54 protein-coding genes (2 of these 54 running past the window's edge) are annotated in these 55,672 nt (G+C 72.5%); 22 read left to right on the forward strand and 32 right to left on the reverse strand.

The window, feature by feature from the left end:
• Positions 1–367, reverse strand: the start of a protein-coding gene (gene hrcA / locus AB4Z02_RS00835; RefSeq protein WP_056884637.1) for a heat-inducible transcriptional repressor HrcA. The gene continues 665 nt to the left of window position 1, outside the view; 367 of the gene's 1,032 nt are visible here — the first part of the coding sequence; its start codon is at positions 365–367; the stop codon falls past the left edge of the window.
• A 161-nt stretch (positions 368–528) separates the two neighbouring features.
• On the opposite strand from hrcA, the gene AB4Z02_RS00840 reads away from it, so the two are divergent.
• Both AB4Z02_RS00840 and AB4Z02_RS00845 read left to right on the forward strand, forming a co-directional pair.
• Entirely contained in the window at positions 529–1,404 is an 876-nt protein-coding gene (locus AB4Z02_RS00840; protein ID WP_056884638.1) for a DUF3097 domain-containing protein, read from the forward strand.
• A 188-nt stretch (positions 1,405–1,592) separates the two neighbouring features.
• Positions 1,593–1,982 carry a DUF4870 domain-containing protein gene (locus AB4Z02_RS00845; RefSeq protein ID WP_235531520.1) on the forward strand — a complete coding sequence of 130 codons (390 nt, stop codon included), beginning with the start codon at positions 1,593–1,595 and terminating at the stop codon, positions 1,980–1,982.
• Positions 1,983–1,989: 7 nt separating this feature from the next.
• Here the strand turns inward: AB4Z02_RS00845 and hemW are convergent, their stop codons facing one another.
• The gene (gene hemW / locus AB4Z02_RS00850) at positions 1,990–3,219 is read right to left on the reverse strand and encodes a radical SAM family heme chaperone HemW (RefSeq protein ID WP_441968524.1); all 1,230 of its coding nucleotides are present in this window, start codon (positions 3,217–3,219) and stop codon (positions 1,990–1,992) included.
• Between the two features lie 41 nt (positions 3,220–3,260).
• Between hemW and AB4Z02_RS00855 the strand changes: the two genes are divergently transcribed.
• The 3 genes from AB4Z02_RS00855 to AB4Z02_RS00865 are packed head-to-tail and all read left to right on the forward strand — an operon-like array spanning position 3,261 to position 5,560.
• Positions 3,261–4,205, forward strand: coding sequence for an ornithine cyclodeaminase family protein (locus tag AB4Z02_RS00855; RefSeq protein ID WP_441968526.1), 945 nt, complete (start codon positions 3,261–3,263; stop codon positions 4,203–4,205).
• A 9-nt stretch (positions 4,206–4,214) separates the two neighbouring features.
• Complete coding sequence (locus tag AB4Z02_RS00860; RefSeq protein WP_441968528.1) at positions 4,215–5,012, forward strand: tyrosine-protein phosphatase; 798 nt, start codon at positions 4,215–4,217, stop codon at positions 5,010–5,012.
• Positions 5,009–5,560, forward strand: coding sequence for an NUDIX hydrolase (locus tag AB4Z02_RS00865; RefSeq protein WP_441968530.1), 552 nt, complete (start codon positions 5,009–5,011; stop codon positions 5,558–5,560). The genes AB4Z02_RS00860 and AB4Z02_RS00865 overlap by 4 nt, the downstream gene beginning before the upstream one ends.
• A gap of 149 nt (positions 5,561–5,709) precedes the next feature.
• Here AB4Z02_RS00865 and AB4Z02_RS00870 read toward each other — a convergent pair whose 3' ends face one another.
• Positions 5,710–6,297, reverse strand: a complete 588-nt coding sequence (locus AB4Z02_RS00870) for a hypothetical protein (protein ID WP_441968532.1) — start codon at positions 6,295–6,297, stop codon at positions 5,710–5,712.
• 99 nt (positions 6,298–6,396) lie between these two features.
• On the opposite strand from AB4Z02_RS00870, the gene AB4Z02_RS00875 reads away from it, so the two are divergent.
• The 4 genes from AB4Z02_RS00875 to AB4Z02_RS00890 all read left to right on the forward strand — a co-directional run bounded on the left by AB4Z02_RS00875 (position 6,397) and on the right by AB4Z02_RS00890 (position 10,272).
• Complete coding sequence (locus AB4Z02_RS00875) at positions 6,397–7,044, forward strand: hypothetical protein (RefSeq protein ID WP_441968534.1); 648 nt, start codon at positions 6,397–6,399, stop codon at positions 7,042–7,044.
• A gap of 510 nt (positions 7,045–7,554) precedes the next feature.
• On the forward strand, positions 7,555–8,721 hold the full coding sequence (locus AB4Z02_RS00880) for a hypothetical protein (protein ID WP_441968536.1): 1,167 nt from the start codon (positions 7,555–7,557) through the stop codon (positions 8,719–8,721).
• Positions 8,722–8,895: 174 nt separating this feature from the next.
• The gene (locus tag AB4Z02_RS00885) at positions 8,896–9,627 is read left to right on the forward strand and encodes a VOC family protein (RefSeq protein ID WP_441968538.1); all 732 of its coding nucleotides are present in this window, start codon (positions 8,896–8,898) and stop codon (positions 9,625–9,627) included.
• A gap of 54 nt (positions 9,628–9,681) precedes the next feature.
• Positions 9,682–10,272 carry a GNAT family N-acetyltransferase gene (locus tag AB4Z02_RS00890; protein WP_441968540.1) on the forward strand — a complete coding sequence of 197 codons (591 nt, stop codon included), beginning with the start codon at positions 9,682–9,684 and terminating at the stop codon, positions 10,270–10,272.
• Between the two features lie 58 nt (positions 10,273–10,330).
• On the opposite strand, the gene AB4Z02_RS00895 is transcribed toward AB4Z02_RS00890, so the two are convergent.
• The 4 genes from AB4Z02_RS00895 to AB4Z02_RS00910 all read right to left on the reverse strand — a co-directional run bounded on the left by AB4Z02_RS00895 (position 10,331) and on the right by AB4Z02_RS00910 (position 14,622).
• A complete protein-coding gene (locus tag AB4Z02_RS00895; RefSeq protein ID WP_441968542.1) occupies positions 10,331–10,639 on the reverse strand; it encodes a hypothetical protein in 309 nt (102 codons plus the stop codon).
• A gap of 188 nt (positions 10,640–10,827) precedes the next feature.
• Positions 10,828–11,298, reverse strand: coding sequence for a hotdog fold domain-containing protein (locus AB4Z02_RS00900; RefSeq protein ID WP_441968544.1), 471 nt, complete (start codon positions 11,296–11,298; stop codon positions 10,828–10,830).
• A gap of 51 nt (positions 11,299–11,349) precedes the next feature.
• On the reverse strand, positions 11,350–13,188 hold the full coding sequence (lepA, locus tag AB4Z02_RS00905) for a translation elongation factor 4 (protein ID WP_441968650.1): 1,839 nt from the start codon (positions 13,186–13,188) through the stop codon (positions 11,350–11,352).
• Between the two features lie 147 nt (positions 13,189–13,335).
• Entirely contained in the window at positions 13,336–14,622 is a 1,287-nt protein-coding gene (locus AB4Z02_RS00910) for an MFS transporter (RefSeq protein WP_441968546.1), read from the reverse strand.
• 130 nt (positions 14,623–14,752) lie between these two features.
• Here AB4Z02_RS00910 and AB4Z02_RS00915 point away from each other — a divergent pair, with 130 nt between their 5' ends.
• The 3 genes from AB4Z02_RS00915 to AB4Z02_RS00925 all read left to right on the forward strand — a co-directional run bounded on the left by AB4Z02_RS00915 (position 14,753) and on the right by AB4Z02_RS00925 (position 17,373).
• On the forward strand, positions 14,753–15,673 hold the full coding sequence (locus tag AB4Z02_RS00915) for a M48 family metallopeptidase (protein WP_056884649.1): 921 nt from the start codon (positions 14,753–14,755) through the stop codon (positions 15,671–15,673).
• 30 nt (positions 15,674–15,703) lie between these two features.
• The gene (locus AB4Z02_RS00920) at positions 15,704–16,321 is read left to right on the forward strand and encodes a type II toxin-antitoxin system PemK/MazF family toxin (protein ID WP_441968548.1); all 618 of its coding nucleotides are present in this window, start codon (positions 15,704–15,706) and stop codon (positions 16,319–16,321) included.
• A 155-nt stretch (positions 16,322–16,476) separates the two neighbouring features.
• A complete protein-coding gene (locus AB4Z02_RS00925; protein WP_441968550.1) occupies positions 16,477–17,373 on the forward strand; it encodes a lysozyme in 897 nt (298 codons plus the stop codon).
• A gap of 82 nt (positions 17,374–17,455) precedes the next feature.
• Here AB4Z02_RS00925 and rpsT read toward each other — a convergent pair whose 3' ends face one another.
• The 5 genes from rpsT to AB4Z02_RS00950 all read right to left on the reverse strand — a co-directional run bounded on the left by rpsT (position 17,456) and on the right by AB4Z02_RS00950 (position 22,153).
• Positions 17,456–17,716 carry a 30S ribosomal protein S20 gene (rpsT, locus tag AB4Z02_RS00930; protein ID WP_345505244.1) on the reverse strand — a complete coding sequence of 87 codons (261 nt, stop codon included), beginning with the start codon at positions 17,714–17,716 and terminating at the stop codon, positions 17,456–17,458.
• Between the two features lie 195 nt (positions 17,717–17,911).
• Positions 17,912–18,886, reverse strand: coding sequence for a DNA polymerase III subunit delta (gene holA / locus AB4Z02_RS00935; protein ID WP_441968552.1), 975 nt, complete (start codon positions 18,884–18,886; stop codon positions 17,912–17,914).
• A 56-nt stretch (positions 18,887–18,942) separates the two neighbouring features.
• On the reverse strand, positions 18,943–19,422 hold the full coding sequence (locus AB4Z02_RS00940) for an XdhC family protein (RefSeq protein ID WP_441968554.1): 480 nt from the start codon (positions 19,420–19,422) through the stop codon (positions 18,943–18,945).
• 52 nt (positions 19,423–19,474) lie between these two features.
• Complete coding sequence (locus AB4Z02_RS00945) at positions 19,475–21,754, reverse strand: ATP-dependent DNA helicase (protein WP_441968556.1); 2,280 nt, start codon at positions 21,752–21,754, stop codon at positions 19,475–19,477.
• 159 nt (positions 21,755–21,913) lie between these two features.
• A complete protein-coding gene (locus AB4Z02_RS00950; protein ID WP_056884653.1) occupies positions 21,914–22,153 on the reverse strand; it encodes a hypothetical protein in 240 nt (79 codons plus the stop codon).
• Positions 22,154–22,312: 159 nt separating this feature from the next.
• Between AB4Z02_RS00950 and AB4Z02_RS00955 the strand changes: the two genes are divergently transcribed.
• From AB4Z02_RS00955 to AB4Z02_RS00965, 3 genes are all read left to right on the forward strand, one after another.
• Positions 22,313–25,219, forward strand: coding sequence for a helix-turn-helix transcriptional regulator (locus AB4Z02_RS00955; RefSeq protein ID WP_441968558.1), 2,907 nt, complete (start codon positions 22,313–22,315; stop codon positions 25,217–25,219).
• A gap of 39 nt (positions 25,220–25,258) precedes the next feature.
• Positions 25,259–27,886, forward strand: coding sequence for a DEAD/DEAH box helicase (locus tag AB4Z02_RS00960; protein WP_441968560.1), 2,628 nt, complete (start codon positions 25,259–25,261; stop codon positions 27,884–27,886).
• Positions 27,887–27,995: 109 nt separating this feature from the next.
• Entirely contained in the window at positions 27,996–28,736 is a 741-nt protein-coding gene (locus AB4Z02_RS00965; RefSeq protein ID WP_441968562.1) for a class I SAM-dependent methyltransferase, read from the forward strand.
• A gap of 42 nt (positions 28,737–28,778) precedes the next feature.
• Here the strand turns inward: AB4Z02_RS00965 and AB4Z02_RS00970 are convergent, their stop codons facing one another.
• From AB4Z02_RS00970 to hflX, 3 genes are read right to left on the reverse strand one after another with little or no spacing between them, the layout of a single operon-like run.
• Entirely contained in the window at positions 28,779–29,621 is an 843-nt protein-coding gene (locus AB4Z02_RS00970; protein WP_441968564.1) for an NAD(P)H-binding protein, read from the reverse strand.
• A 9-nt stretch (positions 29,622–29,630) separates the two neighbouring features.
• Positions 29,631–30,110, reverse strand: coding sequence for a GNAT family N-acetyltransferase (locus AB4Z02_RS00975; RefSeq protein WP_441968566.1), 480 nt, complete (start codon positions 30,108–30,110; stop codon positions 29,631–29,633).
• 10 nt (positions 30,111–30,120) lie between these two features.
• Positions 30,121–31,590, reverse strand: a complete 1,470-nt coding sequence (gene hflX / locus AB4Z02_RS00980; protein WP_441968568.1) for a GTPase HflX — start codon at positions 31,588–31,590, stop codon at positions 30,121–30,123.
• Between the two features lie 83 nt (positions 31,591–31,673).
• Between hflX and AB4Z02_RS00985 the strand changes: the two genes are divergently transcribed.
• On the forward strand, positions 31,674–32,291 hold the full coding sequence (locus AB4Z02_RS00985) for a class I SAM-dependent methyltransferase (protein WP_441968570.1): 618 nt from the start codon (positions 31,674–31,676) through the stop codon (positions 32,289–32,291).
• A gap of 2 nt (positions 32,292–32,293) precedes the next feature.
• On the opposite strand, the gene dapF is transcribed toward AB4Z02_RS00985, so the two are convergent.
• From dapF to recA, 8 genes are all read right to left on the reverse strand, one after another.
• Positions 32,294–33,157, reverse strand: coding sequence for a diaminopimelate epimerase (dapF, locus tag AB4Z02_RS00990; protein ID WP_441968572.1), 864 nt, complete (start codon positions 33,155–33,157; stop codon positions 32,294–32,296).
• Positions 33,150–34,079 (reverse strand): tRNA (adenosine(37)-N6)-dimethylallyltransferase MiaA, encoded by a 930-nt coding sequence (miaA, locus tag AB4Z02_RS00995; protein ID WP_441968574.1) that lies wholly within the window; start codon positions 34,077–34,079, stop codon positions 33,150–33,152. The genes dapF and miaA overlap by 8 nt, the downstream gene beginning before the upstream one ends.
• Before the next feature lie 10 nt (positions 34,080–34,089).
• The gene (def, locus tag AB4Z02_RS01000; protein ID WP_441968576.1) at positions 34,090–34,686 is read right to left on the reverse strand and encodes a peptide deformylase; all 597 of its coding nucleotides are present in this window, start codon (positions 34,684–34,686) and stop codon (positions 34,090–34,092) included.
• Between the two features lie 98 nt (positions 34,687–34,784).
• Positions 34,785–36,305: a tRNA (N6-isopentenyl adenosine(37)-C2)-methylthiotransferase MiaB gene (gene miaB / locus AB4Z02_RS01005; RefSeq protein WP_441968578.1), complete on the reverse strand. Its 1,521-nt coding sequence runs from the start codon at positions 36,303–36,305 to the stop codon at positions 34,785–34,787.
• Between the two features lie 82 nt (positions 36,306–36,387).
• Positions 36,388–37,149: a YoaK family protein gene (locus AB4Z02_RS01010; protein WP_441968580.1), complete on the reverse strand. Its 762-nt coding sequence runs from the start codon at positions 37,147–37,149 to the stop codon at positions 36,388–36,390.
• Between the two features lie 102 nt (positions 37,150–37,251).
• Entirely contained in the window at positions 37,252–37,983 is a 732-nt protein-coding gene (locus AB4Z02_RS01015) for a LamG domain-containing protein (protein ID WP_441968582.1), read from the reverse strand.
• A 246-nt stretch (positions 37,984–38,229) separates the two neighbouring features.
• Entirely contained in the window at positions 38,230–38,880 is a 651-nt protein-coding gene (locus tag AB4Z02_RS01020; RefSeq protein ID WP_082590852.1) for a regulatory protein RecX, read from the reverse strand.
• Between the two features lie 10 nt (positions 38,881–38,890).
• A complete protein-coding gene (recA, locus tag AB4Z02_RS01025) occupies positions 38,891–39,895 on the reverse strand; it encodes a recombinase RecA (RefSeq protein ID WP_441968652.1) in 1,005 nt (334 codons plus the stop codon).
• Between the two features lie 309 nt (positions 39,896–40,204).
• Here recA and AB4Z02_RS01030 point away from each other — a divergent pair, with 309 nt between their 5' ends.
• On the forward strand, positions 40,205–40,621 hold the full coding sequence (locus tag AB4Z02_RS01030) for a RidA family protein (RefSeq protein WP_056884665.1): 417 nt from the start codon (positions 40,205–40,207) through the stop codon (positions 40,619–40,621).
• Positions 40,622–40,688: 67 nt separating this feature from the next.
• Here AB4Z02_RS01030 and AB4Z02_RS01035 read toward each other — a convergent pair whose 3' ends face one another.
• Entirely contained in the window at positions 40,689–41,033 is a 345-nt protein-coding gene (locus AB4Z02_RS01035) for a hypothetical protein (protein WP_441968585.1), read from the reverse strand.
• 152 nt (positions 41,034–41,185) lie between these two features.
• Between AB4Z02_RS01035 and AB4Z02_RS01040 the strand changes: the two genes are divergently transcribed.
• The 3 genes from AB4Z02_RS01040 to AB4Z02_RS01050 are packed head-to-tail and all read left to right on the forward strand — an operon-like array spanning position 41,186 to position 44,536.
• Positions 41,186–42,208 (forward strand): ABC transporter ATP-binding protein, encoded by a 1,023-nt coding sequence (locus AB4Z02_RS01040; RefSeq protein ID WP_441968587.1) that lies wholly within the window; start codon positions 41,186–41,188, stop codon positions 42,206–42,208.
• Between the two features lies 1 nt (position 42,209).
• The gene (locus AB4Z02_RS01045) at positions 42,210–43,376 is read left to right on the forward strand and encodes an ABC transporter permease (RefSeq protein WP_441968589.1); all 1,167 of its coding nucleotides are present in this window, start codon (positions 42,210–42,212) and stop codon (positions 43,374–43,376) included.
• Positions 43,373–44,536, forward strand: coding sequence for an ABC transporter permease (locus AB4Z02_RS01050; RefSeq protein WP_441968591.1), 1,164 nt, complete (start codon positions 43,373–43,375; stop codon positions 44,534–44,536). Before AB4Z02_RS01045 ends, AB4Z02_RS01050 begins: the two co-directional genes overlap by 4 nt.
• 10 nt (positions 44,537–44,546) lie before the next feature.
• On the opposite strand, the gene AB4Z02_RS01055 is transcribed toward AB4Z02_RS01050, so the two are convergent.
• From AB4Z02_RS01055 to AB4Z02_RS01080, 6 genes are read right to left on the reverse strand one after another with little or no spacing between them, the layout of a single operon-like run.
• Positions 44,547–45,059, reverse strand: coding sequence for a GNAT family N-acetyltransferase (locus AB4Z02_RS01055; protein ID WP_441968593.1), 513 nt, complete (start codon positions 45,057–45,059; stop codon positions 44,547–44,549).
• A 60-nt stretch (positions 45,060–45,119) separates the two neighbouring features.
• Entirely contained in the window at positions 45,120–45,947 is an 828-nt protein-coding gene (locus AB4Z02_RS01060) for an ABC transporter permease (protein WP_056884670.1), read from the reverse strand.
• On the reverse strand, positions 45,944–46,774 hold the full coding sequence (locus tag AB4Z02_RS01065; RefSeq protein WP_056884671.1) for an ABC transporter permease: 831 nt from the start codon (positions 46,772–46,774) through the stop codon (positions 45,944–45,946). The genes AB4Z02_RS01060 and AB4Z02_RS01065 overlap by 4 nt, the downstream gene beginning before the upstream one ends.
• Positions 46,774–47,709, reverse strand: a complete 936-nt coding sequence (locus AB4Z02_RS01070) for an ABC transporter ATP-binding protein (RefSeq protein ID WP_056884672.1) — start codon at positions 47,707–47,709, stop codon at positions 46,774–46,776. The genes AB4Z02_RS01065 and AB4Z02_RS01070 overlap by 1 nt, the downstream gene beginning before the upstream one ends.
• Before the next feature lie 33 nt (positions 47,710–47,742).
• Positions 47,743–48,774, reverse strand: a complete 1,032-nt coding sequence (locus AB4Z02_RS01075; RefSeq protein WP_441968596.1) for an NAD(P)H-dependent flavin oxidoreductase — start codon at positions 48,772–48,774, stop codon at positions 47,743–47,745.
• Positions 48,771–48,992, reverse strand: coding sequence for a DUF3046 domain-containing protein (locus tag AB4Z02_RS01080; protein ID WP_056884673.1), 222 nt, complete (start codon positions 48,990–48,992; stop codon positions 48,771–48,773). Before AB4Z02_RS01080 ends, AB4Z02_RS01075 begins: the two co-directional genes overlap by 4 nt.
• A 100-nt stretch (positions 48,993–49,092) precedes the next feature.
• Here AB4Z02_RS01080 and AB4Z02_RS01085 point away from each other — a divergent pair, with 100 nt between their 5' ends.
• Both AB4Z02_RS01085 and AB4Z02_RS01090 read left to right on the forward strand, forming a co-directional pair.
• Positions 49,093–53,859 carry an ATP-dependent helicase gene (locus tag AB4Z02_RS01085; RefSeq protein ID WP_441968597.1) on the forward strand — a complete coding sequence of 1,589 codons (4,767 nt, stop codon included), beginning with the start codon at positions 49,093–49,095 and terminating at the stop codon, positions 53,857–53,859.
• Positions 53,860–53,862: 3 nt separating this feature from the next.
• Positions 53,863–54,729 (forward strand): Fpg/Nei family DNA glycosylase, encoded by an 867-nt coding sequence (locus tag AB4Z02_RS01090; RefSeq protein WP_441968599.1) that lies wholly within the window; start codon positions 53,863–53,865, stop codon positions 54,727–54,729.
• Positions 54,730–54,778: 49 nt separating this feature from the next.
• Here AB4Z02_RS01090 and AB4Z02_RS01095 read toward each other — a convergent pair whose 3' ends face one another.
• Both AB4Z02_RS01095 and AB4Z02_RS01100 read right to left on the reverse strand, forming a co-directional pair.
• Complete coding sequence (locus AB4Z02_RS01095) at positions 54,779–55,333, reverse strand: GrpB family protein (RefSeq protein WP_235531524.1); 555 nt, start codon at positions 55,331–55,333, stop codon at positions 54,779–54,781.
• Between the two features lie 44 nt (positions 55,334–55,377).
• Positions 55,378–55,672, reverse strand: the 3' portion of a protein-coding gene (locus tag AB4Z02_RS01100) for a helix-turn-helix domain-containing protein (RefSeq protein ID WP_056884677.1). It continues 5 nt past the right edge of the window; 295 of the gene's 300 nt are visible here — the last part of the coding sequence; the start codon falls outside the window, past its right edge; the stop codon is at positions 55,378–55,380.

The raw sequence follows: 55,672 nt of genomic DNA on the forward strand, positions 1-55,672 counted from the left end.
TGACCGCGACCTGCCGGGTCAGCGAGGCGAGCAGGCGCACGGTGCGGTCGACGACGTCGTCGAGGTCGACGGCGCCCTCGAGGAACTGGCCGATGGCCGACCGCTCGGCGGCGGACATGGGCTTGACCGAGCTGAGCCGGTCGACGAAGAGCCGGTAGCCGGCGTCGGTCGGCACCCGCCCGGCGCTGGTGTGGGGGGCGGCGATGAGCCCCTCCTCCTCCAGGGCGGCCATGTCGTTGCGCACCGTGGCGGCCGAGACCCCGAGCTGGTGGCGCTCGAGGAGGGCCTTGGAGCCCACGGGTTCGGAGGTCTCGACGTAGTCCTGCACGATCGCGCGCAGCACGGCGAGACGGCGCTCCTCGCTCATCAGACACCTCCTGTGAGTCTGTCGTGGTGCGGCGGCGACCACCGCCGCACCGCTGGCACTCATGGTCAGCGAGTGCCAAGTCTACGGTGTTCCCGACCTCTCGGCCGCACCGGCGGCGCGCCCTCGCGAACGTCGGCGACCCCGCGGCATACCCTGCCTCGGTGTCCGACCGCTATGGCTCCGATGTCCTCTCCGGCGACTGGAAGGTCCCCCCGCGGGGACGCTCCCGCGAGGTGGAGGCCGAGACCGGCCTGGTCGTCGAGGACGTGCAGACCGGGTGGTGCGGGGCCGTCGTGCGCGTCGAGAAGGCCGGCGGCATGCGGGTCGTGCACCTCGAGGACCGCCGCGGACGCACCAGGGGCTTCCCGATGGGGCCGGGCTTCCTGCTCGACGGCGCCCCCGTCATCCTCACCCCGCCCACCGCCGCCGCCCGCGCCCAGCTCGCCGCGGCCAAAGCCGTGACGTCGCGGACTGCTTCGGGATCCCGGGCCGTCGAGGGCGCCAAGGCTCGCGTCGCCAGCGGTTCGCGCATCTTCGTCGAGGGGCGCCACGACGCCGAGCTCGTGGAGAAGGTCTGGGGTGACGACCTGCGCATCGAGGGGGTCGTCGTCGAGATGCTCGACGGGGTCGACGACCTCGCCGGGGCGATCCGCGACTTCGCCCCCGGACCGGGCCAGCGGATGGGGGTCCTCGTCGACCACCTCCTGCCCGGGACCAAGGAGGACAAGGTCGTCCAGGCGTGCCGCAAGGGCCCGTATGCCGCGCACGTCAAGATCCTCGGCCACCCCTACGTCGACGTGTGGCAGTCGGTGCGGCCGGAGCGGCTCGGGCTGCAGCAGTGGCCGGTCATCCCCCGCGGGCAGTCGTGGAAGCACGGCATCTGCCACCACCTGGGTTGGCAGGCCGACAGCCAGGCCGACATCGCCCGGGCCTGGAAGCAGATCCTCGGGACGGTGCGGTCCTACGCCGACCTCGAGCCGACCCTGCTCGCCAGCGTCGAGGAGCTCATCGACTTCGTCACCGAGCCGGGGCACTGAGCGGAGGCACTGAGCGGAGGCACTGAGCGCTGGCACTGAGGCCTCGCCCGCCGCCCTCGGCCGGCCGTCGGCGTCGGGGTCGTCCCTGACGCGACCCTGACCGGGCCCTGCGCCGACCCCGAAAGCCCTGTGCGCGGACTGCCGGATGCGTTTCACTGGACGCCAGGCACCACTCACGGAGGGAAACCATGACCGCCTCACCGCAGTACCCGCAGCAGCCGACCCAGCCGATGTCGCAGCAGGAGGAGAAGACCTGGGCAACCCTGACCCACGTCATCTCCGGCGCCGCGATGGTCGTCAGCGCCGGCACGCTGGGCTTCGTCGCCAGCCTCGTGATCTACCTCGTCTACCGCGACCGGGGGCCATTCGTCCGGGCGCACGCGGCCAACGCCGTCAACGTGCAGCTCACGGCCCTCGTCGGCCTCATCGTGTCCGGCATCCTGATGCTGGTCCTGGTCGGCTTCATCACCTACCCGATCATCGTGGTGGCTGCCGTCGTGATCCACGCCATCGCTGCGGTGCGGGCCAACGCGGGTGAGTGGTACGACCCGCCCTTCACCATCCGCTTCGTGAAGTGACTTCCGTCTAGCGAAGACCGAGCAGCCGGCGCACCACGGTGTCGGCCAACAGGCGGCCCTGCCTCGTCAGCACCACCCGCTGGCGGCGCAGGGCCGCTGTCGCGTCCACGAGCCCGTCGGCGATGAGGCCCGCCACCGCGGTCCTGCCCTCGGGGCGCAGCTCCTCTATGGGCAGCCCCTCGACCAGGCGTACGCCGAGGAGCACCCGCTCGTCGTACCGCTGCTCGTCGGTGAGCGTCTCACGCCCGTGCGCGGGACTCGTCCCGGCGGCGACGCGGGAGGCGTAGGCGTTGGGGTGCTTGACGTTCCACCACCGCACGCCCCCGACGTGGCTGTGCGCACCCGGCCCGATCCCCCACCAGTTGCCGTCGGCCCAGTAGCCCTCGTTGTGGCGGCAGCGGGCGTCCTCGCGCGCCGCCCAGTTGCTCACCTCGTACCAGCCGTAGCCGGCGGCGGCGAGGTGCTCGTCGGCGAGCTCGTACTTGGCTGCCTCGTCGTCGTCCTCGGGGGCCGGCACCTGACCTCGACGCACCTGGGCGGCCAGCTTGGTGCCGTCCTCGACGACGAGCGCGTAGGCCGACACGTGGTCGGGACCCAGGTCGGTGGCGGTGCGCAGGCTGGTGCGCCAGTCGTCCAGGCTCTCTCCCGGTGTGCCGTAGATGAGGTCGAGGCTGACCTGCAGCCCGGCCGCGCGGGCGGCGTCGACCGCCTTGGCGACGTTGGCCGGGTCGTGGGTGCGCTCGAGGGTGCGCAGGACGTGCGGCACCGCCGACTGCATGCCCAGGGAGACCCGGGTGAAACCAGCCTCAGCGAGCAGCTCGAGGCCCTCGGGGGTCACCGAGTCCGGGTTGGCCTCGGTGCTCACCTCGGCGCCGGGTGCGAGGCCGAAGCCGTCGCGCACGCCAGTCAGCATGGCGGCGAGGTCGCCCGCCGCGAGCATCGTGGGGGTGCCCCCGCCCACGAAGACGGTCTGCACCTGCGGCACGTCGCCGCCGAGGACGGACCGCGCCAGGTCGAGCTCGCGCACGGCCGCGCCGGCGAACGTGTCGACGCTCGCGCCGTCGGTGCCCAGCTCGGTGAGCGTGTAGGTGTTGAAGTCGCAGTAGCCGCACCGGACCGAGCAGAACGGCACGTGCAGGTAGATGCCGAACGGCCGGTCCGTCAGGGTCGCCAGCGCCGACTCGGGCAGGCGTCCGTCGGCGGGCGCGGGGTCGCCGTCGGGAAGGGCACTGGGCATGCCGCCATCCTCTCAGCCCCAGCCGCGGCTACGGTCGTCGGATGCGCTACCTGAGCGACGCCGACGTCGAGGCCCTGCTGCCCCCTCCGTCGGAGGCCGTCCGACTGGTGCGCGAGGCGCTCGTCGCGCTGTCGCGCGGCGAGGCGGAGGTGCCACCCAAGCCGGCCGTGCATGCGGCGGACGGCGCGTTCGCCAACGCGATGCCCGCGGCCTACCCGGCGCGAAAGTTGTTGGGCTGCAAGTGGATCAGCATCTTCCCAAGGAACGCGGCGCAGGGACTCCCGACCGCAAGCGGGCTCGTGGTCGTCAACGACGGGGAGACCGGGCTCCCTCGTGCCCTCATGGCCGCAGGTGTGCTCACCGCCGCCCGCACGGCGGCGGTCACCGGCGCCTGCATCACAGCCCTTGCACCGGATGGGGCACTCGTCGCCTTCACCGGGGCCGGGGTCCAGGCGCGCACCCACCTGCGGGTCCTGGACGCACTGGGTCACCGCGACGTCGCCGTGTATGCGCGCCGCGAGGCCGCACGGCGCGACCTGCTCGCCTGGGCGGGGGAACACGTGCCGGACGTGCGCCTCACCGTGACCGGCGACGCGCGCTCGGCCGTCGAGGGACGTTCGGTCGTCGTCACCGCGCTGTCCATCGGGCTCACCGGGGTCGAGCTCGACCCATCCTGGGTCGCACCGGATGCGCTCGTGCTGCCGCTCGACTACGCCAGCTCGGTGGGGCCGGAGCTGGCTCGTGATTCGCTGCTGGTCGCCGACCACCTCCCCCAGTTCGAGGCGGTGCGCGCCGTCGGCAGCCTCGGCGACTACCCGCCCGCTACCGCATGGACCGGTGAGCTGCTCGCTGCCCCACGCCCGGCAGGCCGGGTCGTCTGCCAGAACCTCGGCAACGGCCTCAGCGACCTCGTCGTCGCTGCCGCGGTGGCCGATGCCGCCGAGTCGACCGGTGTCGGACAGCTCCTGGACACCGGCGCCGCGTAGGGTCGCAGCGTGACCCCACCGCACTGGATAGACCTCGACGGCGTCGTCAACATGCGTGACGTGGGCGGGTTGCCCACCACCGACGGCGACACCATCGCGACGGGGCGGCTGCTGCGCTCGGACAACCTCCAGGACCTCACCGAGGCCGACATGCGGCACCTCGTGGACGTCGTCGGGCTCACGGACGTGGTCGACCTGCGCAGCAACGTCGAGGTCCACATCGAGGGCCCGGCTCCCCTGCAGGTGCGGGGCCTGGCGAACCACCACCGGCACTCCCTGCTCCGCGACGACGACCACGACATCTCCGCCGAGGAGGCACTCGTCGTGCCGTGGTCGAAGAAGTCGCGGCACGCCCAGCAGCCCCAGCCCCGGCGGGACGACGACCACTGGGCCAGCCACTACCTCGGCTACCTGGCCGACCGGCCCGACTCGGTGCTCGGCGCCCTCGAGGTCGTCGCCCGGGCCGAGGGTGCGACAGTGGTGCACTGCGCCGCCGGCAAGGACCGCACGGGGACCGTCGTGGGGCTGGCCCTGTCGGTGGCCGGCGTCGCCGACGAGGACGTCGTCGCCGACTACGTCGCTACCGGCGAGCGGATCGAGCGGGTGGTCGAGCGCCTCCGGGCGCGGCCTGCGTACGGCGAGGCGCTGGAGGACCAGCCGATGGAGCACCACCGACCCCGTCCAGAGACCATGGCCCGCATCCTCACGGTGCTCGCCGAGCGTCACGGGGGCGCCGCCGGCTGGCTGCAGCAGCAGGGCTGGAGCGACGAGCAGGTGGAGCAGCTGAGGAAGCGGCTGCGCGCGTGACCACCGCGGACACGCGGCCCCGCCGCCGGCGCCGGGCCATGCGGGTGCTGCTCGTCGACGACCGCGACCGGTTGCTGCTCTTCCAGGACAGCGATCCCGGACTGTCCCCGGTCCCGCGCTGGTGGATCACGCCCGGCGGTGGGGTCGAACCCGGCGAGGCCGACGTCGACGCGGCGGTGCGAGAGCTGTTCGAGGAGACCGGGATTCGCGTCACGCCGTCAGACCTCGCAGGTCCGCTCGCGACGCGTGTCGTGGTCCACGGCTACAGCGACGTGGTGACCACCCAGGACGAGGTGTTCTGGTCCGTCCGGGTGCCGGCGTTCGAGGTGAGCACCGTCGGGCACACCGACCTGGAGCTGCTCACGATGACGGCACACCGTTGGTGGTCCCGCGACGAGCTGGCCACGACCGACGAGGAGGTGTGGCCACGGGACGTCCTCGAGCTGTGGTCGCTGGCCGGGTCGTCCTCCCGCGGTGACGGTTCTGCCCCACGTGACCTGGGCACCGTCGAGGAGTCCACCGTCCCACCAGGGCGGAGCCCACGATGACGACCACCGACTACGACCAGTTCGCGGAGGCCTACGCGAACTGAGAACGAGTCCGGCCTCAGGCTTCCGCCTCGCCACGATCAGCGAGCCACCGCCCTCACCGGACACTCCCGCCGAGCTGCTCCCACCGGACATGGGGTCCGGGTCGTTCATGTGCTTCCTGTTCTTCGTCCTTGAGGCCGCCTGAGACCGCTGCTCCTGAAGGCCCACACGGCTGACCACCCGGCCGCGACCGCCGAGACGACAGCGATGACGAGGAGCACCGCGCTGAGGACCACCCGGGCACCTTCGACGTCTGCGCGGTCCTGCGGTGGCAACACTGCCCGGCCGATGGACAGGGCGAGCACGGACACCGTGGAGTAGGCGACGACGTAGCGCTGCCTCGTGCGATCCTGCCGCGTCAGTGCTTCGCGCTTCTCCCCGGCGCGCACCATGAACCGGTTCACAGCCCGCTCACGGGAGACCAGCGCGCCGCCGTGGGCCATCGTCGCCAGCATCCACATCCACCAGAAGCCACGCCCGGTCCAGGCCGACGCGATGGCGCTGACCAGGCAGAACAGACCCATCGCGCCGTTCATCAGGTACTGCAGCCGGTGGCTGACGGAGTCCCGCACCTGCTGTCGCTGCTGCTCGGTGCGCTTGTCCAAGAACCTCTCGGAGGCGAGATGGGCCGGCATGAACACGCCGAGCAGGCCCAGGGCGAGCCAGATGCTGGGCGCGACGAGGTACCTGGCCATGGGCGGAGTCTTGCAGCGAGACCGCCAGCAGACGAGCAGGTCCAATGGTCCTAGCCGCCTCGAGTGGGCACCTGCAAGCCTTGATCCGAGGTGAGAACCATGAACGAGTTCCGTCAGAGGTTGGTGGCTCGGGTCGAGGGTGTGGATGCGCTTCGATGGAGCGCCGCGGCGGTCACGCTGGGGTTCGTCGGCCTGGTGTCCCTCTTCGTGGGCGGCTATGCCGTGACGGATCCCGGAGGCTGGGCAGGAGTCGGGGGCACTGCCCTCGGGGTGCTGGTGATGCTTGGACTGTCCCTGCTGGCCTTGTACCGCCCCGGGGACGCGATCGTGGTGCTGAGCGTCGCGGCGGGCGCACCCCTGGCTTTCGGGGTGTGGTCGCTGGTGGACTACGCCGCGGCCCACGGCTGGGAGGACAGGCATGGCCCGCTCTCGCTCGTGCTGGTCATGTTCGTGTGCGCACCGGCTGCAGTGGCGGGCCTGTTCCGTCCACGTGCGGCCGGTTACCTCATTCTCACCGTGAGTGTGGTGCCCCTCCTGCTGGAAGCGGCCGGCGCAGCCTCCCGCTTCTACGAGCCCCTGTCGGTGGGGCTGCTGCTTGCCCCCTTGGTGGCCTCGGGCGTGCTGTTCCTGCTGTCCGGTCGGCGGCAGGGCCATCCGACACAGGGCCATCCGACGCAGGGCCATCGGACTACGGGCCCCCATCCGACTCCAAGCGATCCGACTCCAAGCGCGTCTTCAAGCGCGTGAGAGCCTGCTCGTCCTCGCGCCCCTCGAAGCGGTCCAACAGCCTGTCGAGGACGCTGAGCCGCCACAGCGATCGCCGTTCACGGCTCAGCGTCAGCCGGGTTCCAGAGCCTTCGCGCTCGAAGCTGTAGGTCTCGCTCCCTTCGACGGCCGTTGACCACCTCTCGACAATCCGCTCGTTCGGGACGAACTCCCTGAAGACTCCGAACATCTCGAACTGGACAGCGCGCAGCGGCCTCATGACCCACGTGGCTCGCCGACACGGCAACCTCCTCTGAGCGGGTCGCGGCTCGGTGCGTGGCCGCCTCGCCCCAATGTCCTTCGCGCTGCCAGCACCGTGGAGGGGCGCAAGTCCCTGGTCCCACCAGCCCGGACGAGGACCGGCGATCGGAATGGCGGCTGCCCCTTCCTTAAGTTATTCACTTTCATGACCGAATGCGTAACTTCCGAAGAGGTCTCCCGTTGAGCGGGTCACTGAACTTGAACAGTTCTTGACCTAGGGGAGACCAAAACATGAAGCTCAACAGCGCTGTGCACCATTCCGCCTCATCCCGTCCCGCCTCCATCCGGCTGGCGGCCCGGCCGGTCGGACGCGCGGCCCTCAGCTGCGGCCTCGCCGGAGCCCTGTCGTTGGGTGCCGCGGGGGCGGCCCTTGCCAGCGGTCCCGACGCCGCCAGCCGCGGCGCCTCTCACGGTGCGGAGCACCAGGGGCACGCCTCTGGGCAGAAGTCGGCGAAGAAGCCCCGGCCCCAGCACACCGACAAGCGTCAGCCGGGGGCTGGGAAGGACAGGACGGCGTCGCAGACCCAGGGGACGGCCAAGCGCGAAGGCGCGAAGAAGAGCACCGGGTCGCAGCACGCCGCTGCCGCCCACCGGCCAAAGGGCTCCACCGCGGCGACCCCGGCACCCCGGCGGAGCAAGGACCCGCGTGGCAACAACGGCACCATCAAGATCGACGGCGCCGCCTGGGACGCCCGCGTCGACAACGAGCCGCACACCTCCTGCGCCTTCCGCGTGACGTTCTTCGGCTTCGACGAGGGGCAGACCGCCGACATCACCGTCACGGGCCACGCCCCGACCGGCGGCGGCGTGCTGCTGCACGAGACCGCCGTACCGACCAGTGACGACCGGGCTGCGGGCGCCGCCCACGACTACGACGGTGCCACGCGCGTCATCACGGCCGACGACCTCGGGCTCGGCGCCGTCACGCCGCACACCAAGCAGGGGTACCACCTGAAGGTCACCGTCGACTCGCTCGAGGCCCCGGGCGGCGCGAAGCAGAAGGTGTTGTGGCTGGCGCCCTGTGGAGCCCAGCCGCCGGTGACCCAGCCGCCCGTGACCCAGCCTGAGACCGGTGGGTTCGAGGACAGCGGGCAGCCGCCTCACGGTGCCCTCCCGGGCCAACAGACCGAGGTTCCCGCACCTGCCCAGCCCTCCTCCGTGTCGGTCGGGGCCGAAGGGGCCTTCCTGCAGGCGCCGATGAGCAGTGCGTACCCGGCCCCGGGCCAGGCCTCGCCCGCCTCGGTCCCGGCGGCGGGACAGGCGAGCACGCTGCCGAGCAGGCTGGCGTTCACGGGGGCGGCCGGGGTCGAGCTGCTGGCCCTCACCGGTGCGGCTGCAGCCGCTGCGGGCGCGGGGCTGTTGGTCGCTCGCCGAAGGGTCCGCGCGACGGCCGGCTGACCCTTCGGTCCTCGTCCGGCCCCCTGCTCGGGGTGGTGTCGCCACGGCGCAACCGCCCCCGAGCAGGGGGACGAGCCGGCATGGCGCGGTGGGCCCTGTCCGCCTGAGACCGGGCAGATTGCAGTTGCCGCTTCGCCCACCCTGCGGACGGGACCAGGCATAGGGTCGCCACCCATGGACATGTTGAGGGGTGGACAGATCGCCGAGGCCGGGCTGACCGACTGGCGCAAGCTGGCCCAAGGACTTCATGCGCGCTACCTGGTCGACGACTTCGGAGCAGGTGCGCGGTTCGTCACCGCGGTGGGCGAGGCGGGCGACGACCTCGGCCACCACCCGCGCGTGAGGATCGGCGCCGGGTACGTCGACCTCGAGCTGGTCACCGCCGACGCCATCTACCGCGACGACGAGGGCACCGAGCACGTGGTCGAGTGGGTGACCCAGCAGGACGTCGACCTCGCCCGCCGGATCAGCGAGATCGCCGCCGACCAAGGACTCGCGGCCGACCCGGCTTCGGTCAGCGAGGTCGAGCTGGGCCTCGACACGGCCGACTCGGCGACGATTGCCCCGGTGTGGGCGGCCCTGCTGACCGGAAGCGCCGAGTCGCAGGGACGAGGGTCACCGAGTGACGAGGTCCGGGACGCCACGGGACGGGTCCCGAACCTGTGGTTCGGGGAGGCTGACGACCAGGGGACGCCGAGGCAGCGGTTCCACCTCGAGGTCTACGTGCCGCCGGAGGTCGTCGAGCAGCGGATCGCTGCTGCCCTGGCGGCGGGTGGGACCGTCGTCGACGACAGCGAGGCGCCCGGGCTCACGGTGGTCGCCGACCAGGACGGCAACACCGGAGTCGTCTGTGCCGACGTCTCCGCCTCCGCACAGGCCGAGGTCTCCGCGGCGCAGACGGACTAGGGCGCCGGTCCGTTCGACCGGCGACGAGGCGCCGACGGCGGGATACAGTGCCGCATGGCCAGCGAGGCGTCGTACACCGTCGCACCCCTCAGCACCGAGACCTGGCCCGCGTTCGATGCCTTGGTCCAGCGCCACAACGGCATCTTCGGTGGCTGCTGGTGCATCTGGTTCCACCCCGACGGCCCCGAGCGCGGCCAGGGCGCAGAGGCCAACCGGGCGCTGAAGAAGTCCTACGTCGAGCAGGGCAAGGCGCACGCCGCGCTCGTGATGGACGGCGACGAGGCCATCGCGTGGGCCGAGTACGGCACCCCGGTCGAGCTGCCCTCCCTGCACCACCGCAAGGAGTACGACGCCACCAAGACCGCGGACCCCGACTACCGGATCACCTGCGTCTTCGTCGACAAGCGCCACCGACGTCAGGGCGTCACGGAGCTGGCGATCACCGGGGCGCTGGACCAGATCGCGCAGGCCGGCGGCGGGACGGTCGAGAGCTACCCGCACGACCTGACCGACCAGACCAAGAAGATGTCGTCGTCGTTCCTCTACAACGGAACCCGGCGCCTCTACGAGCGACTCGGCTTCACGTACGACCGGCCCAAGGGCCTGAAGAACTGCGTCATGGTGAAGACGGTCGACCCCGCCTGAGGCGGCGCGCCCAGCGCGCCGCGCGCCTTCCCCCACGCGCGAGGACCACCCATCTCGGTCAACCGGCGCGGAGGATGACCTCACCCAGGACGTGCGCGGCTTCGGCGAACCGGGCCGGGTCCTCGGCAGCGAAGTTCAGCCGGACGAACGGTCCCGACGGCTCGGCCGGGAACCACGCGGTGCCGGGGGCGATGACCACTCCGCGGGCCTCACAGCCGCGGACGACCTGGGCGACGTCGACGGCATCGGGCAGCCTCGCCCAGAGGTTCAGGCCGCCGCGGGGAGCATGCTCGACGTGCAGTTCCGGTGCACTCGCTCGCAGTGACTCGAGCAGGACATCGCGCCGCGTCCTGAGCTGTTGCCGCATACCGCGAAGGTGCGCGGCCCAGGCGGGCTGGGTCACGACGTCGAGGGCGGCGTGGCCGTCATCGCGTGCGCCCGCCTCGCGGTCCGCGCCCGCCTCGGCCGCAGTGCCCGCTGAATCCGCGCACCCGCGGGGCCCGTGTGCGCCGCGGGGTCCTGTGCGCCGCGGGGTCCGGTGCGCCGCCCCGGCTCTCAGCGAGTCGGCTTGTCGGTCACCCAGAGCCGGATCGTGCCCTCCACCACCGCGGTGCCGTCGGCACGGGTCGCCACCACGTGGACCGGCACCTCGACGTCACCGGTGCGCGTCCAGTCGGCCGGGTCGGTCGTGGCCACGCAGGTGATGTCGGTGGTCGCCTTCGCGGCGTAGTCGACCTCCATGCCGCGCGGTATCCACCGGCGGTTGGCCGGGATCGTGGCCTCGGCGAGTGCGCCCATCGCCGCCTCGAGGCCGTTGCAGATCGCGATGACGTGCACCGTGCCGAGGTGGTTCTGCACCCGGCGGCGCTTGCGGATCTTCAGCTCGGCCCGGTTCGGCCCGAGCTCGACGAAACGCGGCCTGGCGGTGCGGAAGTACGGCGCCGCCTGCTCGAAGACGAGCGAGAACAGCGTGCGCCCCCGGGGCAGCGTCGAGAGTCGCCGGTAGAGCGCGTAGGTGTCGACCATGCGCCGAGGTTACCGGCGGGTAGCCCTCGTGGGGTCACGCCGTGGCGAGCGCTACTTCTTGGCCTTGTCGCCGTCGTTGGACAGCGCTGCGATGAAGGCCTCGGGCGGCACCTCGACCGAGCCGATGTTCTTCATCCGCTTCTTGCCGGCCTTCTGCTTCTCGAGCAGCTTGCGCTTGCGGCTGATGTCACCGCCGTAGCACTTTGCGAGCACGTCCTTGCGGATCGCGCGGATGTTCTCGCGGGCGATGATGCGTGCGCCGATGGCGGCCTGGATCGGCACCTCGAACTGCTGGCGCGGGATCAGGTCCTTGAGCTTGCTGGCCATCATCACGCCGTACGCGTAGGCCTTGTCCTTGTGCACGATCGAGCTGAACGCATCGACCGTCTCGCCCTGGAGCAGGATGTCGACCTTGACCAGGTCGGCGACCTGTTCACCGTCGGGTTCGTAGTCGAGCGAGGCGTAGCCGCGGGTGCGGGACTTCAGCTGGTCGAAGAAGTCGAAGACGATCTCCGCGAGCGGCAGCGTGTAGCGCATCTCGACGCGGTCCTCTGACAGGTAGTCCATGCCGCGCAGGCTGCCGCGCTTCTGCTGGCAGAGCTCCATGATGGCGCCGATGAACTCGCTCGGCGCGAGGATCGTGGCGCGCACGACCGGCTCGGTCACCGAGGAGACCTTGCCGTACGGGAACTCGCTCGGGTTGGTGACCTCGAGGACCTTCCCGTCGTCCATCGTCACCTGGTAGACGACGTTGGGAAGTGTCGAGATGAGGTCGAGGTCGAACTCGCGCTCGAGCCGCTCGCGCACGATCTCCAGGTGCAGCATGCCGAGGAAGCCGATGCGGAAGCCGAAGCCCAGCGCCGCGGATGTCTCGGGCTCGTAGACCAGCGCGGCGTCGTTGAGCTTGAGCTTGTCGAGCGCGTCGCGCAGGTCGGGGTAGTCCGAGCCGTCGATCGGGTAGAGCCCCGAGAACACCATCGGCTTGGGGTCGCGGTAGCCGCCGAGGGCGTCCTTGGCCGGCTTGGCGGCGTTGGTGACGGTGTCGCCGACGCGTGACTGGCGGACGTCCTTCACACCGGTGATGAGGTAGCCCACCTCGCCGACGCCGAGACCCTTCGCCGGGGTCGGTTCGGGCGAGCTCACGCCGATCTCGAGCAGCTCGTGGGTCGCCCGCGTGGACATCATCGCGATCTTCTCGCGCGGGTTGAGGTTGCCGTCGATGACGCGGACGTAGGTGACGACGCCGCGGTAGGTGTCGTAGACCGAGTCGAAGATCATCGCGCGGGCCGGCGCGTCGGGGTCCCCGACCGGGGCCGGCAGCTGGCGGACGATCTGGTCGAGCAACGGCTCGACACCCTCGCCGGTCTTGCCGGAGACCCGCAGGCAGTCCTCGGGCTCGCAGCCGATGAGCCCAGCGAGCTCCTCGGCGAACTTCTCCGGCTGTGCCGCCGGCAGGTCGATCTTGTTGAGCACCGGGATGATCGCCAGGTCGTTCTCCATGGCGAGGTAGAGGTTGGCCAGGGTCTGGGCCTCGATCCCCTGCGCCGCGTCGACGAGCAGGACGGCGCCCTCGCAGGCCGCCAGCGACCGGGACACCTCGTACGTGAAGTCGACGTGTCCCGGGGTGTCGATCATGTTGAGCGCGTAGGTCTTGCCCTCAAGCTCCCAGGGCATGCGCACGGCCTGGCTCTTGATGGTGATGCCGCGCTCGCGCTCGATGTCCATCCGGTCGAGGTACTGCGCGCGCATCGCCCGCGCGTCGACGATGCCCGTGATCTGCAGCATGCGGTCCGCGAGCGTCGACTTGCCGTGGTCGATGTGGGCGATGATGCAGAAGTTCCGGATCAGCTCCGGCGGCGTTGCGTGCGGCTGCAGCGCGGTGCGGGCCAGGGGGGACACGGGTACTCGAGACCTCACGGGTATGCGGACGGGAACGGTTCATCCTCCCATGCGCGCGGCACTGCCCGTGACCGGCCGCGCAGCCGTTGCGGCAGCCAGGCTGCGGCCGTGGCTGTCACGCCCGGCCGGCCGGCGTCGTCAGGCGGAGGCGGGCTGGGCGCCTGGAGCGGGACGCCGTGCGGAGCGACGCCCTGCGAGCCCGGATGCGAGCGCGATGCCGACACCGAGCACGGCGAGGATCGCGCCGATGCGCGAGGGCCACTCGTACCCGAGCCCGGCCGACAGGACGATCGAGCCGAGCCAGGCGCCGAGGGCGTTGGCGATGTTGAGGGTGGAGTGGTTGAGGGCGGCAGCCAGCGACTGGCCCTCGTGGGCGACGTCCATGAGCCGCGTCTGCAGCATGGGCACGAGGATGCTGGGCAGCAGCCCGAGCATGAAGACCGCGACGACGGCGAGCCACTTCGCGGCCTGGACCGCAGGACCGAAGAGCACGAGCATCACCGCGATGGTGGCCATGACGGCGCAGATGCCACGCAGCAGCCCGATCCGGGAGACGGGGCCGGACAGCATGGCACCAGCGGTCATGCCCACGCCGTAGACGGCCAGGATGAACGGGATCGCGCTGCTGCCGAAGCCGCCGAGCTCGGTCATGGTCGGGGAGATGTAGGAGAAGGTCGCGAACATGCCGCCGAACCCGACGGTGCCGATCGCGAGCGCGAACCACACCTGGGGCCGGCGCAGGGCCGACAGCTCCGAGCGCATGGTGACTCCCCCGTCGGGCGGGCAGAACGGCACCCAGCGCCACACGGCGAGCACGGTGACCAGCGCGATCACGGACACCGCGGCGTACGGCCACTGCCACCCGTAGGCCTGCCCGATGCGGGTGGTCACGGGGACCCCCACGATGTTGGCCACGGTGAGCCCGGTGATCATCATCGACACCGCCCACGTGCGGCGGTGGGCGGGGACGAGGGAGGCGGCGACGAGCGAGCCCACACCGAAGTAGGCGCCGTGCGGCAGCCCGGACAGGAACCGGGCTCCCATGAGCAGGCCGTAGCTCGACGCCAGCGCGGAGAGGCCGTTGGCGACGGCGAAGCCACCCATGAGCCACAGCAGCAGCTGCTTGCGCGGCATCTTCGACCCCAGCGTGGCCAGGACCGGCGCGCCCACGACGACGCCGGCCGCGTAGGCGGAGACGACGTGCCCGGCGGTCGGGATCGAGATGCCGACACCCCGGGCGACCTCGGGCAGCAGGCCCATCGTCACGAACTCGGTCGTGCCGATCGCGAACCCCCCGATCGCCAGCGCCAGCAGGGCCAGGCGGGTGTGGGCTGGGCGGACGGCCGGGGCGAGGTCCTCAGCCGCTTGCTGGGTGCTCAGGAGGGCGTCCTCGACGGTCGGTGCGGTGGGAGCTGGGTCGTTCACAGCGGTGCAACGGCAGGAGCGCGGTCGAGCATTCCCGGACTGTCCCACGCCACAGGGGTCCTTCGGTGCGGGGGGCCACCGGTCGAGACATAGCATCGGTCCCGACGCCGACCGCCGAGCGAGGGGACCCATGGCCGAGCAGACGTACCACCCGACGGCGCCTCCGCCCAGCCCGTACCAGCCCGCGCCGGGCCCCTACCAGCCGTACCCGCCGATGCCCCCGAACGGCTACCGCAGGTCGGTGCGCTCGCACCTGCGCCACCCCCTCGAGAACCTGTGCCTGGTGCTCGTCATCCTCGGGTCGTTCGTCGTGTGGACCGTGTGCGGCTACGAGGTCGCCTCGGCCGTGGTGGAGCGCCGCCAGCCCGACCCGTATGCCGTGATCCTGCTCGCGGCCCCGGTCCTCATCTACTTCCTGCGTGGGCAGCTCTACGCGCAGCAGCGCCTGAACGGCGTGAAGATCAGCCCCACGCAGTACCCCGAGGCGTACCAGATGCTCCTCGACTCCTGCGCCCACCACGGACTGCCGAAGGTGCCGGACGCGTACGTCGTCCTCGGCAACGGCATGATCAACGCCGCGGCCTCGGGGCACGGGTTCCGCCGGTTCATCTTCATCTACAGCGACCTGTTCGAGATCGGCGGCCAGGCCCGCAACCCCGATGCGCTGCGCTTCATCATCGGCCACGAGGTGGGTCACATCGCGGCCGGCCACACCAGCTACTGGCGCGTGCTGGCCATCAGCGGCGCGCAGTGGATCCCGTTCCTGGGGTCGACGCTGAGCCGCAGCCAGGAGTACACGGCCGACAACTTCGGCTACGCCCTCGTCCCGCACGGCAGCGCCGGCGCCATGGCGACCCTCGCGGCCGGCAAGTACCTCAACCGCAGCGTCGACGTGAACGCCCTCGCCGACCGGGCGACCACCGAGCGCGGGTTCTTCGTGTGGCTGGTCAACGCCCTCGCCAGCCACCCCGTGCTGCTGTGGCGCTCGCACGCCCTGCGAGACCGCCGCCGACCGGGCCGGCTGCTGTGGCGTCCAAAGGACCGTGCCTGAGCACTGCATGCTCCGGGTAGCGTGACGGCCATGGCGCGACGCGGACTCGGTGAGCAGCTGGCCCAGGTCGTCGGGCGGGCGGCGCGCGACGGCATACGGGCGTGGCTGCGCAGCAGGACCCGCAGGCCCTCGACGCCTGCGACGGGTGGACGCCCCCCGCACCCCGCACCATCCCCGCGTCCCGCCGCGCCTCGGCCGGGCGACCGCCCTCGTAGCCGGGCGACCGGTGGTGCCACCGCGCCGCATGCCTACCCGGGCGACTTCACCGGGGTCCCCGACCTCGTCTACGCGGCCAACCCCGACGGCCGCCCCGACCCGGGCGAGATCGTGTGGACCTGGGTGCCCTACGAGGAGGACCACCAGCAGGGCAAGGACCGGCCCGTCCTGCTCGTCGGCCACGACGGCGACGGGCTGCTGGGGCTCATGCTCACCAGCAAGGACCACGACCGCGACGCCGACCAGGAGGCGCGGTACGGACGGCACTGGCTGGACATCGGCTCCGGCGCCTGGGACCGCGACGGACGTCCCAGCGAGGTCCGGCTCGACCGGGTACTGCGCGTGGACCCGGCCGCGGTGCGCCGCGAGGGCGCCACGCTCGACCGGGCGCGGTTCGAGGAGGTCGCCGCCGCGGTGCGGGCACTGGGCTGACCCCCGCGCCAGCGCCCGAGGAGCGGCCGGACCTTGGTCGAGTCTTGCCCTGCCGCAGGGGAACCCGGCACGCTGGCTTGACCCGTGCCCGCAGAGGCAGTTTGTACCTTGTGCGGGGCCGCGCCCGCGGCCCCAGGACCTCAAGGGGAACCACCATGACGCGACCTCGCTGTCGCCCCGCCGCTGTGCTCGCCGCGGCCGTCGCCGCGATGCTGCTCACCGCCTCTGCAACGGCAGCTGCCGCGGCCGGCGCGGATGGCTCGACCGCCCCGGCCTCCTCGGCCGCCGCGACCGCGCACCAACCGAACCAGTCGGCCCGCTCGGCGGGCATCCGCTCGGGTGGCGACGCCTGGATGGGCTGGTCGCAGGACGGCAGCGGGCGTCCCGCGCCCTCACCCCGCCAGGCCTCGCAGGCGTCCACCTTGGCCGCCGCCGCCCAGACCTCGGGCATCGACGTCTCCAAGTGGCAGGGCAACGTCGACTGGGCCTCCTACTGGGGCCAGGGCAAGCGTTTCGCCTACGTCAAGGCGACCGAGGGCACGACCTACCAGAACTCCTACTTCGCCCAGCAGTACAACGGCTCCTACAACGTCGGCATGATCCGTGGCTCGTACCACTTCGCCCTGCCCGACAACTCGACCGGGACCGCGCAGGCCGACTGGTTCGTGAACCACGGCGGCGGCTGGTCCGGCGACGGCAGGACCCTGCCAGGCGTGCTCGACATCGAGTACAACCCCTACGGCGCCACCTGCTACGGCCTGAGCCAGGCGTCGATGCGCAGCTGGATCGCGGCGTTCACCTCCCGCTACAAGGCCCGGACGGGTCGCGACGCCGTCATCTACTCCACGACCAGCTGGTGGACGACGTGCACCGGCAACACCAGCCAGTTCTCCGCGACCAACCCGCTGTGGATCGCGCGGTACAACACCTCCCCCGGCACCCTCCCGGCCGGGTGGGCCTACTACACGTTCTGGCAGTACACCGACTCCCCGCTGGACCAGGACTACTTCAACGGCGACCTCACGCGGCTCCGGGCGCTGGCCCTCGGCTGAGCAGGTAGACCCCCGAGGGGGACGACGAAGGGGCCGGTCACCTCACGGTGACCGGCCCCTTCGCGATGTCAGGGTGACTCGCTCAGAGCGAGTTGGCCTTCTTCGCCATGGCCGACTTCTTGTTGGCGGCCTGGTTGGCGTGGATGACGCCCTTGCTCACGGCCTTGTCGAGCTTGGTGGAGGCAACCTTCAGCGCCTCCTGGGTGGCCGTGGCGTCGCCGGACGCCGCGGCGGCCTGGAACTTGCGGATCCAGGTCTTGAGCTCGCTCTTGACGGCCTTGTTGCGCTCGGTCGCCGTGCGGTTCGTCTTGATCCGCTTGAGCTGGGACTTGATGTTTGCCACAGGTGTGTCTTTCTTGGTTGGTCGGTAGTTGCCGTTAGAGGGCGGCAGAAGCATCTCGGGACCGGGCGTGGGGCACCCGTGGTTGAGACGCTCTGGGTGGTGCAGCATGCGCGCACGACCATGCGCGCACGCGATGGGCAAATCTACCAGCGACTGGGCCGCTCCCCCAAAACGCGCCGCACACGCCCGTCCTGCTCAGCGGCCGGTGCGCGCTGCGGTGATGGTGAGGATGGCGCGCTCGACGGCGTAGACGGGGTCGCGGCCGCCTCCCTTGACCTCGAAGTCGGCGAGGGCGACGGCCTGGATGGACTCCGCGAGCCCCTCGGGACCCCACCCGCTGAGCCCGCGCCGGGCCTTGTCGACCTGCCACGGCGCCATCCCGAGGTCGCGGGCGACGTCGGCGGACCGCCCGCGGCCGGCGGCCCCCACCTTGACCAGCTGGCGCAGCTGCTGGGCGAGCACCGCGACGATCGGCACCGGGTCGACGCCGGTCGCGATGGCGTGCCGCAGCAGCCTCAGTGCCTCGCCGGCCTGGCCGGCGACGGCTGCGTCGGCGACACGGAACCCCGTCGCCTCCACCTTGCCGCCGTGGTATCTGGCCACGAGCTGCTCGTCGATGGTGCCGGTGGTGTCGGCGACCAGCTGCTGGCAGGCCGCGGCGAGCTCGCGCACGTCCTTGCCCACGGCCTCGATGAGCGCGCGGACGGCGTCGGGGCTGGCCTTGCGACCGGCCCTGCGGAACTCGTTGGTGGCGAAGTCGGCCTTGTCACGGTCGGACTTGATGGCCGGGGCCTCGAGGACCCTCGCCTGCGACTTCTTCAGCGTGTCGAGGACCTTCTTGCCGCGCTGGCCGGACTTGTGGGTGACCACCAGCGTCACGTCCGGCTCGGGCGCGGCGAGGAAGGCCAGCAGGTCCTCCTGCAGCTCGTCCGGCGCCTCGTCGAGGTCGTGGACCACGATGGCCTTGGCCCCGCCGAACAGCGACGGGCTGGCGTGCACGCCCACGGCGCCCGGTTCGTAGGAAGCGGCGTAGAGGCGCACCACCTCGACCTCGGGGTCGGCCGACCGCAGCTCCTCGAGGGTGGCGGCCAGCGCCCGGTCTGCGATGACCTGCTCAGGCCCGGTCACCAGGACGAGGGGCGGCACGGATCGGGTGGCGGTCGCGGTCACGGGGTCAGCCTGCCATGACCGTGCGACACGTCCCGGCGACAGTCCTGCGCCGACCGTCAGCCTCCGGGGCAGTACGCCTCCCCCGGCGCCAGGTCGGGGTGGATGTCACCCCCGCGGTCGGACACCGACGCCACCGTGGTGGCCGCGCCGCGGCGTACCGCCACGACCTCGGCGAGGATCGCCACGGCGATCTCGCCGGGGTCCTGGGCACCGATGTCCAGCCCGATGGGCGCGTGCAGGGCGGCGAGCGCCTCCTGGCTGACGCCGTGGTCGAGCAGCCACTCGCGCCGGCGCGCCTGCGTCGCACGGGAGCCCATGGCGCCGACGTACGGTGCGCCGGCGGCGAGGGCGTCGCGGATCACCGGCCCGTCGACGTCGTCGTGGTGGCTCGTGACGACGACGGCGTCGTGCTCGGGACCGACCGGCACCTGCTGCGCCGACACGGTGGTGGTCCAGCCCAACGGCCCGCACAGGGCCTCGAGCGCCTCGACGACGGGGCCGTCACCGACCAGGAGCAGGTGCGGGGAGCGTTCCATGCGACGAGTATCGCGCCCGGGCACGCCTGGGTGCCCGGGCCGCTCGTCCCGGTCAGTCGAGCTGCATCGCGGTGGCGCCGTCGGCCTCGAGGCCCAGCCCGGCGAGCCGGGCCGCCACGACGTCCTGGGGCAGCTCGAGGCTCTCGGCCAGCTCGGCCAGGGTCAGCCCGAGCTCGACCCCGTCGCGCAGCTCCTCGTCGGACTCCGGTGTCCAGGCATGTCCCTGGGTGACGGCCGTGCGCGACGAGCCGCCGGGCGGCGGGTCGGCAGCCACCGGGCGCGGGTCGGGCGCAGCGGGGCGCGGGTGCTCGGCGGCGTCCTCCCCCGTGCGCCCCATCGACGTTCCCACGACCGCACCGGTGGCGCCGCGCAGGGCGGGCTCGTGGACGGCCAGCGGCGGCGGTGCCGTCTCGTCGAGCCGCTTGAGGGCGGCCAGCACCCGGTCACGGTCGGTGGTGGGCCAGAACGGGGGCAGCGAGCGCTGCAGGAACCCTGCATACCGCGCGGTGATCATGCGGGAGTCGAGGAAGGCGACGACGCCCCGGTCGTCGGCCCGGCGGATGAGGCGGCCGGCGCCCTGGGCGAGCCGCAGCGCGGCGTGGGTGGCGGAGACCGCCATGAAGCCGTTGCCGCCCATCCGGGCGATCGCCTGCGAGCGCGCCGACGCCAACGGGTCGTCGGGGCGCGGGAACGGGATGCGGTCGATGATGACCAGCTGGCACGACGACCCCGGGACGTCGACGCCCTGCCAGAGGGTGAGCGTGCCGAACAGGCAGGTCTTCGGGTCGCGGGCGAACTGCCGCACCAGCGTGGTGATCTGGTCCTCGCCCTGGCACAGGAACCCGATCTCGCCGTCGAAGCGCTCGCGCATCGCCTCGGTGGCGTCGCGTGCCGCCCGCATCGAGGAGAAGAGCCCGAGCGCCCGGCCGCCGGACGCCCGGACAAGGGCCTCGATCTCGTCGAGGGTCTGCTCGCTGATGCCGTCGCGACCCGGTGCCGGCAGGTGCTGGGCGACGTAGGCGATGGCCTGCTGGGGGTAGTCGAACGGGCTGCCGACGTCGAGGCCGCGCCACTCCGGCGCCCCTTCGCCCCGCAGCCCCATGGTGCCGGCCACGGCGTCGAACGTGCCGCCGAGCTCGAGCGTCGCCGAGGTCATGACGACCGTGCGGTCACCGAACACCTTGTCGCGCAACAGCATCGCCACGCTCATCGGTGCCACGCGCAGGACCGACCCACGTCGTGGGTCGCGGTTGACCCAGACGACGTCGAGGTCGCGCTGCTCGAGGATGCGTGAGGAGTTCTCGAAGATCTCGTCGACCGCCGCCTGGGCGACCTTGCGGCTCCCGTCGGGCTCGACGCCCTTCTCGGGCTTGAGCTCGGACTGCACCTGCCGGCTCGTGTCGCGCACGCGCGCCAGCGCCAGTGCGAGCGAGTCGGGGATCCCGCCGAGCTTGCCCTCGGGCAGCTCGTCGAGGACGCCCTGCAGGAACACCGCGGCGTCCTCGACGGCCTCGGCGGAGTCGGCGAGCCGGCCGGCACGCTTCGCCGCGGCACTCACCATCGAGGCGGTCAGCTCGTCGGTGATGGTGGAGGTGACGCGGTCGACGAGCTCGTGGCCCTCGTCGACGACGAGGAGGTCGTGCTCGGGGAGCATCTGGCGGCCCTCGAAGGAGTCGATCGCCATGAAGGAGTGGTTGGTGACGATGACGTCGCAGTCCTTGGCCGCCTCCCGGGACCGCTCGACGAAGCAGTCGGCCAGCGCGGGGCACTTGCTGCCCATGCACTCGTGGGCGCTGACCGAGACCTGGCGCCAGGCGCGTTCGCTGACGCCGGGGACGAGCTCGTCGCGGTCGCCGGACTCGGTGGTGTCGGCCCACTCCCGGAGTCGGACGACCTCCTGCCCGAGCCGGGAGGCCGCCTTGTCGACCTCGCCGACGCCGAACAGCCCCTCGTCCTCGTCGGGGAAGCCTCCCTCGAGCTTGTGCGCGCACAGGTAGTTGCGCCGCCCCTTGACCAGCCCGTAGGTCGGGCGGCGCCCGAGGACCGGCGTGATGGCCTCCGCCAGTCGCGGCATGTCGCGGTCCACGATCTGCGCCTGCAGGGCCAGGGTCGCCGTTGCGACGACCGCCGGCTTGCCGACCGCCTGGGCGTGCATGACCGCCGGGATCAGGTAGGCGAGGGACTTGCCGGTGCCGGTGCCGGCCTGCACGAGCAGGTGCTCGTCCTTCTCGATCGCGTCCGCGACCGCGTGCGCCATCTCGACCTGGCCGGGCCGCTCGACGCCCCCGACTCCCTGGACGGCCGCGTGCAGGAGTTCGTCGAGGGAAGCCACGCGCACAGGGTATGCCGTGGCGGCAGGCCCAGGCACCGGCGTCCCCAACCCTGCGCACGACGGCTCGCGGGCTTCGCACGCCGGCGTCCCCAGGCCCTCGCACGGCCGTGACCCCGGCGCGCGCGGCGCCGGGGTCACGGTCGTGGGTCCCGGGTCAGGTCACCTCTCGTCCACCCAGGCGGGTGCCGGGACCCCGTTCCCCGTCAGGTTGTCGCACGCGACGTACTGACTGCCCACGCGCTCGATGGCGCAGAAGGGGGTCGATGCCGGCTGGGGGTTGGAGGGCCCGGCCTCCTGCCGGGCCGCGGCCGGGAGGGTCCCGACGGCGAGCAGGAGGGCGAGGACGGGCGCGGTGGCCGAGAGGACGAAGGCGGTTCGACGGTGCTGGCTGGTGTTCACGGTGTGCTCCTGGAGTGGTGGGTGCGGAGGTGTTGTGCTGACTCCTCCACGGTCCGGCGACAGCCACCTGAGCCACATCGGGCACACCCCCTGAGGTGCGGCCCGGAACCCCCTGAAAGTCGCTTCCCCCGGGCCGCGTCGAGAGGACACACTGAGGACGTGACGCTGCCGCAGGGCGTCGCCGACGACGCCTTCGTGGGTCGTGTCGAGGAGCTGGAGGTGCTCGACTCGGCACTCGCGTCCGCGCGCGCGGGCCACGGTCGCGCGGTACTCGTGTCCGGGGACGCAGGGGTCGGCAAGACCAGGCTCGTTCACCGTGCCTGCGCGACGGCCGACGACGTCCTCGTGCTCGCGGGAGCCTGCCTGCCGCTGTCCACGCTCAGCATCCCGCTGCTGCCCCTGCGGTCGGCGCTCGCGGGCTGGGCCGAGGGCGGCGCAGACACGGCTTCCCAGGGCTTGTCCGGCGAGGACGCGGCCGAGGGGCTCGACCGGTGGCTCGAGGCACGGTGCCGGCAGGGGGCGGTCGCGCTGGTCGTCGACGACCTGCAGTGGGCCGACCAGGGGACGCTGGACGTCCTGATGTGGCTCGTCTCGGGGCTCGCGAACCGGCGGCTGGCCATCCTCGCCACGGTGCGCAGGGGCGAGGTCGGCCCGGAGCACCCCATGACCCGGTGGCTCGCGGACGTGCGGCGGCTGCCGGGGTTCGTGCGGCAGGACCTCGGCCCGCTCGCCCTGGAGGAGACCAGGCAACAGCTCTCGACGCTGCTCGGGGACGAGCCGCACGACGCCCTGGTCCGGCAGGTGCACGACCGCACGGGAGGCAACGCCTACCTCAACCAGCTGCTCGTGGCCGGGCTCTCGCCGACGGCGACCAGCCTGTCCGGCAGGGCGTTGCCCGAGGACCTGACCTCCGCCGTGCTCAGGGCCTGGCTCCAGCTGTCACCGGCCGCTCGAGAGCTCACCCGGGTGCTGGCAGTCGGCGGCACCGTGGCGAGGGGGCCGACCCTCGCCACGGCTTCCCGGCTGGCCGGCGTCGAGGACGCCGGGCCCTTGCTGCGGGAGTGCGTGGAGGCGGGCATCCTCGACGTGCACGACTCCGACGGCTACTGGTTCCACCACCCGCTGCAGGCGGAGGCGCTGGAGGCGGGACTGGCTGCGCCCGAACGCACCAGGCTGCACGCCGCGTTCGCCGAGGCCCTCTGCGACAGGCACCACAAGGAGGCTGCCGACCTGGCGACCGCCATCCTCATGACCGACCACCTCCACCGGGCCGGTGACGAGGACGGCACGTACGCCTGGGCCGTGCGGGCTGCCGACGCCGCCGAGCACGACGGCTCGTGGGGCGACGTGGTGCGTCTGCTGCACCGCGCCGTCGAGGCCTTGGCGGAGCTGGGTCGACCCGAGACCGAGGCCTGCGCCCTGTGGGAGAGGCTTCGGGACGCGTCCCTCCGCGCTGGGGACCTCGACGGCGAGCTGGAGGCCACCGAGGCCCTCCTCGACCACACTGCCCCCGAGGCCCGCGTGGCGGCAGAGCTGGTGGTCCGGCGCCAGCACCTGCGCTTCATGACCGGTCGCGGCTTCTTCGACCGCGAGGAGCTGGCGCGGGCGGTCGAGCTCTCCGGCACCGCACCCGACTCCTGGCAGCACGCGTTCGCGCTGGCCGAGGCGGCCCACGCGGCACTGTGGGCCGAGGACCCCGCGGCGCCGGGGATGGCGGTCGAGTCCCTTGCCCGGGCGAGGGCCTGCGGCCACCCGCGCGCGCTGTCCTACGCCCTCACGGCGAACGCCATGCACGCCGTCATCACCGAGGACATGGCGAGGGGACGGGCGTGGGGGTCGGAGGGTGTGGCGTGCGCCGCCCTCGCCGGCGACGGCTTCGCCTTCGGCCACGCGACCATGTGGGAGGCCAACGCCATGGGCGGCCCGGCCGACCCGCGCTGGGGCGCCAGCGTGGCCGCACGCCGGTCCCAGGGCGAGGACCTCGGGCTCCCCCACCCGTACCTGGCGTGGTTGGCGGTCGGCGAGGCCCAGGGAGAGCTGCAGCGCGGGAGCTGGAGGGCCTGTCAGGCGCTGCTGCGCTCCGCCCTCGGTCGCACCCCTGGAGCGCTCGTCGACGTCGGCGCCCGCCTGCAGGCAGCAGAGCTCGCCGCGCTGCAGGGACGGGTGCACGAGGCGCAGGGCCACCTCGCCCGGGCCGACGAGCTGTTCGCCGAGACCTCCACCTTCCTCCCCTTCGAGTTCGACGCCGTGCGGGCCAGGGTGCGGCTCGCCGCAGGCGACCTGCGAGGGTGCGTCGACGCCGCGCTGGTAGGGGCGACCACGCCCGGCGTCTCCCCCACCATGGCGGAGTGGCTGCTGCCCCTGGCCGTCCGTGCGCTGGCCGACCTGGCCCAGGAGCAACGCGACGCCCGCGCCGACCCTGGACCGCTGGTGCGCGAGGTGGACGCGCTGGAGCAGCGCTTCCCCCACACCATCCAGGACGCCGGTGGCGACGAGGCCTACTACCGACAGCTCGAGGGGCTCGACGCGCTGTACGCCGCGGAACGGGGCCGCGCGCGGCTCGCGCCCGACCGGGTCCACGCGTGGGAGGTGACGGCGGACCTGCTCCGGGACGTGCTGCCGTGGGACGAGTGCTACGCGCGGTGGCGGCTGGCCGAGGCGCTCTTCGACGCGGGTCCCACCCGTCGGGGCGAGGCCGTCGAGGCCCTGCGCCGGGCCCAGCAGCTCGCGCTCGACCTGCAGGCGGTCCCCATCCTCGAGCGGGTGGCCTCGCTCGCCAGGTCGGCCCGCGTGCCCCTGGCCGAGCCCTTGGTGACCGCGGCCGTGGACGGACGACCGCACGCGGGTGCGCACCTGACCGCCCGAGAGGAGGAGGTGCTGGCGCACGTCGTGGCGGGGCGGACCTACGGGGAGATCGCCCGGACGCTGGTGGTGAGCGAGAAGACGGTGAGCACGCACGTCAGCCACCTGCTCGCCAAGACCGGCACGGCGAACCGCGTGGACCTCGCCCGCTGGGCGGCGCGTCGAGGAGCCGGAGCCGCCACGGTCCCCGCCACCCGGCCCTGACCCGACCACTCAGCGCGGCTGCCTGCGAGACTGTCGGCGATGAGCACCGACCAGGCAGCCGCCACCTCCCCGTCCCTGCCTGAGCTGCTCGACCACGTCGAGAAGGACCCCGACGCCGCCTACGACGCGTTCACCGCCTGGGCGCAGGACCAGGGCACCCCGCTCTACCCGCACCAGGACGAGGCGCTGCTGTCCCTGCTCGCCGGGGAGAACGTCGTCCTCTCCACGCCCACCGGCTCGGGCAAGTCGCTCGTGGCCACCGGCGCGCACTTCGCGGCCCTCGCCGACGACCGGGTCAGCTTCTACACCGCGCCGATCAAGGCGCTCGTCAGCGAGAAGTTCTTCGCCCTGTGCGAGGTGTTCGGCGCCGGCGAGGTCGGCATGCTCACCGGTGACGCCTCGGTCAACCCCGACGCCCCGATCATCTGCTGCACCGCGGAGGTGCTGGCCAACATCGCCCTGCGCGAGGGAGACCGGGCCGACGTGGGCCTGGTCGTGATGGACGAGTTCCACTTCTACGCCGAGCACGACCGCGGCTGGGCCTGGCAGGTGCCGCTGCTCGAGCTGCCGCAGGCACAGTTCCTGCTCATGTCGGCGACCCTCGGTGACATGAGCGAGCTCGCCCAGGACCTCACCCGCCGCAACGGCCGGTCGACGGCGTTGGTGACGGGTACGGAGCGGCCGGTGCCCCTCAGCTTCTCCTGGGCCATGACCCCGCTGCCCGAGACGATCGAGGAGCTGCTGTCGACCCACCAGGCGCCGGTCTACATCGTCCACTTCACCCAGGCCGCCGCGCTCGAGCAGGCCCAGGCGCTGGTCGGCCTGAAGTCAGTCATCAAGGCCGACCGCGAGGCCATCGCGGAGCGCATCGGCGGGTTCCGGTTCACCGCGGGGTTCGGGAAGACGCTGTCCCGGCTCGTGCGGTCCGGCATCGGGGTCCACCACGCCGGGATGCTCCCCCGCTACCGGCGGCTGGTCGAGCAGCTCGCCCAGGACGGCCTGCTCAAGGTCATCTGCGGCACCGACACCCTGGGCGTCGGCATCAACGTGCCGATCCGCACGGTGCTCTTCACCGGACTGGTGAAGTTCGACGGGTCGCGGCAACGGGTGCTCAAGGCGCGCGAGTTCCACCAGATCGCGGGCCGGGCCGGCCGCGCGGGGTTCGACACCAGCGGCTCGGTCGTCGTCCAGGCGCCGGAACACGTGATCGAGAACGAGAAGGCGCTCGCGAAGGCCGGCGACGACCCCAAGAAGCGCCGCAAGGTCCAGCGCCGCAAACCTGCCGACGGCGAGGTCTCCTGGACCGAGCAGACCTACGACAAGCTCGTGCACGCCGAGCCCGAGCCCCTCGTGTCGCGCATGCGTGTCGACCACTCGATGATCCTCAACGTCGTCCAGCGCCCGGGCGACCCGGTCGCGGCGCTGAGCCGTCTGCTGCGCGACAACCACGAGTCACCGCGCAACCAGGCGCGACTCGCGCGGCGGGCCATCACCCTGGGCCGGAGCCTGCTCGACACCGGTGTGCTGCACCGCGTCGACCCGCCCGGCCCCGACGGACGCACGATCGCCGTCCGCGAGGAGCTCGCCAGCGACTTCGCGCTCAACCAGCCCCTCGCCCCCCTGGCCCTGGCCGCGCTCGACGTCCTGGATCCGGAGGCGCCGACCTACGCCCTCGACGTGGTCTCGGTCATCGAGGCGATCCTCGACGACCCCCGCCAGGTCCTGCTGCAGCAGCAGTACAAGGCGCGCGGCGAGGCGGTCGCCGAGATGAAGGCCGACGGCGTCGAGTACGAGGAGCGCATGCAGCTGCTCGAGGACGTCTCGTGGCCCAAGCCGCTCGCCGAGCTGCTCGACGCGACGTTCGAGATCTTCCGGCAGAGCCACCCGTGGGTGTCGGAGGCGGCCCTGTCGCCGAAGTCGGTCGTGCGCGACATGTACGAGCGGGCGATGACGTTCACCGAGTTCGTCGCGTACTACCAGCTCGCCCGCAGCGAGGGCCTGGTCCTGCGCTACCTCACCGACGCCTACCGCACGCTGCGCCACACCGTCCCGGAGGCGCACCGCAGCGAGGCGTTCGAGGACCTGCACGAGTGGCTCGGCGAGACCGTCCGCCAGACCGACAGCTCACTCCTCGATGAGTGGGAGGCCCTGACCGATCCCGATGCCAACGCGCGGCTCGACGAGCTCGAGCGGCTGGCTGCGCATGGCGGCACCCGCGCTGGCCGCCCGATCACGTTCAACGAGAAGGCTTTTCGCGTCATGGTCAGGAACGCCATGTTCCGCCGGGTCGAGCTCGCCTCGCGCGACCGCTTCGAGGAGCTCGCCGCCCTCGAGGAGGCTGCCGCGGCGCTGCCCGAGCCCCCGCGCCACCCCCTCATGGACGAGTCGGCCTGGGACGCGGCACTCGGCGCCTACTACGCCGAGCACGACACGATCGGCACCGACGGTGCGGCCCGCGGCCCACGCCTGCTGCACCTCTCCCCCGCCACGGGCCCCGCGCCCGGCGAGAACGAGCCCGAGGGTGAGCACCGGCTGTGGCTGGCCCGTCAGACCCTGGAGGACCCCGAGGGCGACCACGACTGGGTCATCGAGGCGACCGTCGACCTCGACGCCTCCGACGAGGCCGGCGAGCCCGTCGTCCTCACGACGGCCCTGCGCCGGCTCTGACCCCGGGCCGACTCTGACCCCGGGCCGACTCTGACCCCGGGCCGACTCTGACCCCGGGCAGCCGAAACCCGGTGGACAGCAACGGTGGTCGGCGGCCAGTGTCGAGGTCGTGCACCCTGACGAGATCTGGGACGAGACGACCGCCTCCCTCTACGACACCCCCGGCGAGGGCATGTTCGCCGACGACGTCCTGGGGCCCACCGTCGACCACCTCGCGGACCTGGCGGGCACCGGCGCGGCCCTGGAGCTCGCGATCGGCACCGGCCGCGTCGCCATACCCCTCGCCGAGCGGCGCGTCCCCGTCACGGGCATCGAGCTGTCCGAGCCCATGGTGGCGAGGCTGCGCGAGAAGGTGGGCGCCGACGCCATACCCGTCGTCGTCGGTGACATGGCCACGACGCGGGCGCCCGGCGAGTTCTCCCTGGTGTACCTCGTGTTCAACACCGTCTCGAACCTGCTCACCCAGGACGAGCAGGTCGAGTGCTTCCGCAACGCGGCGCGGCACCTCTCCCCCGGCGGCGCGTTCGTCATCGAGCTGTGGGTGCCCCAGCTGCGCCAGCTCCCGCCCGGCTCCCCCGCGACGGTGTTCGCCAGCGAGCCCGGCTACGTCGGCCTCGACGACTACGACGTGCTGCACCAGCGGGTGGTCTCGCACCACTTCCGCTACGGACGCGGGCGCGAGGCCACCCACGGCATCAGCCCGCACCGCTACATCTGGCCGGCCGAGCTCGACCTCATGGGACGCCTCGCGGGGTTCGAGCTCGAGGCGAGGTATGCCGACTGGGACCGGTCCGCGTTCACGGCGGACTCCCGCTCCCACGTGTCGGTCTACCGGCTCACTGCGACCTGACCTGAGCCCCGCCCGAGCCGGTAGGGGGCAGCGAGCAGCCCCCTACCGGCTCGGGCGCTCCAGCAGCTCGCGCAGGCTCGTCGCCGGGTGGCCCGTCAGCCGCTCGACGGCGTCGCTGACGTGCTCGACCTCACCGGCGGCGATCGCGGTGTAGGTCGACACCCAGGCGTCGACCTGCCAGTCGGGGGCGCCGTACGACGCCCGTGACGCATACGCCTCGGGCACCGTCTCCGCGACGTAGCGGGTGGGCGTCCCGGTCACCTCGGTGATGGTGGCGGCGGCCTCTGCGAGGGTGAGCGCCTCGGGCCCGGTCAGGTCGTAGGTCGCGCCGGCGTGCGCCGCAGAGTCGGCGAGCACGACGGCGGCGACCGCGGCGACGTCGTCGCGGGCGACCGCGGCGACCCTGCCGTCACCGGCCGGTCCGCGGATGGCGCCGTCGGTCACCATGAGCGGCAGGAAGTCGGCGTAGAAGCTGTCGCGCAGGAAGGTGAAGGCCATCCCCGAGGCCCGGATCGCCTCCTCGGTGGCAAAGTGGTCGCGCCCCAGGGTGAAGGTGCAGTCGGCGGCCGCGCCCTGGAACGACGTGTAGACGACGTGCCGCACCCCGGCGGCGGCTGCCGCGTCGACGAAGGCGAGGTGCTGACTGCGACGGTCGACGTCCTCGGCCGCCGACACCATGAGGAGCGTGTCGATGCCGGCGAGCGCCGCACGCACCTCAGCGGTGTCGGCGTACTCGGCGCGGCGCACGGCTGCGCCGGGGACCTCAAGTGCAGCCTCCGGGCGTCGGGCCAGCAGCACCAGCCGGTCGCCGAGGTCGGCGAGCCGGCTCGCCACGGCACCACCCACCGCGCCGGTCACTCCGGTGATGCCCACGACGTCAGTCATGGGGCGACGCTACCCGCGCGGGGCGTCGCCCGCAGGCAGGGCGAGGGTCATGAACACGCTGAACTCGTCGGCGGCATACGGCCCGAACGGCCCGCACTCGACGAAGCCCCGCCGCGCGTAGAGGCGCCGGGCAGGGGCGAACTCCGCAGGCGAACCGGTCTCGAGGCTCAGCCTCGAGTAGCCGCGAGCGACGGCCTGCGCCACGAGGTGCTCCAGCACCAGAGCGCCCACGCCGCGTCCGCGGTGCTCGGCGGCGGTGCGCATCGACTTCAGCTCGCCGTGCCGGCGGTCGAGCTCGCGCAGTGCCCCGCACCCGAGCACCTCTTCGCCCTCCCAGACGCTCCAGAAGCTGAGGTCCGGGGTGCGCAGGCGGTCGAGGTCGAGGGTTTGCACGCTGTCGGGTGGAGAGTAGCGGCGCATGTCGGCCACGTGGGCAGCCAGCAGTGCCGCGACCTGCGGGGTGTCCAGGCCCCCGGAGCGGACCTCCATCGGGGTGTCGTCAGGCGGCGAAGTCGGCGAGCTCGGAGGCGAGCTCGGGGTGCACCCGGGCCTTCACGTGCGTGCCCCGCTCGGTGTGCTCGCTCGAGAGCACCTCGGCCTCCTCGTGCAGGCGGCTGACGAGGTCGCCGCGGTCGTAGGGCAGCAGCACCTCGACGTCGATGTCCGGACGGGGCAGCTCGTCGGCGATGAGCGCGCGCAGCTCGGCGAGCCCGGCGCCGGTGCGCGCCGACACCACGATGCAGTGCTTCTCGTGGCGACGGAGCCGGTCGAGCACCTCGGGGTCGGCCGCGTCGGCCTTGTTGACGACCACGACCTCCTTGACGTCAGCGGCGTCGACATCGGCCAGCACGGCCCGGACGGCGCTGATCTGGCCCTCCGGGTCGGGGTGCGAACCGTCGACGACGTGCAGCAGCAGGTCGGCGTCGGCCACCTCCTCGAGCGTCGAGCGGAACGCCTCGACGAGCTGCGTCGGCAGCTGCCGGACGAACCCCACCGTGTCGGCGAGGGTGTAGAGCCGCCCGTCCTCGGTCTCGGCCCGGCGCACCGTCGGGTCGAGGGTGGCGAAGAGCTGGTTCTCCACCAGCACCCCGGCGCCGGTGAGGCGGTTGAGGAGCGAGGACTTGCCGGCGTTGGTGTAGCCCGCGATCGCGACACTGGGCACCTCGTGCGCCTTGCGGCTCAGGCGGCGCGTGTCGCGGCTGGTCTTCATCTCCTTGATCTCGCGGCGCAGCTTGGCCATCCGCGTGTTGATCCGGCGGCGGTCGAGCTCGATCTTCGTCTCACCGGGACCACGCGAGCCCATGCCCTGGCCGCCGGCGGCCTGGCCACCCGCCTGCCGGGACATCGACTCGCCCCAGCCGCGCAGGCGCGGGAGGAGGTACTGCAGCTGGGCCAGCTCGACCTGCGCCTTGCCCTCCTTGGACTTCGCGTGCTGGGCGAAGATGTCGAGGATCAGGGCGGTGCGGTCGATGACCTTGACCTTGACGACGTCCTCCAGCGCACGGCGCTGCGACGGGGTCAGCTCGGTGTCGCAGATGACGGTGTCGGCACCCTCGGCGATAACGACGTCACGCAGCTCCTGGGCCTTGCCGGACCCGAGGTAGGTGCCGGTGTCCGGACGGTCGCGGCGCTGGACCAGCCCGGCGAGGACGGTCGAGCCGGCCGTCTCGGCGAGCGCGGCGAGCTCGCGCAGGGAGTTGTCGGCGTCCTCGGCCGTGCCCTCGGTCCACACCGCGGCGAGCACGACGCGCTCGAGGCGCAGCTGGCGGTACTCGACCTCGGTGACGTCCTCGAGCTCGGTGGACAGCCCGGCGACGCGACGCAGGGCGGCGCGTTCCTCGCGGTCGTACTGGTCGCCGTCGAAGCCTTGGCCGTCCTGGAGGCCGAGGTCGCCACCGGTCCTCGGGGTGGCGGTCTCCTCGGCGAGGGCGGCGGCGCGGAAGTCGAAGATGTCAGAGCGTGGTGTCATATCTCCCTCAGGGTCTCATTGCTGCAACCACCTGGGCGACCGCTTTATGTCCTGACACGCCACGCGCTCTACCGTTGGCCCCGATGAGCGCCGACGACCACTACTTCACCGCCGCACCGGCCAGCGCTGCCCAGCGACGCTCGATGACGGTGGAGCTCGCCGGGCGCGAGGTCACCGTGCAGACGGCCTCCGGCATCTTCAGCCCCGAGGGCGTGGACAAGGGCACCGCCGTCCTGCTGCGCGTGGCTCCTGCTCCCCCGACGGCCGGCGCCCTGCTCGACCTCGGCTGCGGCTGGGGTCCGATCACCCTCACGCTGGCGCTTCGCTCGCCAGGGGCACAGGTGTGGGGTGTCGACGTCAACGAGCGGTCCCTGGACCTGCTCCGCACCACGGCGTCCTCGCTCGGCCTGGAGTCGGTGCAGGCCTGCCGCCCCGAGGACGTGCCCGACGCACTGTCGTTCGAGGCCATCTGGTCCAACCCGCCCATCCGGGTCGGGAAGGCCGTGCTGCACGACATGCTGCTCACCTGGCTTCCCCGGCTCGTGGTCGGCGGTGCCGCCTACCTCGTCGTCCAGAAGAACCTGGGCTCCGACTCCTTGCAGCGCTGGCTCACCGACCAGCTCCCCGCAGACGCGTATGCCGTGTCCCGCTTCGCCTCTGACAAGGGCTTCCGGGTCCTCGAGGTCCGCCGCACCGCCTGAGCTCAGGCGAGGGTGGTGGTGCCGTCGGCCACCAGGGCCGCTGGGCCGGCGAGCTCGACCTCCTGGTCGGGCAGCATGCGCACGCGCAGCCGTCCCCCGAGCACGTCCACGGTCCAGGAGTCGCCGATGTCACCGGCCCAGAACCGGGTCGCGATCGCCGCGGCCGCCGCGCCCGTGCCGCAGGAGCGGGTCTCGCCGACGCCGCGCTCGCGGACGCGCATCCGCACGTGGCCGGGCCCGATCGGGCGCACGAACTCGATGTTGGTCCCGTGCTCGGGCTCGGGGTTGACGACGGGGTGGTGGTAGAGGTCGAGGTCGTCGAGGTCCACCGTCTCGGGGAGCGCGACGACGGTGTGCGGGTTGCCGAGGTCGACGCTCAGGGCCGAGAACGGGTCGTGGCCCGCGACGTGGACGAGGGCGTCGAAGCCCTCCGCGTCGGCGATGTGCGGCTGAATCAGCCGCCACGGACCGAGGTTGACCGCGATGAGGTCCGGCCCCTCGAACCGCACGAGCTTCGTGCCGGCCCGGGTGGCGATGGCGAACTCGTCGGCGGTCTCGAGACCCTCGCGACGCAGGTAGGCCGCGAAGACCCGGGTGCCGTTGCCGCACATCTCGGCGACGCTGCCGTCGGCGTTGCGGTAGTCCATGAACCACCGGGCTCCGGAGGCCTGCTGCAGCACCAGCGCCTCGGTCGCCAATGCGGTCGGTACGACGCGGATGACGCCGTCACCGCCGATGCCGGCGTGGCGGTCGGCGAGCAGGGCGGCCTGCTCGCTGGAGAGCGGCCGAGACCCCTCGAGGTCGGGCACCAGCACGAAGTCGTTCTCGGTGCCGTGGCCCTTGGTGAAGGGGGTCTGGTCAGCCATGGGCGCCATTGTCCCTGACGACGGCCAGGGCCCGCGCCAGCAGCCCGTCCCGCGCGTCGGCCGACGCGTCGAGCCAGTGGATCCGCGGGTCGGCGTTGAACCACGACTCCTGCCGGCGGGCGAACCGGCGGGTCAGGGTGGCCGTCTGCTCCTTCGCCTGCTCCTCGTCGAGCGTCCCGTCGAGCTGGGCGAGGGCCTGGGCGTAGCCGAGGGCGCGGGAGGCGGTGCGACCCCGGCGCAGCCCCAGCTCGTCGAGGCCCCTCACCTCGTCGAGCAGGCCGGCCCGCCACATGTGCTCGACCCGCGCCCCGATCCGCGCGTCCAGCTCGGGGCGGCCGACCCGCAGCCCGAGCACCACGGTCGGGCGGACGAACTCCCGCCGGGGCATGGTCGCCGAGAACGGCCGCCCGGTGAGCTCGACCACCTCGAGCGCACGCACGATACGCCGGACGTTGTTGGGCTGGATCTGCTCCATCGCGACGGGGTCCAGGGCGCGCAGGCGCTCCGCCATCGCCCCGGTGCCGAGCTCGTCGGCCTCCGCCTCGAGCCGGGCCCGGACCGCCGGGTCGGTCGGGGGGATGTCCAGGACATCGAGGGCCGCCCGGACGTACAGGCCTGACCCGCCGACCAGCACGGGCCGCGCCCCGCGCCGGCAGATGGAGTCGATGTCGGCGCGTGAGGCCACCTGGTAGGCAGCCACCGACGCCTCGTCGGTGACGTCCAGGACATCGAGCTGGTGGTGGGGTGTGCCGCGCCGCTCGTGCGGCGCCAGCTTGGCCGTCCCGATGTCCATGCCGCGGTAGAGCTGGCTGGCGTCGGCGTTGACGACCTCGCCGCCCAGCACCTCGGCCAGGTCGAGCGCGAGGTCGGACTTGCCCGTCGCGGTGGGCCCGACGACGGCGACGATCACCGGTGCAGGCACCGGGAGTCGCTCACAGGTCGTGCTCGTCCGGGCTGTCGTGGCCGAACGGGTCGGGGTCGACGCCCGGCATCCAGCTCTGGCCGGGGCCGCCCCAGCCGGCCTTCTTCACGGCCTTGCGGGCCTTCTTGCCCCAATTGTCGTTGAGCCGGTCGACGTAGAGGAAGCCGTTGAGGTGGTCGTACTCGTGCTGCATGCAGCGGGCGAACCACCCGGTGGCCTCGAACGAGATCTCCCGGCCGTCGGCGTCGTACCCGGTGACGCTGGCCCGCTCACCGCGCTTCAGCGGGAAGCTCTCCCCCGGCACGGACAGGCACCCCTCGACCTCCTCGTGCGGGTCGGGGTCCTCCTGCGCCGGCTTCGAGGCCGTGACGTAGGGGTTGACGATGACGCCACGGGCCGGCACGTCGTCGTCGTTGTCCATCTGCCACGTGAAGATGCGCAGGCCGACGCCGACCTGCGGGGCGGCCAGCCCCACGCCGTTGGCGGCGTCCATGGTCTCGAACATGTCGGCGATCAGCTCGGCCAGCTCGGCGTCGAACGCCTGCACGGGCTCGGCGCGGCGGTGCAGCACCGGGTCGCCCGTGATCACGATGGGGCGGATGGTCATGCGGGGAGTCTTCCAGATCGACGAGGTGGGTCGGGACGCTATCGGACGCGAGGTGTGGCGACGCCTGTTGTCCGGTCGGGGTGACTGACGGAGGGTGGCTAGCGACAGGCGGGGGCGGCGGGCTGCTGGGCGGGGCGACCCAGCCCCGGCATGCCGAGGGAGACAGCGGGCTTGCCCGGCACGGGCGAGTCCTGCGCGGCGGCCCACGCGTCGCCACCGGCCGTGCGCCGTACGGCGTAGACACCGCCCGCGAGGGCCGCATCCGCGACGAGGTGGTGCGGGGCGCCGTAGGTGACGCCGACGGTGACCATGTCGCCGGGCCGGGGCCGCTCTGCGCCCTCGGGTACGGCAAAGTGCACGAGCCGGTTGTCCTGCGCCCGGCCCGAGAGCCGGTGGGTCTCGGTGTCCTTGCGACCCTCACCGGTGGCGACGAGGACCTCGACCTCGCGGCCCTCGAGGGCACGGTTCTCGGCCCAGGAGACCTCCTCCTGCACTGCGATGAGGCGCTCGTAGCGCTCCTGGACGACGGCCTTGGGCAGCTGGTCGGGCATGGTCGCCGCGGGGGTCCCGGGGCGGATGGAGTACTGGAACGTGAAGGCGCTGGAGAAGCGGGCTTCGCGGACCACCCTCAACGTCTCCTCGAAGTCGGCGTCGGTCTCGCCCGGGAACCCCACGATGATGTCGGTGGTGATCGCGGCGTCCGGGATCTGCTCGCGGACCTTGTCGAGGATCCCGAGGAACTTGGCGCTGCGGTAGGACCGGCGCATCTCCTTCAGGACCCGGTCGGAGCCGGACTGCAGCGGCATGTGCAGCGACGGCATGACGTTGGGCGTCTCGGCCATCGCGGTGATGACGTCGTCGGTGAAGGCCGCCGGGTGCGGGCTGGTGAAGCGCACCCGCTCGAGGCCCTCGATCTCTCCGCAGGCACGCAGCAGCTTGCCGAACGCGAGCCGGTCGCCGAACTCGACGCCGTAGGTGTTGACGTTCTGGCCCAGCAGGGTGACCTCGACGACGCCCTGCTCGACGAGCGCCTGCACCTCGGCCAGGACGTCGCCGGGACGCCGGTCGGCCTCCTTGCCGCGCAGGCTCGGCACGATGCAGAACGTGCAGGTGTTGTTGCAGCCCACCGAGATCGAGACCCAGCCGGCATAGGCGGAGTCGCGTCGGGTGGGCAGGGTGCTGGGGAACACCTCGAGGCTCTCGAGGATCTCGACCTGGGCCTCGCGGTTGTGGCGGGCACGGTCGAGAAGCGCCGGGAGGCTGCCGATGTTGTGGGTGCCGAAGACCACGTCGACCCAGGGCGCCCGCGCGACGATGGTGTCGCGGTCCTTCTGGGCCATGCAGCCACCGACGGCGATCTGCATGTCGGGGTTCGCGGTCTTCGCCGGTCGCAGCTGCCCGAGGTTGCCGTAGAGCTTGTTGTCGGCGTTCTCACGCACGGCGCAGGTGTTGAAGACGACGACGTCGGCGGTGTCGGGCCGAGCCGTCGCGGGGACGCTGTTGACGTCGACGTAGCCGGCCGTCTCGAGCAGGCCGGCGAGCCGCTCGGAGTCGTGCACGTTCATCTGGCACCCGTGGGTGCGCACGTCGTAGGTCTTCGGGGTCATCTGTGTGGTCATCGCATCGACAAGGGTACGTGCTGCGCACGGCTGGTATGCCGCGCGGGCGCGTGGCCCCGCATGCAGCCCCGGAGGCGCGCCGTCAGCGCGTCCGGAGGTCGGCGACGAGCGGTGGGGCGGCGACCACGAGGAGCACGAGGGCGGGCGCGACCAGCACGGTGAAGCCGAGGGCGAGGTAGCCGACGGCGCCGGCCACTCCGCCGACGAAGAACAGACCGACCAACCCGGCCAGCATGCCGAGCTTGCCGAGGTCTGCGCGCACCGGCGGCAGGCCGACCGTCCGGCTGCGGTACGCCGCCTTGCCCAGCTCGATGCCGATGTCCGTGATCATGCCGGTGACGTGCGTGGTGCGGATCTGCGCGGCGGAGATCTTGGTGATGATGTCGTTCTGCAGACCCATGGTGAAGCACAGCACCGCGACGAACACGAGGTCGCGGTGTCGCCAGGTGAGCTGGTCGGCCAGCCCTCCGAAGGCGAGGATCAGCAGGGCCTCGAGCACCAGGACGTTGGCGAACCGGGCCTCGTGGTGGCGCCGACGGCCCCAGTTGAACAGCATCGCGCAGGTCATCGCTCCGAGGACGAAGCAGGTGATGGCCTCCACCCCGGTGCCGACCAGGCGCATCGACCCGAGCACGAGGTGGTCGGCGACGGATGCGGTCAGGCCCGTCATGTGGGAGGTGTAGACGGAGACGGCCACGAACCCCACGGAGTTCAGCATCCCTGCGATGAAGGCGAGCAGGTCGGCCAGGTAACGGTTGCGCCGAGGTGTGCGCGTGGCGCCGGCCACCGTGACCAGGCGCGCCGAGAGCGCGGTCAAGCGCGGCGCGGACGGCTGCGGTTGCACGAGTGCGAGGCTACCGGCGCAGTCCTCCGGCGTGAGCAGAGGTCAGTAGGTCGCTGGTTGCAGGGGCGCCACGCCCCGTGCCGATCCGGTCTGCAGCCGCCGTCAGCAGGGCATCTTGGCCATCAGCGCGGCTCTGGCGCCAGCACCGGAGACCACGCCGGCACAGTCGAGCTGGCCCCGGAACTGGTCGGTCCACGTGGTCGTCGAGCCCTTGCCCCCCACGTACAGGGGGCGGCCGGACGTCAGCCGGATGGTCCCCGGCGACAGCGCGTAGGTGTTGACGTAGCCGTCGACCGCGATGCTGATCGAGCCGGACTGCCGGCTGCAGACGACCTCGTGCGAGGCCCCGTTGGCCAGTGAGGTGCGGGTGGACTTGGCGACCATGTAGCCCTTGGTGCCCTTGAGGACGCAGATCGCCGTGCCGCCGTTGACCGGTTGCAGCGCGATCTTGAACTGGGCGGGATCGTTGCCCATGCCGCCCTGGATGACGTTGGGGTTGGACTTTGCCACCAGGCTGTTCGTACGCAGGACTGCCCCGAAGGCGAACTCGAGGTCGCCCGGGCTGAAGGTCGACCCGTTCGCCTGGCCGTAGGCGGGGGCCGCGTTGAAGCTCACGTAGCCGGTGCCGCGGCTCCAGCTGCCCTTGAGCGAGATGTTCTGCGGGTTGCCGTCGAGGTCCGCGACCGTGGCGCTGCCGGCCGCGACAGTGAAGTTCCACAGACCCGACGGACCCGTCGCGGCCTGGGCGTGTGGCGCCGCGAGCACCACCGCCGGCACCAGGGCCGCCAGACCGACAACCGTGGCAGCCGCCAGCTGCCTCACTGACATGCGCATCGCAATCCCCCTCATCGACTGTGTGGTGCGGACACCCAGTTGTCTTTCCTCGCAAGGGTTGCGGCACCCTGCAGGTCAACCCTAGGAAGGCGGGCAGCGGGTTGACTTCACCACTGCGGCGTACCCGCGCTGCGCCGAAAAGCGGACGGAGCAGCCCATCCCGTCGAGGGAGGCCGGCCGGCCAGCGCAGCTGTGCCTGCCCACGCTGCAGCAGGGATGGGGCCGGGTTCGGCCGGGGAACGGAGGTCAGTCCCGCCGGTGCTCTGCAGCCTCCGCGAGAGCCTCTCGGATCACGGACATCGACAGGTCGGCGGGGTAGCCCTTGCGAGCCAGCATCCCTGCCAGCCGTCGCTTCTGGACGAGGACGTCGAGCCCGTGCATCGACCGCAGCTTCTTGGCGACGAGTCGCTCGGCCTGGTCGCGCTCGGCGTGCGGGTCGATGGCGTCGAGGGTGGCACGGGCCGTCTCGTCGTCGACCCCCTTGGTGCGCAGCTCGCGGGCCAGCGCTCGCTTGGCCAGCCCACGCCCGGCCTGCTGCGACCGCACGAGCATCCCAGCGAACGCCTCGTCGTCGATGAGGCCGACCTCGGTCATGCGGTCGAGCACGGCCTCGGCGACGTCGTCGGGGCACTCACGCTGCTTGAGCTTGTCGCGCAGCTGCTGGCGGCTCCTGGGTGCCATCGCGAGCTGCCGCAGCACGATCTGCCGGGCGACGTCGTGGGCGTCCGGCTCGGCGTCCCGCGACTGCAGGTCGCTCTCGGGGTCGCCGGGGATGGGTTGCCACGCCTCCGGACGCCGTGGGGCAACGGTGGGCCGGTGTCCTGCCACGGCCTCGGACGACGTCGCGGCGAGGGCAGCCTCGAAGGCCGCCCTGGCCGCAGCGTGTCGATCAGTCATGCGGGATGGCTCAGAACTCGACCGGGACCTCGGGGACCGCGTCGGCCGGCTTGTCGACCTGCGGCCCGATGCCGAGCTTCTCCTTGACCTTCTTCTCGATCTCGTTGCCGAGGTCGGGGTTGTCCTTGAGGAACTGGCGGGCGTTCTCCTTGCCCTGGCCGAGCTGGTCGCCCTCGTAGGTGTACCAGGCGCCGGCCTTGCGCACGAAGCCGTGCTCGACGCCCATGTCGATGAGGCCACCCTCTCGGGAGATGCCCTGGCCGTAGAGGATGTCGAACTCCGCCTGCTTGAACGGCGGGGCCACCTTGTTCTTGACGACCTTGACGCGGGTGCGGTTGCCGACGGGCTCGGTGCCGTCCTTGAGGGTCTCGATGCGGCGGACGTCGAGGCGCACCGAGGCGTAGAACTTCAGCGCCTTGCCACCGGTCGTCGTCTCGGGCGAGCCGAACATGACGCCGATCTTCTCGCGGAGCTGGTTGATGAAGATCGCGGTCGTGCCCGAGGTGTTGAGCGCACCCGTGAGCTTGCGCAGGGCCTGGGACATGAGCCGGGCCTGGAGGCCGACGTGGCTGTCACCCATCTCGCCCTCGATCTCGGCGCGGGGCACGAGGGCCGCCACGGAGTCGATGACGATGATGTCGAGTGCGCCGGAGCGGATCAGCATGTCGGCGATCTCGAGCGCCTGCTCCCCCGTGTCGGGCTGGCTCACGAGGAGCGCGTCGGTGTCGACACCGAGCTTCTTGGCGTACTCGGGGTCGAGGGCGTGCTCGGCGTCGATGAACGCCGCGATGCCGCCGGCCCGCTGGGCGCTGGCGACCGCGTGGAGCGCGACGGTGGTCTTGCCGGAGGACTCCGGTCCGTAGATCTCCACGACCCGACCACGCGGAAGGCCACCGATACCCAGGGCCACGTCGAGGGAGATGGATCCCGTGGGAATCACGTCGATGGGGGGACGCACGTCGTCGCCGAGGCGCATGACCGCGCCCTTGCCGAAGTTCTTCTCGATCTGTCCCATGACGGAGTCGAGCGACTTCGCCTTCTGGTCACCTGCAGTGTTGCCACCGGGCATCCTGGCCACGTTTCCTTCTTTCCACTGTCGAGTCGGGCGCGCCTGCCTTCGACCCTGTCGCTGTCAGTTGCTGTCGGGTCAGACGCTAGGTGCCGCCACCGACAGCCGTCCCGGGCCGAGGAACAGCCTGTGGACGGTGGTGCCGCAGGTGGTGCCACCTGTGGACGAGCATACCGAACACGTGTTCGAAACAGCAGACCCGGCGCGCGACACGCGGGCGCGTGTCGCAACCCGTGCGCGTGCCACCATGGCGCCATGTCCGGACCCCAGCTCGTCGACGTGCCAGGGCTCTACCCGGGCGTCCCCTACGCCTACGCGGCGACGCAGCCACCGGGTACCCGGCTGGTCCTCACGGCCGGCGCGTGCCCGCTCGACGCGCAGGGACGGGTCGTCGCCCCGGGTGACGTCGCCGCCCAGGCGAAGGTGGTCATGGACCACCTCGAGTCCGCACTGCGCGCGGCGGGCGCGGGGCTGGGCGACGTCCTCAAGAGCACGGTCTACGTCGCGAGCTCCCGGCGCCAGGACCTCGTCGCCGCCTGGGAGGTCGTGCAGGCGCGGATGGGCCCGCACCGGGCCCCTAGCACCCTGCTGGGGGTCACCGTGCTCGGCTGGCCCGACCAGCTCGTCGAGGTCGAGGCGATGGCCGCCGTCCCCCACGGGCAGCCGGGCTGAGCGCAGCCACCACACCACGAGCGGCGTGAGGCACCGTCCGGGCAGCCCGGCCACCCCGTGTCCCGACTCAGCGGGTGACGACGCCCCGGGCCTGCGCCATCGCCTCGCGCAGGTCGGCGAAGGCCACCTCGACCCCGGTCGCCAGCGTGTCGACGGCCTCGCCCGCCGCCTCGCCGCGCGACTCGGCACGAGCGCGCGCCTTGGCGATCCGGTGCCGGAGGTCGGTCAGCAGGGAGCCGATCCGCTCGTCGGTCTCCATCCGGCCGAGGCGGTACTGCACCTCCAGGTGCTCTAGCCGCCCGGTCCACTGCTCCAGCCGGGTGCGGGCGAGCTCGGTCCGCAGCGCGAGGATCTGCACCTCCAGCGCCTCGATGCGCTCCGGCAGGGTCATGTCGTTCGTGGTTGCGGCCATCGTCCTGCTCCTCGTCCGGTCCATCGCCCTCCGATGGGCCTCGCGTCCATCGTCGGCGCGGCCAGAGCGACCCGAACAGGGACCTCGGACCCTGCCCCTGGGCGACCGGGCGGCGCAGCGTGGGCGCGGAGGGCCATCGGAGAGGGGACGCCATGACACCTGCACCGTCCACCGGTGCCGCGCCGGCCTCGGCAGCCGCCCGTGCCCGGGAGCCCGCACGCGGCGGCGGCGACGCGTACGAGGACGTCCTGGTCGCCAGCCACCTCACGCGCCGCTTCGGTGACCGGGTCGCCGTCGACGACGTGTCGTTCCACATCGCCCCGGGCGAGGCCTACGGGCTGCTCGGCCCCAACGGGGCCGGCAAGACCACGACGATCCGGCTCGTGTGCGGCCTGCTCAGCCCCGACGACGGGTCCATCGAGGTGGCCGGGATCGCGGTGACGGCCGGCGCGACCCGGGCCAAGGCGCGCATCGGCTACGTGCCGCAGGAGGTCTCGCTCTACCCCGACCTGACCGCGCGCGAGAACCTCGCGTTCTTCGGCCGGCTCTACCGACTCTCGGGCTCGGCGCTGCGCGCCCGTGTCGACGAGGTCCTCGAGCTGGTCGACCTCACCGACCGTGCGGACGACCGGGTCGACGCCTACAGCGGGGGTATGCGGCGCCGGCTCAACATCGGCGCCAGCCTGCTGCACCGGCCCGAGCTGCTCGTGCTCGACGAGCCGACCGTCGGGGTCGACCCGCAGAGCCGCCACGCCATCATGGAGAGCATCCGGGCCCTCGGCTCGAGCGGTCTGGCGGTGCTGTACACGACGCACTACATGGAGGAGGCCGAGCGCCTCTGCGACCGCGTCGGCATCATCGACCGCGGCCGCCTGGTCGCCGAGGGCACCCGGCGCGAGCTGGTCGCGCGGGTCGGCGAGCGGGACCGGATCCTGTTGTCCGCCAGCGGGTCCCTGGGGTCGTTCGCCGCCGCCTGCCGCTCGATGGAGGGCATCGACAGCGTCGACGTCTCCGACTCCACGGTCGAGCTGCTCGCCAAGGACGGCCGCCTGCGGCTTCCCACCGTGCTGGCGGCCGCGAGCAGCGCGGGGGCGTCGGTGCGCTCGGTCGAGGTGGTCGAGCCGGACCTCGAGGCGGTCTTCCTGCACCTCACCGGCACGGCCCTGCGGGAGTGACGTGCACCCCGTCGTCGCCATCGCGCTGAAGGACCTGCGGCAGCGGCTGCGGGACCGCTCGGCATGGGTCCTCGGGTTCATCGCGCCGATGGCCGTTGCCGGGCTGATCAGCGTGGCGTTCGGCGGAGCCCAGTCGTTCCACACCTCGGTGGCGGTGGTGGACGACGACCACGGCGCGATCGCCACCGGCTTCACCCAGTTCCTGCGCAGCCCCGACCTGCACGACCTGCTGACCGTGCGGACCGTCTCGAGCCGGGCCGACGCGCAGTCCAAGGTGGCCGACGGGGTCCTCGGTGCCGCGTTCGTCATCCCGGCAGGCTTCTCGGACGCCGTCACCGCCGGGAGCAGCGAGCCCATCACGGTGCTGGGCAGCGTCGACGCCACCGTCGCCGCACAGGTCGCCCGGTCGCTCGCCGAGTCCTTCACCGCCCACCTCGAGGGCGTGCAGCTGTCGGTGCGCACCGCGGTGGCAGCCGGAGCGCCGGCCTCGTCGGTCGCCGCGCTGGCCGCGCAGGCGTCGGCGCAGCCGCTCCCCGAGCAGGTGCAGCCCCAGACGTCCGGGGCGAGGACCCTCACGGCGGTCAGCTACTACGCGCCGGCCATGGGCACCTTCTTCATGTTCTTCGCGATCGGCTTCGGCTCGCGAGGGTGGTTCCTCGAACGCAGCGGCGGCACCCTCGAACGACTCTCCGTCGCTCCCCTGGGTATCGGTGCCGTCCTGGCCGGCAAGTCGCTCGCGACGTTCGTCTACGGGGCGGCGAGCCTCGGGACCGTCGCCGTGGTCAGCTCGTTGCTGTTCGGCGCGGACTGGGGTCCACCTCCGGTGGTCGCGGCCCTGGTCCTGGCCCTCGCCCTCACCCTCGTCGGCCTCACCGCCCTCGTCATCACCCTGGCCCGGACCGAGCGGCAGGCCGAGGGCATCGCCTCCATCCTGACCTTCGGCCTCGTCCTGCTCGGCGGCAACTTCGTCTTCATCGGGCAGGCGCCAGACGCCGTCCGCGCCCTCGCCCGCCTCACCCCCAACGGCTGGGCGCTGCGGGCGTTCACCGACCTGTCCGGCGGGGCCCCGTGGACGGCGGCGCTCGGACCACTGCTGGCCGTGCTGGCGTTCGCGGTGGTGACGTCGCTGCTGGCGTTCAGCCTGCGACGGCGGGTGCTGGCCCGATGACAGCCGTGACCCTCGCCTGGACCGAGCTGCGGCGGGCAGCCCGCGACCGCACGTTCCTGTTCTTCGTGCTGTTCCTGCCCTTCATGGTGATCCTGCTGATCGGGGTGACGACGTCGGGGTTCACGCAGGAGCGCGTCGCGGTCGTGCAGGCTGACCGCAGCGCCATGGCGGACGCGCTGGTCGCCGGTCTCGACGCGGCACCGGGGCTGCGGGTCGTCGGGGCCACCACCCGGGACGCGGGCGTGCAGCGGCTGCGGTCCGGTGAGGTGACGGCCGTCGTCCTCGTGCCGGCCGGCTTCTCCTCCACTCTGCAGTCGGGCGGCTCGGTGGTCGTCCCGGTCCTGACCACCGGCGAGGTCGGGTCCGGGGGGTCGACGCTCACGACCATCCGGTCGGTCGTGGCTCGGCAGGCGGCCACGGTGCAGGCTGCGGCCTTCGCGACCCGCAGCGTCAGCGGAACCTTCGACCAGAACCACGCCCGGGCCCTGGCGCTGCAGCGCGAGTCGCCGGCGGCCGGGGTGCGCACGGAGGTCGTCGACAGTGCGAGCAGCTACCTGCCCCTGGGGTTCAGCTACAGCGCACCGACGATGCTGGTCCTGTTCGTGTTCATCAACGCCACCGCCGGCGGGGCGGCCATCATCCAGACCCGTCGGCTGGGCATCTTCTCCAGGGCGCTGGCCGCCCCGGTGCGCCCGCGCGACCTCGTACTTGGCGAGGGGCTGTGCTACCTGACCCTCGCCGTCGCCCAGGCCGCCCTCATCGTCCTGGTGGGCGGCCTGGTGTTCGGGGTGAACTGGGGCAACCCGCTCGCCGCCACGGTGCTGGTGACGGTGTGGTGCCTCGTCGGCACGGGCGCGGGACTCGTGAGCGGGACCCTCTTCCACACGCCTGAGCAGGCGAGCGCCATCGGCCCGGCCGTGGGGATCGGCTTCGGGATGCTGGGTGGTTGCATGTGGCCGTTGGAGATCGTGCCGGCCGGGGTGCGGGCCGCGGGCCACCTCACGCCGCATGCCTGGGCCGTCGATGCGTGGGTCACACTGCTGTCCCGCGGCGGTGGGCTCTCGGACATCCTCGGTCCGCTCGCGGTCCTGTCCGCCTTCGCCGTGGCGCTGCTGGGCACCGCCACGCTCCGGCTGCGCCGCTCGCTCACCACGGCCTGAGCGGCTTCGGCTACCCGCCGGACGGCCGGCGCATGGGGGTGTGCGGGATGCCGTCCTCGACGAAGCCGCGGCCGCTCGGGGCGAACCCGAACCCCGCGTACCAGTCGACGAGGTGGGACTGCGCGTCGAGCACCACGTCCCGCTCCCGCGCTCCCTCCAGGACCGTCCCCTCCAGCACTGCCGAGACGAGCCGTGCCGCGAACCCCCGGCCCCGCCACGCGCGCGCCGTGGCGACCCGACCGATACGCAGTGCCCCACCGTCGGCGCCGGGGTCGTCGAGCACGCGGAGGGTGGCCACAGGCACCCCGCCGCGCTCGAGCCACAGGTGGCGGGTCCCAGGCTCGAGATCGCGGCCGTCGAGGTCGAGGTAGGGACAGTCCTGCTCGACCACGAAGACGTCGGACCGCAGCGCCCAGAGCCGGTATGCCGTGAGCGCGTCGAGGTCCGCGAAGGCAGCCGAGCGCACCTCGTCCTGGGGTTCGCCCTGAGGCTCGTCCCGGGCTTCGTCCGGTGCTTCGTCCATGGCCGCGATGCTAGGCGGCGGCGACCGCGTCACGGACGTACGGGGTCACGGGCCCACGGGTCACGACAGCAGCAGCCGTTCGAGGCGGCGGGCCGCACCCACGACGCCCACGGCCCCGAGCACGAGCAGGTAGGCGACGTGCCCCAGCACACCCCAGCCGACGTCGCCGAGGACGAGCGCCCGTTCGAGCGCGACCCCGTGGTAGAGCGGGGTGAGGCGCACCAGCCACTGCAGCGCGTCGGGGTAGGTCGACAGCGGGAAGAACGTCGCGGAGAACAGGAACATGGGCTGCACCGCGAGGGTGACGTAGTCGAAGTCCACCCAGGACCGCATGAACGTCGTCGCGAACATGCCCACCGCCGCGAACGCGAACCCGATGAAGACCGCAGCAGGCAGCGCCAGCAGCGCCCACCACGACCGGACGGCACCGGCGAGCAGCGCGACGACGAGGAACGCCGCCGAGTACATGCCGCCGCGCAGCAGCGACCAGCTGATCTCGCCGACCGCGACGTCGCGGGGTCCCATGGGCGTCGCGAGGACGGCGTCGTAGAGCTTGGCGTACTTGAGCTTGAAGAAGACGTTGAAGGTCGAGTCCATGACCGCGCCGTTCATCGCCGACGCCGCCAACAGGGCCGGGGCGACGAACTGCGGGTAGGTGACCACCATGCCGGAGTCGGTGGTGACCGTCCGCACCAGCGCGCCGATGCCGATGCCGAGGGAGAAGAGGTAGAACACCGGCTCGGCGAACCCCGTGACGAGGGCGATCCAGCCGTGCCTAAACGAGGTGATGTTGCGCTCCACCAGCATCCGCGCCAGGCCGGCGCCCGCGGGCATGGGCAGCGCCCTCGCGAGGCGGCTGGCGACCGGCACCTGCTGGGTCGTGGTCATGAGGCCAACCTCCGCGTGAAGGTGCGTTCGGCGAGGAGCCAGCCCGCGACGGCGTACGCAGCGAGCACCAGCAGGTGGCCCACGAAGGGGACCGTGCCGCCCGAGGCCGACCACCCGCCGGAGACCGCGCGGCAGGCCTCGACGCCGTGCCACAGCGGGGTCACCCACGCCACGGGCTGCATCCACCCCGGCAGCTGGTCGACGGGGAAGAACGTGCCGGAGAAGAGCATCAGCGGCGTGATGATCCATCGGTAGAGGATGTTGAAGCCGTTGTCGCCCTCCTGAGTCGCAGTGAAAGCGAAGATCGGCGTGACGAAGGCCAGGCCGGTCAGCACCGCGACCGGAAGGCACGCGACCGCGGACCACGAGTCGAACCCGCCGAACAGGCTCGCCACCACCATGAACAGGCTCGTCGCCACGACGAGGTGACCCGTGATCGCCAGGAAGTGTCCGGCCAGCACGTCGCGGACGCGCAACGGTGTCGCGAGCTGGGCGTGGTAGCCCATGTTCCACTTGATGTAGCCGAGCACCTGGTAGCTCGACTCGCTCCAGGCCACCCACATCGTCTGCGTGGCCACGATGCCCGGCACGACGAAGTGCAGGTAGGGCCTGCCGTCGATGCCCCCGGCCCGGTCGTCGACGAGGGCACCGAGGCCGATGCCCATGGAGAGCATGAACAGCACCGGCGACAGCACCCGCGTGACGATGCTGCCGCGCCAGGTCCGCGCGTAGACGGTCGCGTGGTAGCCGCACACGGCGAGGACCCGCTCGACGGCGGAGAGTGGCGCCCTCGGGCCCCGCACGGAACGGTCGTCGTAGGCGGTCATCAGTCGACCAGCGTCCGGCCGGTCAGGGTCAGGAAGACGTCCTCGAGGGTCGAGCGGCGCACGAGCGAGGACAGCGGCGCGACCCCGCGGGCGTGGACGTCGGCGGAGGCACGGTCCCCGTCGTGGGCGTAGACGAGCAGCCGGTCGGGCAGCACCTCGACACGCTCGCCGATCCCGCTCACCTGCTCGGCGTGACGTGCGTGGTCGTCGACGTCGAACCGCAGCTCCAACACCTCACGCGTCGAGTGCTGCTCGATGAGTTCGCGCGGCGACCCCTCGGCGACGATCCGGCCGTGGTCCATGACCACGAGGCGGTCGCACAGCTGCTCGGCCTCGTCCATGTAGTGGGTGGTGAGGACGAGCGTCACCCCGGACCGCTTGAGCCGGAACAGCCTGTCCCACAACACATGTCGAGCCTGCGGGTCGAGCCCGGTGGTCGGCTCGTCGAGCAGCAGTATCTCGGGCGAGTTGATCAGCGAGCGCGCAATGGTGAGGCGCCGCTTCATGCCACCCGACAGGGGCTCGACCTTGTCGCCGGCGCGCTCGGTCAGCTGGGCGAAGTCGAGCAGCTCGGCTGCCCGCGCGCGAACCTCCTTGCGGGACAACCCGAAGTAGCGACCGTAGACCCAGAGGTTCTCCTCGACGGTGAGCTCCTCGTCGAGGGTGTCGCGCTGGGGACAGCTGCCCAGCCGGGCGCGGATCGCGGGGCCGTCGGTGGCCGGGTCGAGGTCGAAGAGCCGGAGCTCGCCACCGCTGACCGGCGACACGCAGCCCACCATCCGCATCGTCGAGGACTTGCCCGCGCCGTTGGGACCGAGGAACCCGAAGCACTCCCCCTTGCGCACCTCGAAGTCGACCCCGTCGACCGCCACGAAGTCGCCGAAGCGCTTGGTCAGCCCGCTGGCCCGCAGGAGGATGTCGTCGTCGCCACTCACTCGCAGAAACCTATCGACAGGTGCCGACAGACCTCACCGGCTTTTCGCCGCCGCGAGCTCGGCGACCAGGAGCGCCGCCAGCTCGGCGGCCGGCAGCGCACGGACCTCGGCGTGACCGGCGCCCGCCCACAGGTGCACGAGCTCCGCTTCGCCGGTGGCCTTCCCGTGCGCCCGGAGCGGCGCGGTCACGTGGTGCACGTGCGGGTATGCCGCGGGGGCGGCCTCGGTGAACAGGTCGGTCCACGTGGTGGCCAGGGCCCGGGCGCTGCGGCCCGTGAAGGCGCGCGTGACGACCGTGCGGTCGCGACGGGTCAGGGCGTCGACGTGCACGGGCGCGGTGCCGGCCTCGGGGCACGCCAGGAACACCGTGCCCATCGCGACGGCGGTGGCGCCCAGCTCGAGCAGCTCGGCCGCAGCGGCACCGGACACCACTCCCCCGGCCGCCATCAACGGCAGGTCGGACCGGGCACGCAGGGCGTTCACCAGCTCGCGCACCGGCAGCTGCTCGCCGCCCGAGTCGACCGGGCCACCCCGGTGCCCACCGGCCTCCCAGCCCTGGGCGACCAGCCCGTCCACCCCCAGCTCGCGCGCCCAGTCGGCCTCCTGCGGGTCGTTGACCGTCACCCACACCTGGCAGCCGACCGCCTGGAGGCGTGCGACGACCTCGGCAGGTGGCCAGCCGAACGCGAAGCTCACAACGGCCGGCGCGGCCGCCACGAGGACCTCGACCTTGGCGTCGAACGCGTCGTCGTCGTAGCGCGGCTCCCCGAGGACCACACCGGCTGCGGCCGCCCACGGTGCCAGCTTCGCGGCATACGCCCGGGCGTCCTCGAGCATCGACGGGTGGTCCGGTGAGGGGGCGAAGACGTTGACGCCGAAGGGGCCGGACGACCGCGAGCGCAGCTCGGCGACGTCGTCCGCGAGGCGCTGGGGCGAGAGGTAGGCGCCCGCGAGGAAGGGGAAGACGCCGGCGCGCGCCACCTCAGCGGCCAGGGTGACGGTGCTGGGGCCACCCGCCATGGGGGCCAGGACGAGCGGACGGGCCGCCCAGTCCGGCGCCGTCACCGCGCCGGCTTCCGCTCCACGCCGAGTCGCCGGGACTCGGGCACGTCCATCGCGTCGCAGATGGCCGCCCACACCACACGAGGGCTCTCGCCCGCCTCGATGGCCTCCAGCGGTGAGCGGTCACCCAGAACGCCCAGGACGTGGTGCCTGGCCAACGAGCTGGCGTAGGCCTCGCCGAACTCGTCGTTCATCAGGTCCCAGAACTTGCTCAGTCGCACCCCGCGAGTCTAGGCACGCCCGGCGACACCGGACGACCTGCGGTGACAGGCCTGGTTCGGCGAGGTGGCTGTCGGTGCCAGGTGGCAGGCTGTCCAGCACATGACCAGCGACGTGCTCGACCGATTCTCCGCCGCCACCGCCGAGTGGTTCCGCGGCTCCTTCAGCGAGCCCACGGCCGCGCAGGCGGGCGCCTGGCAGGCCATCAGCTCCGGGCAGCACGCCCTCGTCGTCGCCCCCACCGGGTCGGGCAAGACGCTGTCGGCGTTCCTCTGGGCGCTCGACCGCCTCGCGAGCACCCCGCCGCCCGAGGAGAAGCTCAAGCGGTGCCGGGTGCTCTACGTCTCCCCCATGAAGGCGCTGGCCGTCGACGTCGAGCGCAACCTCCGGTCACCGCTGGTCGGTATCGGGCACGCGGCCACCCGACTCGGCCTGCCCCAGCCGGACATCACCGTCGCGGTCCGCTCGGGTGACACCCCGGCCAACGAGCGACGGGCGTTCGCGCGGACCCCCAGCGACGTGCTCATCACCACGCCCGAGTCGCTGTTCCTCATCCTGACGTCGCAGGCGCGAGAGGCCCTGGCCGGCGTGGAGACCGTGATCCTCGACGAGGTCCACGCCGTCGCCGGCACCAAGCGGGGAGCACACCTGGCCCTGACCCTCGAACGCCTCGACGCGCTGCTCGAGCGGCCAGCCCAGCGCATCGGCCTGTCGGCGACGGTCGAGCCCGTGGACGAGGTGGCCCGCTACCTCGCGGGTGGCCGGCCCGTCGAGATCGTGCGGCCACCCTCCACCAAGGAGTGGGACCTCGACGTCGTCGTGCCGATCCCCGACATGTCGAGCCTCGGCGAGGTCATCGAGGGCGACCTGTCCGGGCCGGCCGCCGGCGCGGAGCGACGCGCCTCCATCTGGCCGCACGTCGAGGAGCGCATCGTCGACCTCGTCGCTGCGCACCGCTCGACACTGGTGTTCGCCAACTCCCGCCGGCTCGCCGAGCGCCTCACCAGCCGGCTCAACGAGATCTGGGAGGAGCGCCTCGAGGAGGCCGCTGCCGCGGAGCAGACCTCCACCCGGGACAGCGTCGACGAGGCCGCGACGGTCGAGGGGTCGAGGGGATCCGCGGCGTCGAGGCCACCCCGTTCCGGCCAGGCACGCACCCCTGCCCAGCTCATGGCCCAGGCCGGCGCCTCGGCCGGTGCCCCCGCCGTGCTGGCCAGGGCCCACCACGGCTCCGTAAGCAAGGAGCACCGGGCGCTGATCGAGGAGGACCTCAAGGCAGGGCGGCTCCCCGCCGTCGTGGCGACGTCGAGCCTCGAGCTCGGCATCGACATGGGTGCGGTCGACCTCGTCGTGCAGGTGGAGTCGCCGCCATCGGTGGCCAGCGGGCTGCAACGGGTCGGGCGTGCCGGCCACCAGGTGGGCGCGGTGTCCCGGGGGGTGTTGTTCCCGAAGTTCCGCGGCGACCTGGTGCAGACGGCGGTGGTCGTCGAGCGGATGCGGTCCGGCGACATCGAGTCGCTGAAGGTCCCGGCCAACCCCGTCGACGTCCTGGCCCAGCAGGTCGTGGCCATGTGCGCCCTCGACGAGTGGACCGTCGACGACCTCGAGAAGGTCGTGCGGGGGGCGACGCCGTTCTCCTCGCTGCCGAGGTCCATCCTCGAGTCGGTGCTCGACATGCTGTCGGGCCGCTACCCCAGCGACGAGTTCGCCGAGCTGCGGCCCCGCATCGTCTGGGACCGCGTCACCGGCGTGCTGAGCGGCCGACCCGGCGCGCAGCGTCTCGCCGTCACCTCCGGTGGCACGATCCCCGACCGGGGCCTGTACGCCGTGTTCCTCGCCTCCTCCGAGGGTGCCGGTCGGCGGGTCGGCGAGCTGGACGAGGAGATGGTCTACGAGTCGCGGGTCGGTGACGTCTTCACCCTCGGCACCTCCACCTGGCGGATCGAGGACATCACCCACGACCGCGTCCTCGTGACGCCAGCACCCGGGCTGCCCGGCAAGCTGCCGTTCTGGAAGGGCGACCAGCTGGGCCGCCCCGCCGAGCTGGGCCGGGCCGTGGGCGGGTTCGTCCGCGAGGTCGTGGGGCTCTCGGACGCCAAGGCGCGGGCAAGGGTCACCGCCGCCGGGCTCGACGAGTGGGCCACCGACAACCTGCTCGCCTACCTCCGCGAGCAGAAGGAGGCCACGGGCCACGTGCCCGACGACCGCACCATCGTCGTCGAGCGCTTCCGTGACGAGATCGGCGACTGGCGGGTCGCGGTGCACTCTCCGTTCGGCGGCCAGGTCCACGCCCCGTGGGCGCTGTGCGTCTCCGCGCGGATGCGCGAGCGGTTCGGGGTCGACGTCCAGGCGATGCACGGCGACGACGGCATCGTGTTCCGGCTGCCGGACCTCGAGTTCGAGGACGGCCGCGGGGTGGGTGCCGAGCTCTTGGAGCTGGTGCGGCTCGACCCCGAGGAGGTCCACGACCGAGTCACCTCCGAGATCGGCGGGTCGGCCCTGTTCGCCGCCCGCTTCCGCGAGTGCGCGTCGCGCGCCCTCCTCCTCCCCCGGCGACGGCCCGACCGCCGCCAGCCCCTGTGGCAGCAGCGCCAGCGCGCCGCCCAGCTGCTCGAGGTGGCCAGCCAGTACGCCTCGTTCCCCATCATCCTCGAGACGGTGCGCGAGTGCGTGCAGGACGTCTTCGACGTCCCCGGCCTCGAGGGCCTGATGCGGGCGGTGGCGTCCCGCGAGGTCACGGTCGTCGACGTCGAGTCGCGCCAGCCCTCGCCGTTCGCCCGGTCCCTGATGTTCGGCTACGTCGCCCAGTTCCTCTACGAGGGCGACTCGCCGCTCGCCGAGAAGCGGGCCGCCGCCCTGTCGCTCGACCCGACCCTGCTCGCCGAGCTCCTCGGCCGTGGTGAGGGCCTGTCCCTGCGCGACCTGCTCGACCCGGCCCAGGTCGCGCGCACCGAGTCCGAGCTGCAGCGGCTCGTCCCCGAGCGCGCCTGCCGTGACGCCGAGGACGTCGCCGACCTCCTGCGCGTCCTCGGACCCCTGACCCTCGCGGAGATCCAGCGCCGGTCACTGGAGTCGCTGACCCACCAGGACGTCGGCGGGTGGCTGGTCGAGCTCGAGGGCGCCCGGCGACTCATCCGGGTGCGGGTCGCCGGTGAGGAGCGCTGGGCCGCCATCGAGGACGCCGGCCGCCTGCGCGACGCCCTCGGCTGCTCCCTGCCGGTCGGGGTGCCCCAGGCGTTCCTCGAACCGGTGCCCGACCCGCTGGGCGACCTCGTCGCACGCTTTGCCCGCACCCACGGACCGTTCCCCGTCACCACCGTCGCGACGTGGTGGGGTGTGGGTCCGGCGGTGGCCCTGGACGCCCTGCGTCGCCTCGTCTCCTCGGGCCGCGTGGTGGAGGGCGAGCTCCTCCCCCTCGAGAACGGCGGGGGCAGGCACGGGCTCGACTACTGCGACGCCGAGGTGCTGCGCATGCTGCGGCGGCGTTCGCTGGCAGCGCTGCGCGCCGAGGTGGAGCCGGTGGCGACGGTCGAGCTCGCCCGGTTCCTGCCGCAGTGGCAGGCGGTGGGTGGTGGCCTGCGTGGCCGTGACGGCCTCGTGCGGGCGGTGGAGCAGCTCGCCGGCGCCGTGCTGCCGGCCAGTGCCCTGGAGACGCTGGTCCTGCCGTCGCGGGTCGTCGGCTACACCCCGGCCCTGCTCGACGAGCTGACCAGCAGCGGCGAGGTCCTCTGGCGTGGCCACGGCTCCTTGCCGGGCGACGACGGGTGGGTGTCGCTGCACCTCGCGGACACGGCCCACCTGACCATGGCCCCACCGTCGACGGAGCCACTCACCGACACCCAGCAGGTCATGGTCGACGCGCTGTCCGGTGGCGGCGCCTACTTCTTCAGGACGCTGTCGGACGCCGTGGGTGCCACCGACGACGAGCAGGTGCTCACCGACCTGTGGGGGCTGGTCTGGGCCGGGCGGGTGTCCGGCGACACCATCGCCCCTTTGCGCGCCCTGCTCTCCGGCGGCCGCACCGCGCACCGCCGCACCTCCTCGGGGCCGCGGTCGTCGCGCTACGCAGGACGCCGCGGGTCCCTCGGCACCCTCTCGGGCCAGCGAGGACCAGGCCGTCCTTCGCTGCCGACGCGCACCGGTCCCCCCGCCGGGGCAGGACGCTGGTCGCTGCTGCCACCGGTGGAGGACGACGCCACGGTGCGCGCCTACGCAACCGCCGAGGTCCTCCTCGACCGCTACGGGGTGGTCACGCGCGGCGCCGTCGTCGCCGAGGACGTCCCGGGAGGCTTCGCCGGCGTCTACCGGGTACTGGCTGCCGCCGAGGAGTCCGGCCGCGTGCGTCGCGGCTACTTCGTCGAGTCGCTGGGCGCCGCACAGTTCTCGACCACCGGCGCCATCGACCGCATCCGCGCCGGGGCGAGGACGCCGGGCACCGACCCCGACGCGCCCACCGGGCCGGCGCTCGTGCTCGCAGCCACCGACCCGGCCAACGCGTACGGCGCGGCGCTGCCGTGGCCCGAGCGCGCTGCCGGCGACGAGGACGCCACCAGCGAGGCCGGGACCTCCACCCGCAAGGGGCACCAGCCCGGCCGGAAGGCGGGCGCCCTCGTGGTGCTCGTCGACGGTGAGCTGGTGCTCTACGTCGAACGGGGCGGCAAGACCCTGCTGTCCTGGACCGACGACACGTCCCGACTGCAGGCTGCTGCTGACGCCCTGGCCCTGGCCGTCCGCGAGGGCGCGCTCGGGCGGCTCACCGTGGAGAAGGCCGACGGCGGTGCGCTGCTGGGGTCCGAGCACCCCCTCGTGTCCGCCCTCGCGAACGCCGGTTTCCACGCCACCCCCCGGGGCCTGAGGCTGCGCCGGTGACCCGTGCCTGAGGGCGACACGGTCTGGCGGACCGCGCACCGGCTGCACCAGGCCCTGGCGGGCGAGCGGGTCGAGGTCTGGGACCTGCGCTTCCCCGAGCTCGCCACCACCGACCTGCGCGGAGCCACGACGACCGAGGTCGTGAGCCGGGGGAAGCACATCCTGCACCGCCTCGACGCCGGGATGACCCTGCACTCCCACCTGCGGATGGAGGGGCAGTGGCGCGTCGAGGCACCCGCCGACCTGCCGCGGTGGCTGCGCCGCGCCGACCTGCGAGCTGCAGTCGGCACGACGCGCTGGAGCGCCCTCGGCCTACGCCTCGGGATGCTCGACCTGGTCCCCACCAGCCGTGAGGACGAATTGGTCGGCCACCTCGGCCCTGATGTCCTTGGCCCCGACTGGGACGCGGGGGCCGCGGTCGGCAAACTCGTCGCCTCGCCGACGACGATCGGCGCCGCCCTGCTCGACCAGCGCAACCTCGCTGGTGTCGGCACGCTGTGGGCGTCGGAGTCGCTCTTCATCGAACGGGTGCCGCCGTGGACGCCGGCCGCCGACCTCGCCCCCGAGGTCGTCGAGCGGCTCGTCGCCCGGGCGCACCGGCTCCTCGACACCGCCCGCCACCACGCGGTGCAGTCGAGCACCGGCAACCGTCGCCGCGGCGAGGAGAGCTACGTGCACGCGCGCTCCGGCCGGCCCTGCCGACGGTGCGGCACCGGGATCCGGGTGGCGATGATCGGGCCGCCCGGGCAGGAGCGGACGATGTTCTACTGCCCCGGGTGCCAGGGCGGGCTCGGCCCGACCGACGACGGCCGCCCGCAGCGCCCCATGGGCTCGGCCGGCGGCCGCGCCAACGCCTACCGTCGCGCCTGACGAGCACGCGCAACCTGCACGCCCGTGCGGCCGACTCACGCGCCACGCCTCAGGGCGCGGCCGAGGCCCCCGCCCGCGCGAGGATCTCCTCGACGACTGCGGTCTTGGCCTTGGCGTAGTCCTGCACGTAGCGCCACCGGCGCTGCGCCAGCTCACGCTTGACGGCGGCGTACCGCGCGCGGTCCTCGTCGTGGCTGCGCAGCCAGTCGCGGAACGCGAGCATCCTGTGGATCTCAGCCGCCCCCAGGTCTGGCGACAGCACGTGCAGGTTGACGTCGTGCGGCGCACCGTCGAGGCGACGTCGGTAGAGGACCCGGTGCTCGAGCCAGGCGGGCTCCCGGATGCGCAGGACGAGGCCGACTGCCTCGAGGGCGGGCACGTAGCTCGCCTCGTCGGCGGAGTCGGGCACCTGGAGCAGCATGTCGATGACGGGCTTCGCGGGGAGCCCCGGCACCGAGGTCGACCCCACGTGGTCGACGGCAAGGGCCACGGGCCCGAGCGAACTCACGACCCGGTCGCGCTCCTGCGCGTAGGTACCCGGCCATGTGGGGTCGGGGTCGACGACCACGACGGGGACGGAGTACGGGCGCAACTCGCCCACCACCGCGGCAGGGGGCGGAGGGTCATGCGACACCGGTCGGAGACGGTTCAGGCGGCGGACGCGGAGACCATCGCCGCGGGCGGCAGCGGCAGGGCCACGGGGGCCGTCAGCGCCTCGGTCTCGGCGACACGCTCGGAGACCTGCCCCAGCACCTCGGACAGCGGCAGGCGCAGGGCCCCGCAGATGGAGGACAGCAGCTCCGAGGAGGCTTCCTTCTCGCCGCGCTCGACCTCGCTGAGGTAACCGAGCGACACCGACGCCGCAGCCGAGACCTCGCGCAGGGTGCGTCCCTGGGACTGGCGCTGCTCGCGGAGGACGTCCCCGAGTTCACGTCGAAGCAGG

The sequence above is a fragment of the Pedococcus sp. 2YAF34 genome (assembly GCF_052114585.1).
Lineage (GTDB): Bacteria > Actinomycetota > Actinomycetes > Actinomycetales > Dermatophilaceae > Pedococcus.

What these genes read in the sequence shown, in the direction of transcription:
- AB4Z02_RS01060 (WP_056884670.1), bottom strand. Translation starts at nt 45,947, where the DNA reads ATGACCACGACCCAGCAGGTGCCGGTCGCCAGCCGCCTCGCGAGGGCG.
- AB4Z02_RS00900 (WP_441968544.1), bottom strand. Translation starts at nt 11,298, where the DNA reads ATGGTCGACACCTACGCGCTCTACCGGCGACTCTCGACGCTGCCCCGG.
- AB4Z02_RS00855 (WP_441968526.1), top strand. Translation starts at nt 3,261, where the DNA reads ATGCGCTACCTGAGCGACGCCGACGTCGAGGCCCTGCTGCCCCCTCCG.
- hflX (WP_441968568.1), bottom strand. Translation starts at nt 31,590, where the DNA reads ATGACACCACGCTCTGACATCTTCGACTTCCGCGCCGCCGCCCTCGCC.
- AB4Z02_RS00890 (WP_441968540.1), top strand. Translation starts at nt 9,682, where the DNA reads ATGGCCAGCGAGGCGTCGTACACCGTCGCACCCCTCAGCACCGAGACC.
- AB4Z02_RS01015 (WP_441968582.1), bottom strand. Translation starts at nt 37,983, where the DNA reads ATGCGCATGTCAGTGAGGCAGCTGGCGGCTGCCACGGTTGTCGGTCTG.
- recA (WP_441968652.1), bottom strand. Translation starts at nt 39,895, where the DNA reads ATGGGACAGATCGAGAAGAACTTCGGCAAGGGCGCGGTCATGCGCCTC.
- miaB (WP_441968578.1), bottom strand. Translation starts at nt 36,305, where the DNA reads ATGACCACACAGATGACCCCGAAGACCTACGACGTGCGCACCCACGGG.
- AB4Z02_RS00875 (WP_441968534.1), top strand. Translation starts at nt 6,397, where the DNA reads ATGAACGAGTTCCGTCAGAGGTTGGTGGCTCGGGTCGAGGGTGTGGAT.
- AB4Z02_RS00915 (WP_056884649.1), top strand. Translation starts at nt 14,753, where the DNA reads ATGGCCGAGCAGACGTACCACCCGACGGCGCCTCCGCCCAGCCCGTAC.
- AB4Z02_RS00970 (WP_441968564.1), bottom strand. Translation starts at nt 29,621, where the DNA reads ATGACTGACGTCGTGGGCATCACCGGAGTGACCGGCGCGGTGGGTGGT.
- AB4Z02_RS00880 (WP_441968536.1), top strand. Translation starts at nt 7,555, where the DNA reads ATGAAGCTCAACAGCGCTGTGCACCATTCCGCCTCATCCCGTCCCGCC.
- AB4Z02_RS00885 (WP_441968538.1), top strand. Translation starts at nt 8,896, where the DNA reads ATGGACATGTTGAGGGGTGGACAGATCGCCGAGGCCGGGCTGACCGAC.
- AB4Z02_RS00870 (WP_441968532.1), bottom strand. Translation starts at nt 6,297, where the DNA reads ATGGCCAGGTACCTCGTCGCGCCCAGCATCTGGCTCGCCCTGGGCCTG.
- AB4Z02_RS01035 (WP_441968585.1), bottom strand. Translation starts at nt 41,033, where the DNA reads ATGGCCGCAACCACGAACGACATGACCCTGCCGGAGCGCATCGAGGCG.
- AB4Z02_RS00895 (WP_441968542.1), bottom strand. Translation starts at nt 10,639, where the DNA reads ATGCGGCAACAGCTCAGGACGCGGCGCGATGTCCTGCTCGAGTCACTG.
- def (WP_441968576.1), bottom strand. Translation starts at nt 34,686, where the DNA reads ATGACCATCCGCCCCATCGTGATCACGGGCGACCCGGTGCTGCACCGC.
- AB4Z02_RS01040 (WP_441968587.1), top strand. Translation starts at nt 41,186, where the DNA reads ATGACACCTGCACCGTCCACCGGTGCCGCGCCGGCCTCGGCAGCCGCC.
- AB4Z02_RS00985 (WP_441968570.1), top strand. Translation starts at nt 31,674, where the DNA reads ATGAGCGCCGACGACCACTACTTCACCGCCGCACCGGCCAGCGCTGCC.
- AB4Z02_RS00940 (WP_441968554.1), bottom strand. Translation starts at nt 19,422, where the DNA reads ATGGAACGCTCCCCGCACCTGCTCCTGGTCGGTGACGGCCCCGTCGTC.
- AB4Z02_RS00925 (WP_441968550.1), top strand. Translation starts at nt 16,477, where the DNA reads ATGACGCGACCTCGCTGTCGCCCCGCCGCTGTGCTCGCCGCGGCCGTC.
- AB4Z02_RS01065 (WP_056884671.1), bottom strand. Translation starts at nt 46,774, where the DNA reads ATGACCGCCTACGACGACCGTTCCGTGCGGGGCCCGAGGGCGCCACTC.
- hemW (WP_441968524.1), bottom strand. Translation starts at nt 3,219, where the DNA reads ATGCCCAGTGCCCTTCCCGACGGCGACCCCGCGCCCGCCGACGGACGC.
- AB4Z02_RS00920 (WP_441968548.1), top strand. Translation starts at nt 15,704, where the DNA reads ATGGCGCGACGCGGACTCGGTGAGCAGCTGGCCCAGGTCGTCGGGCGG.
- dapF (WP_441968572.1), bottom strand. Translation starts at nt 33,157, where the DNA reads ATGGCTGACCAGACCCCCTTCACCAAGGGCCACGGCACCGAGAACGAC.
- AB4Z02_RS00960 (WP_441968560.1), top strand. Translation starts at nt 25,259, where the DNA reads ATGAGCACCGACCAGGCAGCCGCCACCTCCCCGTCCCTGCCTGAGCTG.
- AB4Z02_RS00845 (WP_235531520.1), top strand. Translation starts at nt 1,593, where the DNA reads ATGACCGCCTCACCGCAGTACCCGCAGCAGCCGACCCAGCCGATGTCG.
- AB4Z02_RS01030 (WP_056884665.1), top strand. Translation starts at nt 40,205, where the DNA reads ATGTCCGGACCCCAGCTCGTCGACGTGCCAGGGCTCTACCCGGGCGTC.
- AB4Z02_RS01055 (WP_441968593.1), bottom strand. Translation starts at nt 45,059, where the DNA reads ATGGACGAAGCACCGGACGAAGCCCGGGACGAGCCTCAGGGCGAACCC.
- AB4Z02_RS00975 (WP_441968566.1), bottom strand. Translation starts at nt 30,110, where the DNA reads ATGGAGGTCCGCTCCGGGGGCCTGGACACCCCGCAGGTCGCGGCACTG.
- AB4Z02_RS01020 (WP_082590852.1), bottom strand. Translation starts at nt 38,880, where the DNA reads ATGACTGATCGACACGCTGCGGCCAGGGCGGCCTTCGAGGCTGCCCTC.
- AB4Z02_RS01085 (WP_441968597.1), top strand. Translation starts at nt 49,093, where the DNA reads ATGACCAGCGACGTGCTCGACCGATTCTCCGCCGCCACCGCCGAGTGG.
- AB4Z02_RS01050 (WP_441968591.1), top strand. Translation starts at nt 43,373, where the DNA reads ATGACAGCCGTGACCCTCGCCTGGACCGAGCTGCGGCGGGCAGCCCGC.